Origin of the sequence: Pseudomonas sp. Irchel s3a18 (assembly GCF_900187535.1) — a bacterium.
Taxonomy (GTDB): Bacteria; Pseudomonadota; Gammaproteobacteria; order Pseudomonadales; family Pseudomonadaceae; genus Aquipseudomonas.
In genome coordinates, this window is record NZ_FYDV01000005.1 from 1 (window position 1) to 52,740 (window position 52,740).

Annotated in this window: 66 protein-coding genes, 1 tRNA gene and 4 pseudogenes (1 of these 71 only partly in view); 39 read left to right on the plus strand and 32 right to left on the minus strand. The window is 57.2% G+C overall.

Translation table 11 applies throughout. The annotated features are described in order from the left end of the window. The first annotated feature begins 254 nt into the window (after positions 1-254). Both CKW29_RS08970 and CKW29_RS08975 read left to right on the plus strand, forming a co-directional pair. On the plus strand, positions 255-641 hold the full coding sequence (locus CKW29_RS08970; protein ID WP_095148294.1) for a hypothetical protein: 387 nt from the start codon (positions 255-257) through the stop codon (positions 639-641). A 157-nt stretch (positions 642-798) separates the two neighbouring features. After that, positions 799-1,086 carry a DUF1652 domain-containing protein gene (locus CKW29_RS08975; RefSeq protein WP_095148295.1) on the plus strand — a complete coding sequence of 96 codons (288 nt, stop codon included), beginning with the start codon at positions 799-801 and terminating at the stop codon, positions 1,084-1,086. Between the two features lie 193 nt (positions 1,087-1,279). Here CKW29_RS08975 and CKW29_RS08980 read toward each other — a convergent pair whose 3' ends face one another. Together CKW29_RS08980 and CKW29_RS08985 are read right to left on the minus strand one after the other, a co-directional pair. Next, positions 1,280-1,900, minus strand: a complete 621-nt coding sequence (locus CKW29_RS08980; protein ID WP_095148296.1) for a c-type cytochrome — start codon at positions 1,898-1,900, stop codon at positions 1,280-1,282. A gap of 11 nt (positions 1,901-1,911) precedes the next feature. After that, a complete protein-coding gene (locus CKW29_RS08985) occupies positions 1,912-3,153 on the minus strand; it encodes a molybdopterin-dependent oxidoreductase (protein WP_095148297.1) in 1,242 nt (413 codons plus the stop codon). Positions 3,154-4,372: 1,219 nt separating this feature from the next. On the opposite strand from CKW29_RS08985, the gene CKW29_RS08990 reads away from it, so the two are divergent. Further along, entirely contained in the window at positions 4,373-4,828 is a 456-nt protein-coding gene (locus tag CKW29_RS08990; protein ID WP_095148298.1) for a DUF2214 family protein, read from the plus strand. Positions 4,829-4,909: 81 nt separating this feature from the next. On the opposite strand, the gene csrA is transcribed toward CKW29_RS08990, so the two are convergent. Then, complete coding sequence (gene csrA, locus CKW29_RS08995) at positions 4,910-5,104, minus strand: carbon storage regulator CsrA (protein ID WP_007938114.1); 195 nt, start codon at positions 5,102-5,104, stop codon at positions 4,910-4,912. Positions 5,105-5,353: 249 nt separating this feature from the next. On the opposite strand from csrA, the gene CKW29_RS09000 reads away from it, so the two are divergent. After that, positions 5,354-5,719 (plus strand): penicillin-binding protein activator LpoB, encoded by a 366-nt coding sequence (locus tag CKW29_RS09000; RefSeq protein WP_095148396.1) that lies wholly within the window; start codon positions 5,354-5,356, stop codon positions 5,717-5,719. Positions 5,720-5,822: 103 nt separating this feature from the next. On the opposite strand, the gene CKW29_RS09005 is transcribed toward CKW29_RS09000, so the two are convergent. The 3 genes from CKW29_RS09005 to CKW29_RS09015 form a co-directional block, all read right to left on the minus strand. Then, the gene (locus tag CKW29_RS09005; protein ID WP_095143246.1) at positions 5,823-6,512 is read right to left on the minus strand and encodes an endonuclease; all 690 of its coding nucleotides are present in this window, start codon (positions 6,510-6,512) and stop codon (positions 5,823-5,825) included. A gap of 4 nt (positions 6,513-6,516) precedes the next feature. Further along, complete coding sequence (locus CKW29_RS09010) at positions 6,517-6,819, minus strand: DUF1654 domain-containing protein (RefSeq protein ID WP_095148299.1); 303 nt, start codon at positions 6,817-6,819, stop codon at positions 6,517-6,519. 180 nt (positions 6,820-6,999) lie between these two features. Further along, complete coding sequence (locus tag CKW29_RS09015; protein WP_095143248.1) at positions 7,000-8,088, minus strand: asparaginase; 1,089 nt, start codon at positions 8,086-8,088, stop codon at positions 7,000-7,002. A 347-nt stretch (positions 8,089-8,435) separates the two neighbouring features. On the opposite strand from CKW29_RS09015, the gene CKW29_RS09020 reads away from it, so the two are divergent. The 8 genes from CKW29_RS09020 (at position 8,436) to CKW29_RS09055 (ending at position 16,156) form a co-directional block, all read left to right on the plus strand. After that, positions 8,436-8,891 (plus strand): hypothetical protein, encoded by a 456-nt coding sequence (locus CKW29_RS09020; RefSeq protein WP_095148300.1) that lies wholly within the window; start codon positions 8,436-8,438, stop codon positions 8,889-8,891. A gap of 289 nt (positions 8,892-9,180) precedes the next feature. After that, entirely contained in the window at positions 9,181-10,137 is a 957-nt protein-coding gene (locus tag CKW29_RS09025) for a sugar ABC transporter substrate-binding protein (RefSeq protein ID WP_095079369.1), read from the plus strand. Between the two features lie 57 nt (positions 10,138-10,194). Further along, the gene (locus tag CKW29_RS09030; RefSeq protein WP_095148301.1) at positions 10,195-11,748 is read left to right on the plus strand and encodes a sugar ABC transporter ATP-binding protein; all 1,554 of its coding nucleotides are present in this window, start codon (positions 10,195-10,197) and stop codon (positions 11,746-11,748) included. Continuing rightward, positions 11,745-12,722 carry an ABC transporter permease gene (locus CKW29_RS09035; RefSeq protein ID WP_095143252.1) on the plus strand — a complete coding sequence of 326 codons (978 nt, stop codon included), beginning with the start codon at positions 11,745-11,747 and terminating at the stop codon, positions 12,720-12,722. Before CKW29_RS09030 ends, CKW29_RS09035 begins: the two co-directional genes overlap by 4 nt. Before the next feature lie 3 nt (positions 12,723-12,725). Further along, entirely contained in the window at positions 12,726-13,745 is a 1,020-nt protein-coding gene (locus CKW29_RS09040) for a LacI family DNA-binding transcriptional regulator (protein WP_095148302.1), read from the plus strand. A gap of 23 nt (positions 13,746-13,768) precedes the next feature. Then, the gene (gene rbsK, locus CKW29_RS09045; protein WP_095148303.1) at positions 13,769-14,686 is read left to right on the plus strand and encodes a ribokinase; all 918 of its coding nucleotides are present in this window, start codon (positions 13,769-13,771) and stop codon (positions 14,684-14,686) included. Further along, positions 14,683-15,087: a D-ribose pyranase gene (gene rbsD / locus CKW29_RS09050; RefSeq protein ID WP_095143255.1), complete on the plus strand. Its 405-nt coding sequence runs from the start codon at positions 14,683-14,685 to the stop codon at positions 15,085-15,087. The genes rbsK and rbsD overlap by 4 nt, the downstream gene beginning before the upstream one ends. Before the next feature lie 40 nt (positions 15,088-15,127). After that, the gene (locus CKW29_RS09055; RefSeq protein WP_095143256.1) at positions 15,128-16,156 is read left to right on the plus strand and encodes a nucleoside hydrolase; all 1,029 of its coding nucleotides are present in this window, start codon (positions 15,128-15,130) and stop codon (positions 16,154-16,156) included. 32 nt (positions 16,157-16,188) lie between these two features. Here CKW29_RS09055 and CKW29_RS09060 read toward each other — a convergent pair whose 3' ends face one another. After that, positions 16,189-16,401: a hypothetical protein gene (locus tag CKW29_RS09060; RefSeq protein WP_095143257.1), complete on the minus strand. Its 213-nt coding sequence runs from the start codon at positions 16,399-16,401 to the stop codon at positions 16,189-16,191. A 130-nt stretch (positions 16,402-16,531) separates the two neighbouring features. Here CKW29_RS09060 and CKW29_RS09065 point away from each other — a divergent pair, with 130 nt between their 5' ends. Both CKW29_RS09065 and CKW29_RS09070 read left to right on the plus strand, forming a co-directional pair. Beyond that, positions 16,532-16,837: a hypothetical protein gene (locus tag CKW29_RS09065; protein ID WP_095143594.1), complete on the plus strand. Its 306-nt coding sequence runs from the start codon at positions 16,532-16,534 to the stop codon at positions 16,835-16,837. Between the two features lie 168 nt (positions 16,838-17,005). Next, positions 17,006-17,320, plus strand: coding sequence for an I78 family peptidase inhibitor (locus CKW29_RS09070; RefSeq protein ID WP_095143258.1), 315 nt, complete (start codon positions 17,006-17,008; stop codon positions 17,318-17,320). Positions 17,321-17,392: 72 nt separating this feature from the next. Here CKW29_RS09070 and CKW29_RS09075 read toward each other — a convergent pair whose 3' ends face one another. Both CKW29_RS09075 and CKW29_RS09080 read right to left on the minus strand, forming a co-directional pair. Continuing rightward, complete coding sequence (locus CKW29_RS09075; protein ID WP_003179963.1) at positions 17,393-17,605, minus strand: cold-shock protein; 213 nt, start codon at positions 17,603-17,605, stop codon at positions 17,393-17,395. Between the two features lie 296 nt (positions 17,606-17,901). After that, positions 17,902-18,198: a hypothetical protein gene (locus tag CKW29_RS09080; RefSeq protein WP_095143259.1), complete on the minus strand. Its 297-nt coding sequence runs from the start codon at positions 18,196-18,198 to the stop codon at positions 17,902-17,904. Positions 18,199-18,583: 385 nt separating this feature from the next. Here CKW29_RS09080 and thrS point away from each other — a divergent pair, with 385 nt between their 5' ends. From thrS to CKW29_RS09130, 9 genes are all read left to right on the plus strand, one after another. Then, positions 18,584-20,506: a threonine--tRNA ligase gene (gene thrS / locus CKW29_RS09090; RefSeq protein WP_095143261.1), complete on the plus strand. Its 1,923-nt coding sequence runs from the start codon at positions 18,584-18,586 to the stop codon at positions 20,504-20,506. Next, the gene (infC, locus tag CKW29_RS09095) at positions 20,506-21,057 is read left to right on the plus strand and encodes a translation initiation factor IF-3 (RefSeq protein ID WP_169843736.1); all 552 of its coding nucleotides are present in this window, start codon (positions 20,506-20,508) and stop codon (positions 21,055-21,057) included. Before thrS ends, infC begins: the two co-directional genes overlap by 1 nt. A gap of 60 nt (positions 21,058-21,117) precedes the next feature. After that, positions 21,118-21,312: a 50S ribosomal protein L35 gene (rpmI, locus tag CKW29_RS09100; RefSeq protein ID WP_002553160.1), complete on the plus strand. Its 195-nt coding sequence runs from the start codon at positions 21,118-21,120 to the stop codon at positions 21,310-21,312. Positions 21,313-21,341: 29 nt separating this feature from the next. Continuing rightward, complete coding sequence (rplT, locus tag CKW29_RS09105; RefSeq protein WP_007905879.1) at positions 21,342-21,698, plus strand: 50S ribosomal protein L20; 357 nt, start codon at positions 21,342-21,344, stop codon at positions 21,696-21,698. A 109-nt stretch (positions 21,699-21,807) separates the two neighbouring features. Further along, entirely contained in the window at positions 21,808-22,824 is a 1,017-nt protein-coding gene (gene pheS, locus CKW29_RS09110) for a phenylalanine--tRNA ligase subunit alpha (protein WP_095143262.1), read from the plus strand. 26 nt (positions 22,825-22,850) lie between these two features. Further along, positions 22,851-25,229: a phenylalanine--tRNA ligase subunit beta gene (gene pheT, locus CKW29_RS09115; RefSeq protein ID WP_095143263.1), complete on the plus strand. Its 2,379-nt coding sequence runs from the start codon at positions 22,851-22,853 to the stop codon at positions 25,227-25,229. A 3-nt stretch (positions 25,230-25,232) separates the two neighbouring features. After that, complete coding sequence (ihfA, locus tag CKW29_RS09120) at positions 25,233-25,535, plus strand: integration host factor subunit alpha (RefSeq protein ID WP_002553164.1); 303 nt, start codon at positions 25,233-25,235, stop codon at positions 25,533-25,535. Beyond that, entirely contained in the window at positions 25,516-25,872 is a 357-nt protein-coding gene (locus CKW29_RS09125; RefSeq protein WP_027620568.1) for a MerR family transcriptional regulator, read from the plus strand. Before ihfA ends, CKW29_RS09125 begins: the two co-directional genes overlap by 20 nt. Before the next feature lie 88 nt (positions 25,873-25,960). Further along, positions 25,961-26,037 (plus strand) — tRNA-Pro (locus CKW29_RS09130). Between the two features lie 87 nt (positions 26,038-26,124). Here the strand turns inward: CKW29_RS09130 and CKW29_RS09135 are convergent. Together CKW29_RS09135 and CKW29_RS25995 are read right to left on the minus strand one after the other, a co-directional pair. Beyond that, complete coding sequence (locus tag CKW29_RS09135) at positions 26,125-27,237, minus strand: phage integrase Arm DNA-binding domain-containing protein (RefSeq protein WP_095148304.1); 1,113 nt, start codon at positions 27,235-27,237, stop codon at positions 26,125-26,127. Then, positions 27,237-27,449, minus strand: a complete 213-nt coding sequence (locus tag CKW29_RS25995) for a hypothetical protein (protein WP_095148305.1) — start codon at positions 27,447-27,449, stop codon at positions 27,237-27,239. Before CKW29_RS25995 ends, CKW29_RS09135 begins: the two co-directional genes overlap by 1 nt. Positions 27,450-27,806: 357 nt before the next feature. On the opposite strand from CKW29_RS25995, the gene CKW29_RS09145 reads away from it, so the two are divergent. Further along, on the plus strand, positions 27,807-28,046 hold the full coding sequence (locus CKW29_RS09145) for a hypothetical protein (RefSeq protein ID WP_095143265.1): 240 nt from the start codon (positions 27,807-27,809) through the stop codon (positions 28,044-28,046). Here CKW29_RS09145 and CKW29_RS09150 read toward each other — a convergent pair. Together CKW29_RS09150 and CKW29_RS09155 are read right to left on the minus strand one after the other, a co-directional pair. Further along, a pseudogene (locus tag CKW29_RS09150) lies at positions 28,043-28,521 on the minus strand (DNA cytosine methyltransferase); the annotation flags it as partial. The gene CKW29_RS09145 and the pseudogene CKW29_RS09150 sit on opposite strands and share 4 nt — an antisense overlap. 56 nt (positions 28,522-28,577) lie before the next feature. After that, on the minus strand, positions 28,578-29,072 hold the full coding sequence (locus CKW29_RS09155) for a hypothetical protein (protein ID WP_141234411.1): 495 nt from the start codon (positions 29,070-29,072) through the stop codon (positions 28,578-28,580). Between the two features lie 186 nt (positions 29,073-29,258). Between CKW29_RS09155 and CKW29_RS09160 the strand changes: the two genes are divergently transcribed. After that, on the plus strand, positions 29,259-29,441 hold the full coding sequence (locus CKW29_RS09160) for a hypothetical protein (protein ID WP_095143267.1): 183 nt from the start codon (positions 29,259-29,261) through the stop codon (positions 29,439-29,441). Here the strand turns inward: CKW29_RS09160 and CKW29_RS09165 are convergent. Then, positions 29,438-31,159: a DNA cytosine methyltransferase gene (locus CKW29_RS09165; RefSeq protein ID WP_095143268.1), complete on the minus strand. Its 1,722-nt coding sequence runs from the start codon at positions 31,157-31,159 to the stop codon at positions 29,438-29,440. The two genes, CKW29_RS09160 and CKW29_RS09165, sit on opposite strands and share 4 nt — an antisense overlap. A 49-nt stretch (positions 31,160-31,208) precedes the next feature. On the opposite strand from CKW29_RS09165, the gene CKW29_RS09170 reads away from it, so the two are divergent. Continuing rightward, positions 31,209-31,628: a hypothetical protein gene (locus tag CKW29_RS09170; protein WP_095143269.1), complete on the plus strand. Its 420-nt coding sequence runs from the start codon at positions 31,209-31,211 to the stop codon at positions 31,626-31,628. Here the strand turns inward: CKW29_RS09170 and CKW29_RS09175 are convergent. Continuing rightward, positions 31,625-32,482 carry a phosphoadenosine phosphosulfate reductase family protein gene (locus tag CKW29_RS09175; protein ID WP_095143270.1) on the minus strand — a complete coding sequence of 286 codons (858 nt, stop codon included), beginning with the start codon at positions 32,480-32,482 and terminating at the stop codon, positions 31,625-31,627. The two genes, CKW29_RS09170 and CKW29_RS09175, sit on opposite strands and share 4 nt — an antisense overlap. Before the next feature lie 81 nt (positions 32,483-32,563). Here CKW29_RS09175 and CKW29_RS09180 point away from each other — a divergent pair, with 81 nt between their 5' ends. Beyond that, the gene (locus tag CKW29_RS09180; protein ID WP_095143271.1) at positions 32,564-32,878 is read left to right on the plus strand and encodes a hypothetical protein; all 315 of its coding nucleotides are present in this window, start codon (positions 32,564-32,566) and stop codon (positions 32,876-32,878) included. A 45-nt stretch (positions 32,879-32,923) separates the two neighbouring features. On the opposite strand, the gene CKW29_RS09185 is transcribed toward CKW29_RS09180, so the two are convergent. The 8 genes from CKW29_RS09185 to CKW29_RS09225 form a co-directional block, all read right to left on the minus strand. Next, positions 32,924-33,739, minus strand: a complete 816-nt coding sequence (locus CKW29_RS09185) for a YfdQ family protein (protein WP_095143272.1) — start codon at positions 33,737-33,739, stop codon at positions 32,924-32,926. A 26-nt stretch (positions 33,740-33,765) separates the two neighbouring features. Beyond that, positions 33,766-34,113 (minus strand): hypothetical protein, encoded by a 348-nt coding sequence (locus CKW29_RS09190; protein WP_095143273.1) that lies wholly within the window; start codon positions 34,111-34,113, stop codon positions 33,766-33,768. Between the two features lie 91 nt (positions 34,114-34,204). Continuing rightward, positions 34,205-34,663 (minus strand): hypothetical protein, encoded by a 459-nt coding sequence (locus tag CKW29_RS09195; protein ID WP_095143274.1) that lies wholly within the window; start codon positions 34,661-34,663, stop codon positions 34,205-34,207. A 235-nt stretch (positions 34,664-34,898) separates the two neighbouring features. Further along, a complete protein-coding gene (locus CKW29_RS09205; RefSeq protein ID WP_095143276.1) occupies positions 34,899-35,462 on the minus strand; it encodes a siphovirus Gp157 family protein in 564 nt (187 codons plus the stop codon). Then, positions 35,459-36,187 (minus strand): hypothetical protein, encoded by a 729-nt coding sequence (locus CKW29_RS09210; protein ID WP_095143277.1) that lies wholly within the window; start codon positions 36,185-36,187, stop codon positions 35,459-35,461. The genes CKW29_RS09205 and CKW29_RS09210 overlap by 4 nt, the downstream gene beginning before the upstream one ends. Before the next feature lie 158 nt (positions 36,188-36,345). Then, positions 36,346-36,534 carry a hypothetical protein gene (locus CKW29_RS09215; RefSeq protein WP_095143278.1) on the minus strand — a complete coding sequence of 63 codons (189 nt, stop codon included), beginning with the start codon at positions 36,532-36,534 and terminating at the stop codon, positions 36,346-36,348. Next, entirely contained in the window at positions 36,531-36,746 is a 216-nt protein-coding gene (locus tag CKW29_RS09220; protein ID WP_095143279.1) for a hypothetical protein, read from the minus strand. The genes CKW29_RS09215 and CKW29_RS09220 overlap by 4 nt, the downstream gene beginning before the upstream one ends. Further along, complete coding sequence (locus CKW29_RS09225) at positions 36,743-37,030, minus strand: hypothetical protein (RefSeq protein ID WP_095143280.1); 288 nt, start codon at positions 37,028-37,030, stop codon at positions 36,743-36,745. The genes CKW29_RS09220 and CKW29_RS09225 overlap by 4 nt, the downstream gene beginning before the upstream one ends. A 213-nt stretch (positions 37,031-37,243) precedes the next feature. On the opposite strand from CKW29_RS09225, the gene CKW29_RS09230 reads away from it, so the two are divergent. Then, positions 37,244-37,678: a hydrogenase gene (locus tag CKW29_RS09230; protein ID WP_256577000.1), complete on the plus strand. Its 435-nt coding sequence runs from the start codon at positions 37,244-37,246 to the stop codon at positions 37,676-37,678. Between the two features lie 23 nt (positions 37,679-37,701). Here the strand turns inward: CKW29_RS09230 and CKW29_RS09235 are convergent, their stop codons facing one another. Together CKW29_RS09235 and CKW29_RS09240 are read right to left on the minus strand one after the other, a co-directional pair. Then, positions 37,702-37,887, minus strand: a complete 186-nt coding sequence (locus CKW29_RS09235; RefSeq protein WP_176465252.1) for a hypothetical protein — start codon at positions 37,885-37,887, stop codon at positions 37,702-37,704. 53 nt (positions 37,888-37,940) lie between these two features. Then, a protein-coding gene (locus tag CKW29_RS09240) for an IS3 family transposase (RefSeq protein WP_095143281.1) occupies positions 37,941-39,007 on the minus strand; the annotation gives its coding sequence in 2 pieces (ribosomal slippage) (positions 37,941-38,755 and positions 38,755-39,007; 1,068 coding nt in all). Positions 39,008-39,078: 71 nt separating this feature from the next. Here CKW29_RS09240 and CKW29_RS09245 point away from each other — a divergent pair. Then, positions 39,079-39,294 (plus strand): annotated as a pseudogene (locus tag CKW29_RS09245) (DNA adenine methylase); the annotation flags it as partial. Between the two features lie 56 nt (positions 39,295-39,350). Here the strand turns inward: CKW29_RS09245 and CKW29_RS09250 are convergent. Both CKW29_RS09250 and CKW29_RS09255 read right to left on the minus strand, forming a co-directional pair. Next, positions 39,351-39,602: pseudogene (locus CKW29_RS09250) on the minus strand (IS30 family transposase); the annotation flags it as partial. Beyond that, positions 39,593-40,039, minus strand: a pseudogene (locus CKW29_RS09255) (AraC family transcriptional regulator N-terminal domain-containing protein); the annotation flags it as partial. The pseudogenes CKW29_RS09250 and CKW29_RS09255, both read right to left, overlap by 10 nt. Positions 40,040-40,183: 144 nt before the next feature. Between CKW29_RS09255 and CKW29_RS09260 the strand changes: the two are divergent. Next, on the plus strand, positions 40,184-40,804 hold the full coding sequence (locus tag CKW29_RS09260) for a LysE family translocator (RefSeq protein ID WP_095079639.1): 621 nt from the start codon (positions 40,184-40,186) through the stop codon (positions 40,802-40,804). Positions 40,805-40,813: 9 nt separating this feature from the next. Beyond that, a complete protein-coding gene (locus CKW29_RS09265; RefSeq protein WP_256577001.1) occupies positions 40,814-41,800 on the plus strand; it encodes a quinone oxidoreductase in 987 nt (328 codons plus the stop codon). 18 nt (positions 41,801-41,818) lie between these two features. Here the strand turns inward: CKW29_RS09265 and CKW29_RS09270 are convergent, their stop codons facing one another. After that, positions 41,819-42,700, minus strand: coding sequence for a LysR family transcriptional regulator (locus tag CKW29_RS09270; protein ID WP_095143282.1), 882 nt, complete (start codon positions 42,698-42,700; stop codon positions 41,819-41,821). Between the two features lie 111 nt (positions 42,701-42,811). Here CKW29_RS09270 and CKW29_RS09275 point away from each other — a divergent pair, with 111 nt between their 5' ends. The 3 genes from CKW29_RS09275 to CKW29_RS09285 are packed head-to-tail and all read left to right on the plus strand — an operon-like array spanning position 42,812 to position 45,661. After that, positions 42,812-43,936, plus strand: coding sequence for a fatty acid desaturase (locus CKW29_RS09275; RefSeq protein ID WP_176465253.1), 1,125 nt, complete (start codon positions 42,812-42,814; stop codon positions 43,934-43,936). A 14-nt stretch (positions 43,937-43,950) separates the two neighbouring features. Then, positions 43,951-44,406 (plus strand): cobalamin-dependent protein, encoded by a 456-nt coding sequence (locus tag CKW29_RS09280; RefSeq protein WP_095079438.1) that lies wholly within the window; start codon positions 43,951-43,953, stop codon positions 44,404-44,406. A gap of 49 nt (positions 44,407-44,455) precedes the next feature. After that, entirely contained in the window at positions 44,456-45,661 is a 1,206-nt protein-coding gene (locus CKW29_RS09285; protein ID WP_095143283.1) for a methylaspartate mutase, read from the plus strand. A gap of 417 nt (positions 45,662-46,078) precedes the next feature. On the opposite strand, the gene CKW29_RS09290 is transcribed toward CKW29_RS09285, so the two are convergent. Next, positions 46,079-46,570, minus strand: a complete 492-nt coding sequence (locus CKW29_RS09290) for a hypothetical protein (protein WP_095143598.1) — start codon at positions 46,568-46,570, stop codon at positions 46,079-46,081. Positions 46,571-46,978: 408 nt separating this feature from the next. Here CKW29_RS09290 and CKW29_RS09295 point away from each other — a divergent pair, with 408 nt between their 5' ends. Then, positions 46,979-47,209, plus strand: coding sequence for a hypothetical protein (locus tag CKW29_RS09295; protein ID WP_095143284.1), 231 nt, complete (start codon positions 46,979-46,981; stop codon positions 47,207-47,209). Positions 47,210-47,675: 466 nt separating this feature from the next. Here the strand turns inward: CKW29_RS09295 and CKW29_RS26000 are convergent, their stop codons facing one another. Next, positions 47,676-47,888, minus strand: a complete 213-nt coding sequence (locus CKW29_RS26000) for a hypothetical protein (RefSeq protein WP_095143286.1) — start codon at positions 47,886-47,888, stop codon at positions 47,676-47,678. A gap of 1,051 nt (positions 47,889-48,939) precedes the next feature. Here CKW29_RS26000 and CKW29_RS09315 point away from each other — a divergent pair. Both CKW29_RS09315 and CKW29_RS09320 read left to right on the plus strand, forming a co-directional pair. After that, complete coding sequence (locus CKW29_RS09315; RefSeq protein WP_095148307.1) at positions 48,940-49,383, plus strand: hypothetical protein; 444 nt, start codon at positions 48,940-48,942, stop codon at positions 49,381-49,383. A gap of 387 nt (positions 49,384-49,770) precedes the next feature. Next, positions 49,771-49,974: a hypothetical protein gene (locus tag CKW29_RS09320; protein WP_095143289.1), complete on the plus strand. Its 204-nt coding sequence runs from the start codon at positions 49,771-49,773 to the stop codon at positions 49,972-49,974. A 167-nt stretch (positions 49,975-50,141) separates the two neighbouring features. Here the strand turns inward: CKW29_RS09320 and CKW29_RS09325 are convergent, their stop codons facing one another. Continuing rightward, positions 50,142-50,357: a hypothetical protein gene (locus tag CKW29_RS09325; protein WP_095148308.1), complete on the minus strand. Its 216-nt coding sequence runs from the start codon at positions 50,355-50,357 to the stop codon at positions 50,142-50,144. A 433-nt stretch (positions 50,358-50,790) separates the two neighbouring features. Between CKW29_RS09325 and CKW29_RS09330 the strand changes: the two genes are divergently transcribed. Together CKW29_RS09330 and CKW29_RS09335 are read left to right on the plus strand one after the other, a co-directional pair. Further along, positions 50,791-51,078 (plus strand): excalibur calcium-binding domain-containing protein, encoded by a 288-nt coding sequence (locus CKW29_RS09330; RefSeq protein WP_095143291.1) that lies wholly within the window; start codon positions 50,791-50,793, stop codon positions 51,076-51,078. 395 nt (positions 51,079-51,473) lie between these two features. Continuing rightward, on the plus strand, positions 51,474-52,049 hold the full coding sequence (locus tag CKW29_RS09335; protein WP_095148309.1) for a hypothetical protein: 576 nt from the start codon (positions 51,474-51,476) through the stop codon (positions 52,047-52,049). Positions 52,050-52,205: 156 nt separating this feature from the next. Here CKW29_RS09335 and CKW29_RS09340 read toward each other — a convergent pair whose 3' ends face one another. After that, positions 52,206-52,740, minus strand: partial view of a PLP-dependent aminotransferase family protein gene (locus CKW29_RS09340; protein ID WP_095148310.1) — the 3' portion only. 950 nt of this gene lie beyond the right edge of the window; only the last 535 of its 1,485 coding nucleotides appear in the window; its start codon lies off the right edge, out of view; its stop codon occupies positions 52,206-52,208.

Sequence of the window (52,740 nt, forward strand, 5' to 3'; positions counted from 1 at the left end):
GAGCACGAGGTCGGCAGCCTCGCGTTTGAATTCAGCAGAAAAGGAACGGCGTTGTTTGGTCATCTGACACCTCGATCTGGCGAGCATTCTCACCTAAATGGGTGTCCGGTTTCATTAGACCACTACATTACATAGTTATGTGGAGGAGGTTTTTTGATTCGACCTTTCGTCTCAGACGCCAGCATTTCTGTTAGTCGCCTACGGCTTACGGCTCTATAAGTGATAAAGTTTTTTTCACACAAAGGAGCCGCACCATGAGCGACGATCTGCTACACCTCACCCTCCTGCGGGCTCCGGAGGATCATGAAACCTTCAGTCCGGAGTATCAAGCCGAGTTACAAGAGGTGCATGAGCGTCTGCTGGCCTACGGCCTTGAGGTTAGTGCTCGTACATTCATCCCCCGGGAGGCGGGCGGTGGCTTGGTGGGTGAGTATCTAATCCCGCTGGCTCAACTTGGTGGGCCGCTGATCGGAGCGGTGGTGACGGTCAAGGATTGGATGGCGAAGTGCGCCGGGCGTCAGTTGCGCTTGACCGTTGGAGCGGTCGAGCTTGAGGCTCGCTCACCAGTAGACTTGGAGCGGATTCTGCAGAAGGCTCTGGAGCTTAATGCTGCGTACGAACAGCAGGCGCCCGAAGCATAAATCGTACGCGATGTACGTATATCGATGAAGGGTTGTGTTCGGTCGGCAGGACGCCGGAGGGGAGGGTGGATGGTCGGTTTTTCGCGCCGGGACGGCTCAGAGAGCCTATTCTTTAGTAGGGGTGAATTAACCAATCCGAACTCTATGGACGAAAGGCATGATTTCCAATCTTGAGTTACGTCACGTCATTGAGTGCGGCTTCCTACCTCTTTCTTGTTGTTGCACAGTGAATCCGGACGGATCGCTGATGATCAAGGTCGTTGAGCCTGCGTCAGGCTGTGTGCAGCTACTGGTCACGGGAGTATCGGCCCGCAACCTGACTTCTAGCCACGCGATTGCTCACCTCGTTGACGAGCTTCAGAGCGAAATGAAGGCAAACCAAATAGCTTTTCAGACGAGTCGGTCAAACGCGCACGCCAAAAGTAATGCTGGAAGTACTGAGTGACAACATCTCGGGTACGTTCACACTGGGCAATCTGAACACCGATAACGGCTTGTTCTGGGATGGGATTCAGGCCTGCCAGGCTGGATGCGTCAACATCCGGCCCGGCCACCATCCCCGCAGGTCCAGTCAAGACTCCCGCTCTGTGCACAAAGCTCAGCGAGCCTGGAATCTGTTTATTTACACCGTATCGGTATCACTGACTCAGCACGAAAGTCGCCAGGGTTTGCAGATCGTCTGGGCTCAACTGCGCAAAAGGTGGCATCGTGATGTTTCCCCATTTGCCGGTTCCACCTTTCTGAATGCTGGACATTATCTTGGCCAGAGCCTGCGGGTCGTTGGCGTACTTGGTAGCCACCTCGCGATAGGCCGGGCCTACGACCTTGTGATTGATCGCGTGGCAAGACAGGCAGGAATTGCTCTGAAGCAATGCCATGGCGTCGACTTTGGCTACAGGCGCCGGCGGGCTTGAGGCAGCCTGCACATCGGCATCGCTTGCCCGAGCACTGCCGTAGGTTGCCGCCAGGTAGGCACCGATGATGTTCACATCCTGATCGCTGATTGGAGCGCCATACACCTGCTGCATCTTTCTGGCTTCTCCAGTCCATTGCGTCAGGCTCATGCCCGGAGGCTGGAAGTTGATGTAGTCGGCAGAATGACAAGTGGAACACTTCTGCTGCGCCAGTGGGTATCCGGGCAGGGCACTGGGCTTGAGTACCGCCGTTTCGGGCGGCAACGTGATTTCTAACGGCGTTGCGCAAGCCAGGGTAGCCACGCAAATCTGAGCCGCGCACAGCAAGGCGCTCATGCGTTTCATGTAGGGGCCCCTCATGCGATGGTCACATGGCTGGTTTCTACGACGTGGCGGCGGTAGCCACCGGGGTTCCAGTCGGCTTGAAGCGGTTGCGTCTCGCCCGCACTGTTACTGGCGCGCACCATCAACTGTGTGGCTCCCTTGCTGGTGAAGGTGATCGGCAGCGTCCACTGGCGGAAGGAAAAACGGCCAAGATCCTCTCCGAGCCTGGCTTCGCGCCAACTGTTCCCGCCGTCGATCGAGACTTCCACCTTGTTGATTCCAGCACCGCCATCAAATGCTATGCCCTTTAGCGCCACGCTCTTTTGCAGTGGCAACACATCGCCGTGTTTGATGCTGGTGATGAAGCTGCGTACCGGCAACTTGGAAATCGGCTGCGTTTGCGCAGCTGTCGTGCCGGGGGCGATGCAGAAACAATCGTTGTCTGGAACGCGGTAACCTTTCGTCATGAAGAAGCCGTCGTAGGTTTGGTCGATGACTTCGATCTCACTCAGATGCTTGATCCAATAGGTGCCGAAATAACCTGGCACCACCAGGCGTATTGGGTAGCCGTTGAGGAATGGCAGGTCGGTGCCGTTCATGGACCAGGCGATCAAGGGCTCGCCGTCCATGGCATGGTTGATGTCCAGCGCCTTGATGTACTCCGGCGTGCTCGGCAGCACTGGCCTGTCTAGCCCGCGGAACGTCACTTGCCTGGCGTCGGCTTTCACGCCCGCCTTTTCCAGTACCGCCTTGAGCGGGACGCCCACCCAGCGGGCATTGCCCATTGAGCCATTGCCCAATTGCGCGCCGAATACGCGCGGCATCGAGAACCCGCGGCTGTTTCCCGAGCACTGATTGACGGCCACCACCTCTACCGGTTCGGCCAGGGCTTTGAGGTCTGCGAGGGAAAGTGACAGCGTCGTGTTGACCGAGCCCTTGATTGCCAGGCGGTAACTGTCTGGATCGATACGGGTCGGGAAATTGGCCAAGTGGTAACGCACAAAAAAGGCGTCATTTGGCGTGATGGGCCCTTCGTTGAAGACGGAGAACGGAGTCTCGAGGTGTGGCGGGCGGGTGGTCACCAGGGTCAACGGCCGTTTTTGCGGGTATTGCACCAACGGTCGTGGACCGGATGCAAAGGTGACTTCTTCGGCGGTTTCGTCTCCTGCCTTGGCGAGGCGTGCCAACGGAGAGGCCGCCAAAGCCCAGACAAAGGCATCACGTAGCACGCGTCGGCGGTTCGGCTTGCTGTTATCTACAAAATGGAACCTCATTCTTCGCTCTCCTTCGCTCTTTATGATTGTTTTGCTGAGATGTCACCAAAGCCCCCCCCCGTTGGGTGCAGAGGCATCGGATTTGATGTGTCGATGGAGTTTCGCTCAGCTGTTCGGCTTCGGTGAGCGATCCAGTATGGTCATGCGCAAGTCGATTGCTTTTCATTGAGCGTCAGTGATTTTGCATTTGATGACAGCGGCTGCCGACACTCGCGTACCGCGCACGGACCAACGCAATGCCGTGGATTTCAACGCGGTGACGTCACCCGCTGGCAGTTTCGCTTGAGCGAGCGCAGTGCACGCACAAGTGGGGTAAGTCACGTGCCGGACAGGGTGGTCACCAACGAGGCCGCGAAGGTGCGTCTGGCGGTGTTCAATCGTTCTACGGCTCCTGCGAGCGTCGGCGTTCGCTTAACTGAACAGTATTACGTGACCGGATTGCCGACTTCGTGATTGAGGCGCAGGGCTTCAAGCGTGGGCTCGATGGCGAGTAGCTTGAGGAGATGCGCAAGCCGTCAGTCTTCATCATCTCGCAAATGGCGGTACCAGCCGTACAGTGCAAGGCCGAGGATTATTACTAAGACGACCAGGATGAGGATGACCAAATAGCGCATGTAGCCTCGCTCGTATCGGGTCTGGTGTTTTGCAGTTGGCTGGGCTCACATCAAGCTTAGCCCTTGCGGCCAGGCGAGCAGTGCTGCCTGTCTCTTCGATCAGTGTTTACCTGGCAGGAGCGCAGAAGGTGAATCGATCCGGGGGTGTGATCGAGTTTTCGGGTCAAGGGGGAGGGGCGATTCCAGTTCGGCTTCGTCATTTCTCAAGTGTCGATACCAGCCGGCCATTGATCCGCAAAGGATGATGAGGGCTGCCGCTGCACAGGTGATCATTAGATAGTGCATTCAATCTCTCGCCTCAGGCGTTGTTTTTATTGTTCTGATAAAACTGGAGATTTTGTAATGGGGTGTAGCTCTATCTGTCTTTGATACTAGGCTGCTTTCTGGGTCGGGCAAGGGCCTGGCTTCGGGGGGGGCGCAATGAGTCCGGCTTTTGGCATGACAGGCATCAGTCTAGTCAGCTTGCAGGTTTTTGCCTTATCCAGGCAGGTGCGTTCCAGCGTACTGGGGGGCGTTGTTTGATGGGGAGGGGGCAGGCGAACCCTGGCGATGTGGGCTACTACTGACGGGGCTAATTCTTGTTGTTCTGAATGGGGGGCGTATCGATGCGGGTTCACTGGTTTCTGGCGGCGGTCCATCTTCTGGCCTATGGCCTCGCACTCTGGGCGGTGCTGGCGCGGGGAGCGGCTTTTCGTCGAGTCACTCCGGAGGGTGGTGGTGCTCGAAATGTATTGCTGGCCGATAATGTCTGGGGCCTCTCAGCGCTCATTCTGTTGATCACAGGAGGAGTGCGTGCCTTTGGCGGTTATGAGAAAGGTACGGATTACTATCTGCACCAGCCGTTGTTCCACCTGAAACTGACGCTGTTCATCCTGATTCTGTTGCTGGAGATCGCACCCATGGTGGCGTTGATCAAGTGGCGAATCGCACTGGGCCGCAAAGGGCCGATCGATGCAGGGCGCACGCGGCTGTTTGCCCGTATCAGTCATATCGAGGCGTTGTTGATTGTGCTGATGGTCGTGGCCGCGACGGGCATGGCTCGCGCAGTGACGTTTGGCTGACGGGGGCAGGTTGGAGGAAGGCGCATAATCTTTAGCCAGCCACGGCGGTAAAGCAGGCTGGCTACTGATTGCAGTTGCTGTTCAGGGCGTCTGCGGTTTGTCCGGTGCGGTCAGGCCTGCCTGGATGCGCTGGTAGATTTCTTCTCGATGCACCGCGACGTCTTTCGGGGCATTGATGCCAATTCTGACCTGCTGGCCGCTAACGCCCAGTATGGTGATCGTAATGTCGTCACCGATGTTTATGCTTTCACCGACTTTACGGGTGAGTATCAGCATGATCTTCTCCTTGATAGCTTGGTAGGGCACCTGACTCAAACGATGCGGATGTCGGTGATACCTATAGATTAGTGCGAAGTGTCGCGGTTTGGGTGCTTCTTTCTGACGTGCAGACGCGGCATTAATTCCCGGGGTGCGACTATACAGAGGCGGCAAACATCATTCTCGTTGTTTTATGCCCTGTTTGCTTGGGTTGCGAGGCATTTTTGAGTGATAAAATCTCCGTTTTGGCATTCCGAGGGGAAAACTGTGGGCAAAATGATATGGATGATCGCGGTAGTGGCGTTGGTCGGGTGTGGTCAGCAAGCCGCGCAGGAGCCGAAAAAGCCTCGTGCACCCTTCATTTCTGCTCCGGCAGAGGCCGCTACGCAGCAATGGGATGTGCTGGTTCAAGGTCAGACTGTTCAAGCTGTCAGTGATCTCACCGGCTGGTTGATCGAGCATAGCTTTGTTTCCAGCGTCGTCACGCAGGATGGCAAACAGCGCGTGCTGGTGGGGCCTTTCAATTCAAGGGCAGAAGCTGAGGCGCGGCAGGCTGACGTGACGGCTGCCCTGATCAAGGCGAAGAAGCAGAATATTGAGGCGCTGGTGGTCGAGCACCCGATCGCTCAGTGACACCCTCCTGTAGGGCGGTGATTGTCGTCCGTCTTTGCGTGGGGTGACGGTGTCCGGCCTTGAAACGGCGTTGCGCCTGTTTCAGGGCCGGGCAGGTGAGTTGTCAGCCACACCGCTTCAGGTCGACAGGTCCGACGAACTCGTTGGCGCGCCCCATGACACATGCCACCGTCTGGTTGCGTTGCTGCTCCCAGGCCTGCACCGGGTAGGTCTTGTTCCAGGCTTCGTACAGCTGCCGGTCCTGTTTGGACAGGCGCAAACCATATTGCTTGCTCATGTAGAAGTAGGTGCGGGCGATCATGCCGCGAATGGAGGGGCGGGGCATGACTTTCTTTGCCTTGAAATCGACTTGCGTCAGGCACGAGCCGTACTGGCCGGTCTGCACGGGTAGCCAGCCAAAGCTGAAGTTGCTGCGGTCCCCGTTCACTTCGCCAATGCTGGGAACCAGGTTGTGCAGGTCGGCCTCTGCACGCTGGTAGGCTGGGTCGTAGCGGGTGCAGTTCTTGCGCCCGCCCTCTTGCCAGCACTGGCGCTGGTGGCCGATTTGCCAGGCTGGAACAATGTGCTCCCATTCAATGCGTGCCGCACGGCTGGCGTTTTTGCGCGGTACGTAGCCGCAGGCTTTCAGGTCCACCCGATTGCCCGTGTACTTGCAACCACAGTAGAACTCCGTGGATTGCGGGGCATAGAGCTTCCAGGCGACCTTCTTGGCCTCGTTAAAGGTGCGTGGCGCCTGCGCGTGAGCGCTGGCCGCCACGAAGAGCAACAACAAGGCGAAACAACGAACACTCATTGACTCAATCTTCCTTCGGCACGACCCAGAAAATCTGTACGCCGCCATCGTCGCGATAAGCGAGGGTGACGTTGTCGTTCTCGGCGATCTCCTCGAGCAGACGCTCCCATTCCTCGACCGGTTCATCGGGGAGGCGGAAGATCAGGGCGGCCTTGGCTTTTTGGGCAGTCGGGGAATTGATGATTTTTTGAACGCGCAAACCGAGTCGTTCGTAGGAGCCAAGAGGGTTGGTTGCTGCTGAGGAGGTCGTGGCCACGGGATAGTCCTTATTAAGCTGTACGTGCGTACAGTATTTAACTGTAGGCATTTTCGCAACTGCTTAAAATTCAAGAAGATCCTCTGACAGCGAATTTTCCCGTTTGGTGTAAATCGGATGCAGGTTTTCTGTCGAAATGACGAAGGAGGGGGCAAGCGAGGCAGGATCACTCGCCCGGGCGGGCGAGTGAAGAGGGTGAGCGTCCGACCGGATCAGGTCGGACGCAATCAATCAGTACTCCCAGAACATCCGTTGCAGCTCTTTGCTGTCGGAGGTCTTGGTCAGGGCGACCATGGCCAGGATGCGGGCTTTTTGCGGGTTCAGGTCATGAGCCACGACCCAGTCGTACTTGTCGTCTGGCTGTTCGGCGTTGCGCAGGACAAAACCGCCGGCATTGACGTGGGAGGAGCGAATGATCTGCACGCCATCCTTGCGCAAGGCTTGCAGGGTTGGAACGACGCGCGACGACACAGAACCATTACCGGTGCCGGCATGGATGATGGCTTTGGCGCCAGACTGGGCCAGGGCTTTGTAGGCGGTATCGCTTACGTTGCCGTAGGAGTAGGCGATTTCGACGTCAGGCAGGCTCTTGATGGTTTTGATGTCGAATTCCGAATCCATGGTGTGACGCTTGGCCGGCTGGCGGAACCAGTAGGATTTGCCTTCGACCACCATGCCCAGCGGGCCCCAGGCGCTCTTGAACGCTTCGGTCTTGATATTGACCGTTTTGCTGACATCACGACCCGACTGAATCTCGTCGTTCATGGTGACCAGTACGCCTTTGCCCCGAGCGTCTTTGCTGCCGGCAACAGCCACGGCGTTGTACAGGTTGAGCATGCCGTCGGCCGACATGGCGGTGCCCGGACGCATCGAGCCGACAACGATGATTGGCTTGTCGGTTTTTTCCACCAGGTTCAGGAAGTAGGCCGTCTCTTCCAGGGTGTCGGTGCCGTGGGTGATGACGATGCCGTCGACGTCTTTGCTGTCGGCCAGTTCCGCCACGCGACGACCCAGTTGCAGCAGGTTTTCGTTGGTGATGCTCTCGGAGGCGATTTGCATCACTTGTTCGCCGCGAACGTTGGCCAGTTGGCTCAGTTCAGGGACGCCGGCGATCAATTGTTCGATCCCGACCTTGGCGGCCTGGTAGGTAGCGCTGTTGGCAGCGCTGGCGCCAGCGCCGGCAATGGTGCCGCCGGTGGCGAGGATCACTACGTTGGCCAGCTTTTGTTTGTTTTCCACTTCTTTTGCTTGCAGTGCGGTCGGCAGGAGCAGCAGGAGGGCCAAAGCGCCCGGAACAAAGGTCTTGAAGGCAGATTTCATTATTTTCTCTCTTGGTGATGACGGTGCGTCTGCAGGTTCATCCAGATACGCCCCCAGGCCGATCTGAATGCCGGGGGCCGTCTGTAAGAGCAGGATCTGTACCATTCGTCGCTGAATATGAAATATCTTTTAACTTATTGATTTATATAGAATTAATTTAGTTTGAATGAGGTCGTGGAGAAGGTCGGCGTCCGGGATCCCGACTATGTGGCGCATTCGCGTTCGGATGACCGAAAATTCATACAGTGTGCGTCGACTTATCTTGCATTTGTGGCAGGGCATCAGGGGTAAAGAAAACCCCATGCCGGCCGATAAGCCTTGAAGGATTATTTTTTCAAGGAGCTTCTATGACGGGTTCGATCGGTTTTCCATCAGGTGGCGCTATCACCTTTAACGGCAAACCCCTGGCGGTGGTCGAGACGCTGAGCAAGACAACCGCGGACGCCTCGGACGAAGCGCTCGGTACGAAGGAGGAGGGGGCTGGCAAGACGGTGCCTGGCGCGCAATTGCAGGCGGGCCAGCGTGCGGGCGCAAGCGAAAGTGAGGGCAGCGGCAATGTGGTGGTCGAGACGTTGCTCAAGCGCATGAAAGAGTTGCAGGAACTGTTGCAGCAGCAACAGGAACAACTGGCGGCTGCACAGGCCGCGTCCTACCCCACACCGGAACAAAAAGCGACCGTCGTGATGGGGCTCCAGGCTCAGATCGCCACTACCAGCGCAGCGTTGCAGCAAGTCTCGGCGGCGTTGGTCAAGGAATTGAGCTCGGGTTCGAGCGTCGGTTCGCAGGTCAACACCACCGCCTGACTCCGTGAACGGTACGCGTCAGTGGGGCCGACTTCGTTGAGGCGTATCGTGCGGCGTGTGTGCCACCCTGTAACCTGCGGGCGGGCTCACAGCGGGTCCTGTCAACCGTTGACAAATACCCGCAGGGTTCTCATAGTTCGGCTTACGCAAACGTTTGCGCGATCTGCCAGCGCTCAGGTTCAATGGGCTCGGCACCCCTCGTTCTCGCCCATTGAGGCGCGGGTGAACGGGTTTCAAGCGTACGCACTGCAAGCGTTGCTCACAATAATCATAAGATCGGAGTGAACCCATGAAGCTGCCATTCGCTGGACGTCTTCTCGCTGTCGCTATGCTGGCTGCCGCCTCCACCGCATTGCCCCTTTCTTCGGCTTTCGCCCAAACCCCTGAAAAACCCAAGGTCGCACTGGTCATGAAATCCCTGGCCAACGAATTCTTCCTGACCATGGAAGATGGCGCCAAGGCTTACCAGAAAGAACACCCCGCCGATTTCGACCTGGTCTCCAACGGGATCAAGGACGAAACCGACACCGCCAACCAGATTCGCATTGTCGAGCAGATGATTGTTTCCAGGGTCAATGCGCTGGTGATCGCGCCCGCTGATTCGAAAGCGATGGTGCCGGTCATCAAGAAGGCCGTCGATGCCGGTATCACGGTCATCAACATCGATAACCAGCTCGATCCGGATGTGCTCAAAAGCAAAAACATCAGCGTGCCCTTCGTCGGCCCTGACAACCGCAAGGGCGCGCGCCTGGTGGGTGAGTACCTGGCCAGGCAGCTGAAGGCCGGCGACGAAGTCGGCATCATCGAAGGTGTTTCCACCACCACCAATGCCCAGGCCCGTACCGCAGGCTTCAAGGATGCGATGGAGGCCGCGCAGATCAAGGTGGTGTCGCTGCAATCCGGCGACTGGGAAATCAACAAAGGCAATCAGGTTGCCTCCTCGATGCTCAGTGAATACCCGCAACTCAAGGCGCTGCTGGCGGGTAACGACAGCATGGCCGTCGGCGCTGTTTCGGCGGTGCGTGCAGCGGGCAAGGCAGGCAAGGTGCAAGTGGTCGGCTACGACAACATCAATGCCATCAAGCCGATGCTCAAGGATGGCCGTGTGCTCGCCACTGCCGACCAGTTCGCGGCCAGGCAGGCGGTGTTTGGCATCGAGACCGCACTGAAAATACTCAAGGGCGAACAAGTCGACAGCGGCACTCACGGTGTTATCGAAACGCCGGTTGAGCTGGTCACCCAGTAATCATTCTGACAGTACAAAGGCGCTCGCCCGTCCGGGCGAGCCCATGGAGCGTTACTTATGTCAGCAAGTGCCCCGAGCGCAGTCCTTTCGGTCAGCGGTATCGGCAAGACGTATGCGCAACCGGTGTTGAGCGGCATTGATCTGTCGCTGATGCGCGGCGAAGTGCTGGCGCTGACCGGTGAGAATGGTGCCGGTAAAAGCACGCTGTCGAAAATCATCGGTGGGCTGGTCGAGCCGACCACTGGCCAGATGCAATTCCAGGGAAGCGATTACCGTCCCGCCAGTCGGGCCCAGGCGGAGCAGCTGGGTATTCGCATGGTCATGCAGGAGCTCAATCTGCTGCCAACCTTGTCGGTCGCGGAAAACCTGTTTCTCGACAACCTGCCCGGCAAGGCGGGATGGATCAATCGCAAGCAATTGCGCAAAGCCGCGATTGAGGCCATGGCCCATGTCGGTCTCGACGGGATCGATCCGGACACGCTGGTGGGCGAGTTGGGGATTGGCCATCAACAAATGGTCGAGATTGCCCGCAACCTGATCGGCGATTGCCATGTGCTGATTCTCGACGAGCCGACGGCAATGCTGACCGCCCGTGAAGTCGAGATGCTGTTTGAACAAATCACCCGCCTGCAGGCTCGTGGCGTGGCGATCATCTACATTTCCCATCGCCTGGAAGAGCTGGCGAGGGTGGCCCAGCGCATTGCGGTGTTGCGTGACGGTAACCTGGTCTGCGTCGAGCCCATGGCTGATTACAACAGTGAGCAACTGGTCAACCTGATGGTGGGGCGCGAGCTGGGAGAACACATTGACCTGGGCCCGCGGACGATAGGTGCACCCGCCTTGACCGTCAAAGGCCTGAGCCGCTCAGGCAAGGTCCGCGATGTGTCGTTCGAGGTGCGCAGCGGTGAGATCTTCGGGATTTCCGGCTTGATCGGGGCTGGGCGTACGGAGCTGCTACGGCTGATTTTCGGCGCGGATGCGGCGGACAGTGGCACGGTGGCGCTGGGTTCGCCGGCGCGGGTCGTGAGCATTCGCTCGCCTGCCGACGCGGTTGGCCACGGAATCGCGCTGATTACCGAGGATCGCAAAGGCGAGGGGCTGCTGTTGACTCAGTCGATCAGCGCCAACATTGCCCTGGGTAACATGCCGGGCATTTCCAGGGGCGGCATCGTCAATGCAGGTGACGAGGCGGCGCTGGCCCGGCGTCAGATCGACGCCATGCGCATTCGCAGCTCCAGCCCCGGGCAGTTGGTCAGCGAGTTGTCGGGCGGCAATCAGCAGAAGGTCGTGATCGGTCGCTGGCTTGAGCGCGAGTGTTCGGTGTTGTTGTTCGACGAGCCGACTCGCGGTATCGATGTGGGTGCCAAGTTCGATATTTACGCATTGCTCGCAGCGCTGACGCGTCAAGGCAAGGCGCTGGTGGTGGTCTCCAGTGACCTGCGCGAGCTGATGCTGATTTGCGACCGTATTGGTGTGCTGTCGGACGGGCGCCTGATCGACACCTTCGAGCGCGACAGCTGGACCCAGGATGACTTGCTTGCCGCTGCGTTTGCCGGCTACCAACAACGTGATGCGTTGCTCAATGAAGCAGCGCCAAGGAATTTCCCATGACAACTGCACTGTCCGCCGGCAACCGCAGCGGCAACTTTTACGGCCTCGGTACTTACCTGGGGCTGGCCGGTGCCCTGCTGGCGATGATTGCGCTGTTCTCGGTCCTGAGCAGCCATTTCCTTTCCTACGACACCTTCAGCACCCTGGCCAACCAGATCCCGGACCTGATGGTGCTGGCGGTCGGCATGACCTTCATCCTGATCATCGGCGGCATCGACCTGTCGGTGGGTTCTGTACTGGCCCTGGCGGCATCGACGGTCAGCGTGGCGATTCTCGGCTGGGGCTGGAGCGTCCTCCCGGCAGCGCTGCTGGGCATGGCGGCGGCGGCATTGGCCGGGACCCTTACCGGCTCGATCACCGTGGCCTGGCGCATTCCCTCGTTCATCGTGTCGCTCGGGGTGCTGGAAATGGCCCGTGGTGTTGCCTACCAGATGACCGGCTCGCGCACGGCCTACATCGGCGATGCCTTCGCCTGGTTGTCCAACCCGATCGCCTTTGGCATTTCGCCCTCGTTCATTATTGCGCTGCTGATCATCTTCATCGCCCAGGCAGTGTTGACTCGCACCGTGTTTGGTCGCTACCTGATCGGGATCGGCACCAACGAAGAAGCCGTGCGATTGGCGGGGATCAATCCCAAGCCCTACAAGATTCTGGTATTCAGCCTGATGGGTTTGCTGGCCGGTGTCGCTGCGCTGTTCCAGATCTCGCGCCTGGAAGCGGCGGACCCGAATGCCGGCTCCGGCCTGGAGCTGCAAGTCATCGCGGCGGTGGTGATCGGTGGTACCAGCCTGATGGGCGGTCGCGGTTCAGTGATCAGCACCTTTTTCGGTGTCCTGATCATCTCCGTACTGGCGGCGGGGCTGGCGCAAATCGGGGCAACGGAACCCACCAAGCGCATCATCACCGGTGCGGTCATCGTGGTCGCGGTGGTGCTGGACACCTACCGCAGCCGCCGCGCAAGTCGACGGAGCTGAGCCATGGCAACGATTAAGGATGTGGCGGCGCTCGCGGGTATTTCCTACACCACGGTGTCCCATGTGGTGAACAAGACGCGACCGGTCAGTGAAGAGGTGCGGTTGAAAGTCGAGGCCGCCATCGAGCAGCTCGACTACGTGCCCAGCGCGGTCGCCCGTTCGCTGAAAGCGAAAAATACCGCGACCATCGGCCTGTTGGTGCCTAACAGCCTCAACCCCTATTTCGCGGAGCTGGCCCGGGGTATCGAGGATTACTGCGAGCGCAACGGCTATTGCGTGATCCTCTGCAATTCCGACGACAACCCAGACAAGCAGCGCAGTTACTTGCGTGTGCTGCTGGAAAAACGCATCGACGGGTTGATCGTGGCCTCGGCCGGAGGGGATAGCAGCCTGGCCCAGGGGTTGGCGGGGGTGCGCACGCCGATGGTGATCGTCGACCGTGGCCTGGAAGGGGTCAATGCGGACCTGGTGCGCATCGACCATGAATACGGCGCTTACCTGGCGACCCGGCATTTGCTGGAGCTGGGTCATCGCGATATCGCCAGCATTGGCGGCCCGGCGCATACCAGTGTGGCCCGGATGCGCCAGGCCGGTTTCTGCCGGGCCTTGCAGGAGGCGGGCATCGAGGTCTCGAGCGAGCGGATGCTTGAAGGCGATTTCACCAGCACCGGTGGTTACAACGCGGCCGCGCGGCTACTGGCGAACAATCCACCCAGCGCGATCTTTGCCGGCAACGACATGATGGGCATCGGCGTGCTGCGCGCGGCGGCCGAGCGCAATATCCGGGTGCCCAGCGAGCTCTCGGTCATCGGTTTTGACGATATCCAGATGAGTCGTTATGTCTACCCGGCGCTGACCACCGTGGGCCAGTCAATCCTGCAGCTGGGTGAAATGGCGGCAGAAGTGCTTTTGCGACGGATCGCGACTCCCGAACGGGCGACCGATCAGCGGATCGTGACGCCCAGCATTGTCATGCGCGAATCGACTGCACCGTTGTCCGGTGTATTCGACCAATACCGTTGAAGCGAATTGATGAGTACTGATGTATGCCAGCAAGCGTAGTAGTCGTAGGCAGTCTGAATATGGACCTGGTGACCCGTGCCCCGAGGTTGCCGCGTGGCGGTGAGACACTGATTGGCGAGTCGTTCGCCACTGTGTCGGGAGGCAAGGGGGCCAACCAGGCGGTTGCATCGGCCAGGCTCGGTGCGCAGGTCTCGATGATCGGTTGCGTCGGTGAAGACGCCTATGCTGGCCAGTTGCGCGCGGCGCTACAGGCTGAACAGATCGATTGCCGGGCGCTGAGCTCGGTCGAAGGTTCCAGTGGCGTGGCGCTGATTGTGGTCGATGACAGTGGCCAGAACGCCATTGTGATCGTCGCTGGTGCCAACGGTTTGCTGACCCCCGATGTGATTGCCGGCTACGACAGCGTGCTGGCGGCTGCGGACGTGATCGTCTGTCAGCTGGAAATACCGATGCATACGGTCGGATATGTCCTCAAGCGCGGGCGTGAGCTGGGCAAGACGGTCATCCTCAACCCGGCCCCGGCCAGCGGCCCGTTGCCGGCTGACTGGTTTTCCTGCATCGACTACCTGATTCCCAACGAAAGCGAAGCCTCGGCACTGAGCGGCTTGCCGGTGGACTCCCTGGAGAGCGCCGAAAGGGCTGCTGGCCAACTGATCGCCGCGGGTGCCGGCAAGGTCATCATCACCTTGGGTGCCCAGGGTTCACTGTTCGCCAGCGGACAAGGCTTTGAGCACTTTGCGGCGCCCAGGGTCAAGGCCATCGATACCACGGCGGCCGGCGACACCTTTGTCGGTGGTTTTGCCGCGGCGCTGGCGTGCGGCAAAAGTGAAGCAGATGCCATTCGCTTCGGTCAGACCGCCGCCGCCCTGTCGGTGACGCGGGCGGGTGCACAGCCTTCGATCCCTGCTTTGTCCGACGTACAGGCCTTTAAAGCATCATGAAGAAGACACCTCTGCTCAACGTAGCGCTGTCGCGGCTGATCGCGTCGCTGGGGCATGGCGACATGCTCGTGATCGGCGATGCGGGCTTGCCGGTGCCCCCCGGTGTCGAATTCATCGACCTGGCCCTGACTCAGGGCATTCCGGATTTCGTCAGCACCTTGCGTGTCGTGTTGAGTGAAATGCAGGTGGAAAGCCACGTGTTGGCCGACGAAATCCTGCTCAAACAGCCGCCTGCGCTACAAGCTCTCGACGAGTTGACCGCGACGGCGATGCTGGGCACTCGACAGTTACTCAGCCATGACGCGTTCAAGCACCTGACTCGACAGGCGCGCGCGATAGTGCGCACGGGTGAATGCCAGCCGTACTGCAACATCGTGCTGGTTGCCGGGGTGACGTTCTAGCCCGCCCAAAAAGGATCTATCCACGCACAAGGAGTGCACTATGCATCGCTATGCTCAACGACTGCCTCACCTGATCCGGAGCCTGCTGCTTTTGTCCCTGCTCACTGCTACAGGCGCCCACGCGGCGCAGAAAATCGACTTGATCATCGATACCGACCCGGGTGCCGACGACGTGGTGGCGTTGCTGTTTGCACTGGCTTCGCCGGAGACCTTGAACGTTCGCGCGCTGACCACCGTGGCCGGTAACGTGCGCCTGGACAAGACCTCGCGCAATGCGCGGCTGGCCCGTGAGTGGGCAGGGCGCGAAGACGTGCCGGTCTATGCCGGTGCGCCGAAGCCGCTGATGCGCACACCGATCTATGCCGAGGATATTCATGGCAAGGAAGGCTTGTCCGGTGTCGCGGTGCATGAGCCCAAGGCCGGACTTGCCGAAGGCAATGCCGTCAGCTACCTGGTCGACACCTTGCGAGCGGCCAGGCCTCACAGCATCACCATCGCCATGCTGGGGCCGCAGACCAACCTGGCATTGGCGCTGATCCAGGCGCCGGAGATCACTCAGGGCATCAAGGAGGTGGTGATCATGGGCGGTGCGCACTTCAACGGCGGCAATATCACGCCGGTGGCCGAGTTCAATCTGTTTGCCGACCCGCAGGCGGCTGAAGTGGTGCTCAAGAGCGGTGTGAAGCTGACCTATCTGCCGCTGGACGTGACCCACAAGATCCTCACCAGCGATGCCCGGCTCAAGCAGATCGCGGCACTGAACAATCATGCCAGCAAGCTGGTGGGCGGCATCCTCAACGAGTACGTCAAGGGCGACATGGAGCACTGCGGCATGTCCGGTGGCCCGGTGCATGACGCGACGGTCATTGCCTACCTGCTCAAGCCTGAGCTGTTTAGCGGTCGGGCAGTCAACGTGGTGGTCGACAGCCGTGAAGGGCCAACCTTCGGCCAGACCATCGTTGACTGGTATGACGGCCTGAAAGCACCGAAGAATGCGTTCTGGGTCGAAAGCGGTGATGCGCAAGGTTTCTTTGATCTGCTGACCGAGCGCCTGGCTCGCCTCAAGTAAGTCTGGCCCCGCAGGTGTGAGCCTGCGGGGTTCTACGTCTGTCCGGTGTGCATGACGCCCTTGTGGTCGGCGGGGTGCTTGTCGAATATCTGTTCGATGAAGCGTTGCGCGGCTTGGGTCCCCAGTTCCTTGACCAGCAGGTCGATACCAATGATCGCCAGTTCTTCCGGGCTGCCCGGGCTATAGGAGCAGTGGCCTTCAGGCCAGCTGGCCTTGATGTCGGCGTCGATGTGCACGGTGCTCATGGGTATCTCGCGAAGTCGGGATAGTCAGTGGATTGAGTTAAGCATTTTGCGCGACGTTTGGCACTGCGACTTAGGCATGAATGTGCAGCTATGCGACACTTGGACATCTACCGATGTCGAGGAAAAGGCTGTGCAGATTGATTTGAGTACCCCGGACGGCTTGACGCTGGAGGCCGTGCGCCAGCTATTGGCGTCTGCCAGCGATGAGCAGCACACCCAGTTGAGGGTTACGCGCTCGGGTATTGCCTACATTTCGTCGGGCGCCGTGGGCGGGACGGATATCGACGGGCTACTGTTTCGGCTGGAGACTTGGGCCAAGGGCTCGGGCTACGTCGGCGCGGTCGCGGCCAGTGACGCGGTGTGGGTGATGCAGATCTTCAACGCCTTGAAGCAGAACTGGCCCAATCCTCCCTTTGACTACATCGATATCTACTGAGCCCTGTTCATATTCAGTCACATTGTGGGCTGAACAGGTGCTTCTGGCTCAGGCAAACTTGCACGTTTGGCGCGTAAGAGGGCAGGGTAGTGGTCGTGACCATGAAACCAAGCCCCTGAACGGTTGTCGCAGGCATTCAGTTTAAATTTTTTGAAAAAAGGAGGCGTCATGCCTTGGAAGCTCGTGTCATTGGGTACATTGCTGGCTGCTGTCATGTTGACCGGTTGCAGCACCACCTCCGAGAAGGCAAAAGACCCCGTGGTGGCCCAGGCGGGCAGCGGTCGCTGTGATGCAAAGGCTGCCGAATTTGCCTTGGGCAAGAAGGCTTCGCCGCAATTGCTGGAAGAGGCCCGTACGCGCTCTGGCTCGCAGAATGCCCGGATCCTCAAGCCTCACGATATGATGACCCTGGAGTACCGCTCCGATCGTTTGAACCTGAACACCGATGCCAACCTGGTGATTACCCGGGTCAATTGCGGCTGATCGCTTCAGGTTTTTGTAGCGCCCATAAAAAACCCCGTCACATGGACGGGGTTTTTTTAGCGCGCCGAGAAATTACTCTGGGCGAACCTGTGCAGCTTGCATACCCTTTTGGCCTTTCTCAGCCACGAAGGAAACGGTCTGGCCTTCTTTCAGGCTTTTGAAACCGTCGCTTTCGATAGCTTTGAAGTGTACGAACAGGTCGTCACCGCCACCTTGAGGAGTGATGAAGCCGAAGCCTTTTTCATCGTTGAACCATTTGACGGTGCCGGTTTGGCGATTAGACATGGTGTATCTCCAAGAAACATATATTTTCAGTAGTACTGTGCTGCTCAGGCCAACTGGGCACACCGGGGTATCATAGTCGAAATGTTCGACTTGGAACCCCCCCAGCAGCACTGTTTGCCAACCCATCGCATGTTATTTCGCCCTGAAAACCGCTGAAACCCCCTGTTTACGGGGGGTTGAGGCAAAAATAAAAGCGATAAAAAAAGCTGTAAAAGCTGTGTAATTTGTTGGTTTTGGCCGGTTTCCGGCCTTTTTTTGACCGTCCTGAGCGTCAAGACACCCTGCCGAAGCCGGTGTTATTTAGCCTTGCAGACGGCAATGGCGGCCTGCGCCTTGGCAACGAGCTGGGGTGATGGCGGGGTCTGCTTGCTCATCAATTGGCCGATTTCTTCGGTCGTGAGTTTTTCGTTGAGCTGGTCTGCACCGCAGGCGCAATGCTTCTTGGCGTTTGCCTCGCCGATGGTCTGGGCCGCGGCAGGGGTGCAATCCTTCATGAATGCGTCGCGCGTTCCGGCAGGCCAGGCTGCCTGTGCACTGAGCGGAAGCAACATGATCAGTGGGGCGACAAGGGCGAAAAGGCGGGTAAGGCGCATGGCAGGAACTCCTCGAGGTCGATAAGTGGTGCGATTCTCAGCCTATTTGAGGCTCGGCGTACATGCCAAGTTCATTTTTCCGCGGCACGCCCTCTGAATCGGTGCTTTGCGCGACGACCGCGCAGCCATGACCGTTCATCTGTGCTAGCATCCCGAGCTTGGGTGTTTTCAGGCGCCGGATGATCCGTTCTCCGTTCGCGGTCGATACCCGAATAACCCTGATTTGATCTCCAGTCACTCTGGTTCGGTTTCCGGTTGGCCGCAAGGCTCCTGCCGCTGTAAGGCAGGCGTTCATCATTGAATGGCCTGGGCTGAATCGCGTACTGGCTGCTCATCCCAACCCACGTGACCTTTGGTAGGGGTCACCACTAGGAGAGGAGGCGCCATGCCCACTATTACTCTTCCCGACGGCAGTCAACGTTCGTTCGATCATCCGGTTTCCGTAGCCGAGGTCGCCGCATCCATTGGTGCAGGCCTGGCCAAGGCCACCCTGGCCGGCAAGGTCAACGGCCAGCTGGTCGATGCCTGCGATGTCATCGACGGCGACGCCACCCTGCAAATCATCACGCCCAAAGACGAAGAGGGGCTGGAGATCATTCGCCACTCTTGCGCGCACCTGATTGGCCATGCGGTCAAGCAGCTGTACCCGACGGCGAAAATGGTGATCGGTCCGGTCATCGATGAAGGCTTCTATTACGACATCGCCTACGAGCGTCCTTTCACTCCGGACGACCTGACGGCCATCGAACAGCGCATGCACCTGCTGATCGAGAAAGATTACGACGTCATCAAGAAAGTCACTCCGCGTGCCGAAGTGATCGACGTATTCACCCAGCGTGGCGAAGACTACAAGCTGCGCCTGGTCGAGGACATGCCGAACGAACAGGCCATGGGTCTGTACTTTCACGAAGAATATGTCGACATGTGCCGCGGTCCGCACGTGCCGAACACCCGCTTCCTGAAGTCCTTCAAGCTGACCAAGCTATCCGGCGCCTACTGGCGCGGTGATGCCAAGAACGAGCAATTGCAGCGCGTTTACGGCACCGCCTGGGCGGACAAGAAGCAACTGGCCGCTTACATCCAGCGTATCGAAGAAGCCGAAAAGCGCGACCATCGCAAGATCGGCAAGCGTCTTGGGCTGTTCCACACCCAGGAAGAAGCGCCGGGCATGGTGTTCTGGCACCCGAACGGCTGGACCCTGTACCAGGTGCTCGAGCAGTACATGCGCAAGGTTCAGCGTGAAAACGGCTACCTGGAGATCAAGACTCCGCAAGTGGTTGACCGTAGCCTGTGGGAGAAATCCGGGCACTGGGCCAACTACGCCGAGAACATGTTCACCACCGAGTCGGAAAGCCGCGACTACGCCATCAAGCCAATGAACTGCCCTTGCCACGTGCAGGTGTTCAACCAGGGCCTGAAAAGCTACCGCGAGCTGCCAATGCGTCTGGCCGAGTTCGGTGCGTGCCACCGTAACGAGCCGTCGGGCGCGTTGCACGGCATCATGCGCGTGCGTGCCTTCACCCAGGACGATGCCCATATCTTCTGCACCGAAGAGCAGATGCAGGCCGAATCCGCTGCCTTCATCAAGCTGACCATGGATGTCTATGCCGACTTCGGCTTCAAAGACATCGAGATGAAGCTGTCCACTCGTCCGGAAAAACGCGTCGGTTCCGATGAGTTGTGGGATCGCGCAGAAACCGCATTGGCCGCAGCCCTAGACAGTGCGGGCCTGCCGTACGACCTGCAGCCGGGCGAGGGTGCTTTCTACGGTCCGAAAATCGAGTTCTCGCTAAAAGATTGCCTTGGCCGTGTCTGGCAATGTGGTACCTTGCAGCTCGATTTTAACCTGCCGATCCGTCTGGGAGCCGAATACGTCTCCGAAGACAACAGTCGCAAGCACCCGGTCATGTTGCACCGGGCGATCCTGGGTTCCTTCGAGCGTTTCGTCGGGATTCTGATCGAGCATTACGAGGGCGCGTTCCCTGCGTGGCTGGCTCCGACCCAGGCAGTGATCATGAATATCACTGATAAACAGGCAGATTTTGCAGCTGAAGTTGAAAAAACTCTCAACCAAAGCGGTTTTCGTGCCAAGTCTGACTTGAGAAATGAAAAGATCGGCTTTAAAATCCGCGAGCATACTTTGCTCAAGGTTCCCTATCTCTTGGTTATTGGAGATCGGGAAGTCGAGATGCAGACTGTCGCTGTGCGTACTCGTGAAGGTGCTGACCTGGGCTCGATGCCCGTCGCCCAGTTCGCTGAGTTCCTCGCGCAAGCGGTTTCCCGGCGTGGTCGCCCAGATTCGGAGTAATTATTATTAAGCGTGAAATGAGACAAGATAAACGAGCTGCACCGAAAGCCCCGATCAACGAGAATATCTCGGCACGCGAGGTTCGGTTAATTGGCGCTGACGGCGAGCAGATTGGCATCGTCTCGATTGATGAAGCGCTTCGTATTGCTGAAGAAGCCAAGCTTGATCTGGTAGAAATCTCCGCCGACGCAGTCCCACCGGTTTGCCGTGTGATGGACTACGGCAAGTCGATCTTCGAAAAGAAGAAGCAGATTGCAGCGGCGAAGAAAAACCAGAAGCAGATTCAGGTAAAAGAAATCAAGTTTCGTCCAGGGACGGAGGAAGGGGATTACCAGGTAAAACTGCGCAACCTGGTACGTTTCCTGAGTGATGGGGACAGGGCCAAGGTATCCTTGCGATTCCGCGGCCGTGAGATGGCCCACCAGGAGCTGGGGATGGAACTCCTCAAGCGGGTTGAAGGTGACCTGCTCGAGTACGGTTCGGTCGAACAGCATCCTAAGATGGAAGGACGCCAGCTGATCATGGTCATCGCCCCGAAAAAGAAGAAGTAATCAACAGGGCACGGCAGGCCTTCTGATTATGTTTATCAACTGAATGCGGAGTATCCGAACATGCCAAAGATGAAAACTAAAAGTGGTGCTGCTAAGCGGTTTCTGAAAACTGCTAACGGTATCAAGCACAAGCACGCTTTCAAGAGCCACATCCTGACCAAAATGTCGACCAAGCGTAAGCGTCAACTGCGCGGTAGCAGCTTGCTGCATCCGTCTGACGTGGCAAAAGTCGAGCGCATGCTGCGCCTTCGTTAATTTTTGGTTAAGAATAGAGGAAGTAACTCATGGCTCGTGTAAAGCGTGGCGTCATTGCCCGTAAACGTCACAAAAAAATTCTGAAACTTGCTAAAGGCTACTACGGCGCTCGCTCGCGCGTATTCCGTGTTGCCAAGCAAGCGGTAATCAAGGCAGGCCAATACGCCTACCGTGACCGTCGTCAGAAAAAACGTCAGTTCCGCGCTCTGTGGATCGCTCGTATCAACGCTGGTGCTCGTATCAACGGTCTGTCCTACAGCCGTTTCATCGCCGGCCTGAAAAAAGCGTCCATCGAGATCGACCGTAAGGTTCTGGCTGATCTGGCAGTGAACGAAAAAGCGGCGTTTGCTGCGATTGTCGAGAAAGCTAAAGCCACCTTGGCTTAAGTACCCCCGACAGTCACCCGGCCTCACCTCTGTGGGGCCAGGTGTTAAACGTCATAAATAGGGGAAGAGCCTTCAAGCTCTTCCCCTATTTTGTATCTGGAGTCTGTACATGGAAAACCTGGATGCGCTGGTCTCTCAAGCACTAGAGGCTGTGCAAAGCGCTGAAGATATCAATGCCCTGGAGCAAATCCGGGTTCACTACCTTGGCAAAAAGGGCGAATTGACTCAGGTGATGAAGACCCTGGGGAATCTGCCGGCAGAAGAGCGTCCGCAAGTCGGCGCCCTGATCAACGTTGCCAAGGAGCGTGTCACAGAGGTTCTCAATGCGCGCAAGGCATTGTTTGAAGCGGCAGACCTGGCCGCCAAACTTTCCGCCGAGTCCATTGACGTGACCCTGCCTGGCCGCGGCCAGACCTCGGGTGGCCTGCATCCGGTTACCCGGACTCTGGAGCGTATCGAGCAGTTCTTCACCCACATCGGCTACGGCATTGCCGAAGGCCCTGAGGTCGAAGACGACTACCACAACTTCGAAGCACTCAACATCCCAGGCCATCACCCGGCCCGGTCGATGCATGACACCTTCTATTTCAACGCCAACATGTTGCTGCGCACCCATACCTCGCCGGTACAGGTCCGTACCATGGAGTCGAAGCAGCCGCCGATCCGCATCGTCTGCCCAGGCCGTGTGTACCGTAGCGACTCCGATATCACCCACTCGCCGATGTTCCATCAGGTCGAAGGCCTGCTGGTCGATCGCGATATCAATTTCGCTGACCTCAAAGGCACCATCGAAGAGTTCCTGCGGGTGTTCTTCGAAAAAGAACTGGCCGTGCGTTTCCGCCCTTCGTACTTCCCGTTCACCGAGCCGTCCGCTGAAGTCGACATGGAATGCGTGATGTGCAGCGGTAAAGGCTGCCGTGTCTGCAAGCAGACCGGCTGGCTGGAAGTCATGGGCTGCGGCATGGTGCATCCGAACGTGCTGCGCATGTCCGGCATCGATCCGGAAGAGTTCTCCGGCTTTGCCTTCGGCATGGGCGTCGAGCGTCTGGCCATGCTGCGTTACGGCGTGAACGACTTGCGTCTGTTCTTCGACAACGACTTGCGGTTCCTCGCGCAATTTCGCTAGTCGTAACGAATTCTTAGGAGAGCAGGATGAAATTCAGTGAACAATGGCTGCGCGGCTGGGTAAGCCCGCAGGTAAGCCGCGACGAGCTGGTTGCTCGTCTGTCGATGGCCGGTCTTGAGGTCGATAGCGTGACGCCGGCCGCCGGTGTTTTCAGTGGTGTGGTAGTGGGTGAGGTGCTGAGCACCGAGCAGCACCCGGATGCCGACAAGCTGCGCGTTTGCCAGGTCAGCAACGGTTCGGAAACCTTTCAGGTCGTGTGCGGTGCGCCAAACGTGCGTCCGGGCCTGAAGATCCCGTTCGCCATGATCGATGCCGAACTGCCAGGTGACTTCAAAATCAAGAAAGCCAAGCTGCGGGGCGTCGAGTCCAACGGCATGCTGTGCTCGCAATCCGAGTTGCAGGTTGGTGAAGGCAACGATGGCCTGATGGAGCTGCCGGCCGATGCGCCGGTGGGCGAGGATTTCCGTGTCTACCTGGACCTGGAAGACGCCAGCATCGAGGTCGACTTGACCCCGAACCGCGGCGACTGCCTGTCCCTGGCCGGCCTGGCCCGTGAAGTCGGCGCGCTGTATGCCGCCGAAGTCACTCGTCCGGTAGTCGCTAGTGTTCCAGCCATGCACGATGAAGTGCGTCCGGTTGAAGTGCTGGCCCCGGCTGCCTGCCCGCGTTACCTGGGTCGGGTGATCCGTAACGTCGACCTGTCCAGGCCTACGCCGCTGTGGATGGTCGAGCGTCTGCGTCGTGCCGACGTGCGCAGCATCGATGCTGCCGTCGACATCACCAACTACGTGATGCTGGAGCTGGGTCAACCGCTGCACGCCTTCGATCTTGCCGAGATCAACGGTGGCATCCGCGTGCGCATGGCCGAAGAGGGCGAGAAGCTGGTACTGCTCGACGGTCAGGAAGTCAGCCTGCGTGCCGATACCCTGGTCATCGCTGACCATACCCGTGCCCTGGCGATCGCCGGCGTCATGGGTGGCGAGCACAGCGGCGTGTCCGCCACCACTCGCGATGTGTTCCTGGAAAGCGCGTTCTTCGACCAGATCGCAGTGGCGGGCAAGGCACGTTCCTATGGCCTGCACACTGACGCCTCGCACCGCTACGAGCGGGGTGTGGACTGGCAACTGGCCCGTGAAGCCATGGAGCGCGCCACTGGCCTGCTGCTGGAAATCACTGGTGGCGAAGCCGGTCCGATCATCGAGACCGTCAGCGAGCAACACCTGCCGTCCGTGGCGCCGGTTACCCTGCGTGCCCAGCGCATCACCCAGATGCTGGGCATGGAAATGGATTCGGCCGAAGTCGAGCGTCTGCTCAGCGCGTTGGGCCTGAAGATTTCTGCTGACGGGGCAGGGCAGTGGCGCGTCGAAGTGCCAAGCCATCGCTTCGATATCAGCCTGGAAGTCGACTTGATCGAAGAGCTGGCCCGCCTGTACGGTTATAACCGTCTGCCGGTTCGCTACCCGCAAGCCCGCCTGGCGCCGCAAGCCAAGGCTGAAGCGCGCAGCGATCTGCCTGAGCTGCGTCGCCTGCTGGTGGCGCGTGGTTACCAGGAAGCGATCACGTACAGCTTCATCGACCCGAAACAGTTCGAACTGTTCAATCCGGGTGTTGAACCGCTGCTGCTGGCCAACCCGATCTCCAATGACATGGCGGCGATGCGTTCGTCCCTGTGGCCAGGTCTGGTCAAGGCACTGCAGCACAACCTGAACCGTCAACAGGATCGCGTGCGCCTGTTCGAAAGCGGCCTGCGCTTCGTTGGTCAGCTGGAAGGCTTGAAGCAAGAACCGATGCTTGCCGGCGTGGTATGTGGCAGTCGTCTGCCGGAAGGTTGGGCACAGGGGCGCGATGTCGTCGATTTCTTCGACGTCAAGGCTGACGTGGAAGCGGTGTTGGGCTTTGCCGGTGCGCTGGATTCGTTCACGTTTGCTCCGGGCAAGCACCCGGCGTTGCACCCGGGTCAAACCGCGCGCATCGAGCGCGATGGTCGCGAAGTCGGTTTTGTCGGCGCGCTTCACCCTGAGTTGTCGAAAACCCTCGGTCTCGACCGTCCGGTCTTCGTCTTCGAGCTGGTTTTGAGCGAAGTGGCCTTGGGCAAAATGCCTAAATTCCATGAGTTATCGCGCTTTCCTGAAGTGCGTCGTGACCTGGCATTGCTGGCCGATGCCGGTGTTGCAGCCAGTGCTGTCATGGACGTAATCCGTGAAAATGCAGGCGAATGGCTGACAGACCTCAGGCTCTTTGACGTTTATCAGGGTAAAGGCATTGATCCTGATAGAAAAAGCCTTGCAGTTGGCTTGACCTGGCAGCATCCATCGCGCACTCTTAATGACGATGAGGTGAATACCGCGACGCAAAACATCCTCACCTCGCTCGAACAAAGGTTGAACGCCACGTTAAGGAAGTGACGTATGGGGGCTTTGACGAAAGCTGAGATGGCGGAACGTCTGTATGAAGAGCTGGGCCTGAACAAGCGGGAAGCCAAGGAATTGGTCGAACTGTTTTTCGAAGAAATCAGGCACGCTCTTGAAGACAACGAACAGGTCAAGTTGTCCGGTTTCGGCAACTTCGACCTTCGGGACAAACGCCAGCGGCCTGGCCGCAATCCGAAAACGGGAGAAGAAATCCCGATCACGGCTCGCCGTGTGGTCACCTTTCGTCCAGGGCAGAAGTTGAAGGCCCGAGTTGAGGCTTATGCTGGAACCAAGTCATAACGACGAACTTCCCGTCATCCCGGGCAAACGCTACTTCACCATTGGTGAAGTCAGCGAGCTATGTGCGGTAAAACCGCACGTGCTGCGCTACTGGGAGCAGGAGTTTCCTCAACTCAACCCCGTCAAGCGCCGCGGAAACCGTCGGTATTATCAGCGCCAGGATGTGCTGATGATCCGGCAGATCCGCGCGTTGCTGTACGATCAGGGGTTCACCATCGGCGGCGCACGCCTGCGTTTGTCCGGCGATGAAGCCAAAGACGACACCACCCAATACAAACAAATGATCCGCCAGATGATCTCCGAGCTCGAAGATGTGCTGGTGGTACTCAAGAAGTAAATTCTTGCTTTTAAATACTTCCAGTTTTCAAAAGCTTGCGTTATATTCTTGAGCGTCCCTCGAGAAGAGGAACAGATTCACGCCTAGTCGGGGCGTAGCGCAGTCCGGTAGCGCACTAGCATGGGGTGCTAGGGGTCGAGTGTTCGAATCACTCCGTCCCGACCATATTTCGTAAGGGGATCAAGCACTTAGCGGCTTGGTCCCCTTTCTCGTTTCAGGGTTGCGCAAAATCCGCGCAAAACTGGCGCAAAACTAACCGGTGATTTCGCTGATATTCAGGTCCGGAACTGCCTCGGACCAGACGATTTCCTCGTGGTCTCGCTGGTAGTTTTTGGTCATGCCTTCGCTCGCATGCCCCGCGATTTTCTGCCCATCCTTTCCGGCTTTCTTGTACAGGTGCAGTGATAGCGCTCGCACTTCGTGGAAGCCTAGCATCTCCTCTTCCTTCCATCCCTTGTAGCATTCCGCCGTCTCTCTGGCGTCCTTGAACGCTCGCGTCAAATACCGCTCTTCAATCTTCGTCCAGTGATCCTTGGTCTGCGCCTGTTTCTGTTTCAGGCGGTCAGGCTTGCGATGCACCAGGTACGGCGAAGCAGTGTCGTCACGACATCGGCTGATGACCGCCTGCAGCTCCGCGGTGACCCGAAAGCGAATCCACGCCGCGTCACTGGCCTTGGCCGTCTTTTTCTGTACCACGTACAGGTATCCCTCCCGGACACCGTCGAAGCGCATGTCGAGGATATCCGTCCGACGCTGAGCAGTGATCAGGGCCAGGTCAATCGCGTTTTGTAGCCAGGCTGGCGCTTTCTCCCTGATGGCCTTCAGGCCTTCGACGGTGTGGCGCTTGCGCAGTTTCTTCTCAATGCGGTTGATCGTGGTTGCCGCGGGATTGTCAGGGCACAGGCCCTTGGCGGCGGCATGGTTGAAGATGTCGATCAACAGAGCTCGGCACTGGTTCGCCGTGCGTGGGGTCAGTGCGTCGAGCATTTCCGCGATCATGCGGATTGTGATCTGGTCGATCGCCTTTCCCTCGAACTGCTTGCGGAAGCGCCTGAAATGCACCGCGTACAGGCCGAGCGTGCCCTTGGCCAACTCGCGAGGTGGCAGCACGTCGGCTTCGTACTTGTCTAGGAAGGTGGCGAATGACTCCGATGAAGCTGACAGCACGGCGCCGACTAGGTCAGCACCGCGCATAAACTCCAGGTTCAGTTGCTTCGCTGCGTCGATCGCTTTGATGCGGTCGGTACCGAACTGGAACCACTTCCCGTCGGTCGGCCGCCGGTAGCGATAGGTCGAGCGCCGCGCATCGAAGTACAGGTTCTGCGGTAGGTTCTTGTTCGCAGTATTGCGCGGCCTTGGGACCATCACGCTGCTCCTTTCAATACCATAGCCACCAGATCATTTCCGCCTGACCGGTTGAAGGCAGTCCAATCAACGTACCAGAGTTTCCCAATCTGCTCGCCGGGCACTACTCCGTTACGGATGTGGTTGCGGATGGCTTGGGGGCATTGCGGGGTTCCGTTTTCGCCCCAGCGTCGACGCTGAAACTCGCTGATCTTTATCAGTTCTCGCTTCATTGAATACCTCTGCCCGGGTTGGGCGTTGATGCTCCATACCGCGCGTGGCGGCAGAAGGTGGGGGTTGTAGAAATCTGATGAAGGGGGGTGAGGCAAGCTCTGCGGGTGAGCTACTGTTGATGCGTTCGCCTCACCAGCTGCTGTCCAATCAGCACCCTTCCTGAGGTGGTTGGTGGGGCGAGCTCCAGTGCGTTTTTTTCACGCTGATCCGGACCACCTGGTTGAAGTGCCCAGCGCGCTGTTGCTTCAGGGGAGGCGTGTTTTCTGTGGGCATGAGGCGTCCTATGCCGGGGCATGCCCGGGCGGTGAAGGGGTGGGAATCGTCTATAGTTGGGGGTTCAGCCAATGGAGGTAGATATGGAATGCCTAATTTGCGATGAGCCTGCTTCGCACGTCGATGTTGGTGATGATTACCAGGAAAGAGCATGCGCGAAGTGCGGACACTATCGAATTACCCATACAGCGCTTGTTTGGATGGAAGCCCATGGCTGGCGATTCGACGTGAAGCTGACTCGGGCCTGGCTCGCACATCAACAGGGCTCAGGATTGATCCCGACTATTGATTCGCAGCAGGCGAGCGTTCTGATCCAGGATTAAGCTGCCGCCATCACTGCCTCGATGATCTTCTGCCCGGCCAGCGGCGGCACGGCGTTGCCTGCCACGTGCATAGTCAGCCGATGGTTGTCCGGCCGCTTTGTGTTGGCGGGAAACGACATGGCTGCAAGCGCCTCATTTGCCGAGAGCATTCGCATCTCATCGTCACGTACCAAAGCCCACCGATCCAGTGTTGTGATGGTACCAATTGGACGCTCCAGGTAGCGGCCAGTTAGGCCAGAGCCGGAACCGTAATAGGGCATGATGAAACGCTCGCCGAAGCGCTCGCAGCCATTCTTCACGCGGAGCAACGTCGATTCCGCTCGGCCTGGCTTCACAACCTGGCTCCTGCCCGATTCGAAATCGATAAAGGACGAGGCTGGCACATGCCGGCGCTGATGCAGCTGCAGGTTGAGCGGTGCCTGCTTTGGGTGCAGACCAGAAACAGTCGCACGCTATGTTGGGGCACGGCGATGTCTTCAGGCATGGCCTCGTCCTTGCCGCTACAGCGGCTGACTTTGAAGGGGGAGGGAGTTACTGCTGAGTGGCGATGAAGGCGCGCATATCATTGAGCACCTGGTCATGCTCAAGGTCGTTCGGCTCAACGTCTTCGTGGTACCTGATCTCAGTGTCAAAGTTGGCAAGCAATCGGCGGATCAGGGAGGTAGCGGTGTCCACCCGCTGATCCGCTGCGTTCAGGTGCCGCTGCAGGCCGTCACGCTCTTTGATGAGCCGCACACCCAGGGCACCGTACTCATCTGCTCGTTGCTTCCAGGTGACCGGCCAAAGAGGCCCGCAACCGTTTGGGCACGGTTCTGGGTTGTTGTCGGCAGGTCCAGTCGTGCCGTCCAAGTATAGGGTGAAGCGGCTTAATTGGAACTTGCACTCCGCACACCTCGCTTGCCCAGGAACGAAGCTTTCGGTTCGCAACGCTGCCTCTCGGGCTAGGGCATCGCCCAGATTGCCTTGGAGTACATCCATGGCCTTATCAGTGTTTGTCAGTAACTGCATCAGTTCATCGCCGTTCATGACGTGCTCCGACTGGATTATTCTGTTTTCTGTGGGCATGGGGCGTCCTATGCCGGGTCATGCCCGGGCGGTGGAGGAGAGGTGAATGGGCTCGACGAATGGTCGATTACAGCTGATAGGGGAAGTACTTGAAGGGTTGAAAATAGAGGCTCAGGATGAGCGCTCACTTCATTCGGAGTTACTGCAATGACCGTCAAATTCGTTTGCCAGAAATGCGGTAAGGACACTGAAGTCGACATGCATTATGACAAGGATGTTGGAACTCAAGCATTCATCTGTGCCGAGTGCGGTGCTCGGCATGTGCAGATCAGGGAAACGAAAGCACCAGGTGCGCCGGTCGAGTTGCAGTTCAGACTGGCTGACGACTAACCCGGGTCCAACTGCCGCAGAATCCGCATTCCTATCCAGCGAACGACGGTGACCGCTTTGCTGTTCCCGATCGCCTTGTAGCGCGGTCCGTCCGGGCACTCGCCGGCAGGTTTGCCGCGCCAAGGGATCAGCGTGTAGTCGTCGGACATGCCTTGGAGGCGTTCGCACTCGCGGGGGATGAGGCGCCGAACCGAGCTTGCTCCGGACACAACGTTGAGCCCCAGGGCTGAGTCAGTATTGTCGACCTGCTTTCCGTAGTTGCTGGTCAGGGTCTGGGCAATTTCGCGACAGGCAACAATTGGCTGTCCACGTCCTGTGCCATCCTCGCTTCCGTCGAAGCCGTCGGCCTTCAACGTGTGAGTGATTTCGCCCGTGATGCACACGGCGACCTGGCCCCCGGCATTTGCATGGCTTCCGGAGTGGTTCATGGCCCGTAGTGTCGGCGCCAATGACCCGGCATCCGCGCCGTGATCCTTGCAGGAAAAGGCCAGCACTGCGTTTTCCGCACCGTTGTTTCGACCTAGGGCAAAGGCAAGCCTGTCGCTGACACCTGGGTCTTGCGTGCCATGCACCACCAGAAGGCCTGACTCTGCGTCTTGCTGAGTAGCGCTGCCGGCAGCCTTGCCATTGGCGTTCAGCGTGCCGGCCACGATGAATGCTTCCGAGTCTGCGCGATGACTGCTCTGCGCCTGGGCCCGGAGTGAGGGAGCCACAGCAAGGAAGTGACCAGCCGCTGCGCCGTCCGGTCGACCTCCTGCACCGCCGCTGTAGGCGTGGCTGGTGAGAGCACCGATAACTTCAGACTGCACAAAGAACGTTTCGCTTTCCATGTCTAGCCGGCTGTCTTTCGCGGTGAGGGTGGCTGATCTCTCGATCGAGCCGCCCAGGCTATGCCCGCCGAATGCAGGTATCCCGCCGAACATTATCAGCGCCGGGCCTTCGTCACCCTCGCAGTTCATGCAGCCGAACGGTCCGAGTTCTTCGCCGAAGACATTCCCACATCCGCACTGGAGCGCAGGGCCGAAAGGAGCTGTTCCGGTAATGTCTTGCCCCTCGCCTCGGCGCGGCGCAGTATCCCGGCGCACGCCTTCTCGCTCAAAAAGTACCTCGACGGGATCGAACCCGTTTCGAGCACTTGCGACAACGAACACACGGCGGCGTCGTTGGGCCAGGCCGAAATATTGGGCGTCCAGGACCCGCCACGCGATTGTTCTTTTGGGTCCATACACACAACCAGCGTCCGGCCACCTTTTCCCTGAAGGCTGCAGTTCGCAGTCTTCCCCAGCAAGCGCGCCAAGAAAGCATCCGAAGGCGTTCCCTTTGTCACTGAGGACACCGGGGACGTTTTCCCAGACGATGACGCAGGGCGGCTCACGGCGGCTGGCTCGAACATAGTCAGTTGCATCTGCAAGCTCCACGTATTTGATGGTGAGGGCGCCGCGCGGGTCGGCGAGGCCTTCGCGCATACCGGCGACGCTGAAGGCCTGGCATGGAGTTCCGCCAACCAGAACGTCCGGCGCGGCGATCTTCCCGGCCAGCACCTGGGCGCCGAGTTTGGTCATGTCGCCGAGGTTCGGCGTGTTCGGGTAGTGGTGGGCAAGCACCGCGCTTGGGAAGGCTTCAATCTCAGCGAACCAGGTGGCGCGCATGCCGAGAGGCTTCCATGCGAGCGTTGCCGCCTCGATGCCTGAGCAGACCGAGCCGTAAGTGATGGGCACAGTGGCACCTCGCCGGTATAGTCCGGAAAAATTTAAAGGAGTGGTACGGATGCAGCTTTTAGATTGGTTGGAGCACAAACGTGAGTTGAAGAAAATTCGCCGAGCGGAAAGGGAAGTTGAAAAGAAATTCCCTCGGGAGCCTGGTGATGACTGGCAACACTATGTTGAAGAGTCCGATAATATTTTTGAGTGGCGTCAGATGGTTTTGACCAAATATCTCTCGCGAAAAGCAGATGAATTGCATGTCCCGCTTCCGGATCGAAGTGATAAGTCGCTCTGGGAAGCCGTGGATTTCGACGATGATCCCTCGCAGCCAAAGTATCTAACTCAAAAAGGACTTGTAGAGGCGAGAAGGCTGATCCGAGAGGAGCAGAAGGCAAAGAGGGAGGCTATTGCTTTTTGGGTGCCCATCTTCTTTGGTTCTGCGGGCATGATTACTGGGATTATTGCGGCGCTAAAACACAGCTAATCCCCGCAAAAGCATGAAATGGCCTCGTCGTGGACGGCGAACATGTCGAATTGGGTATCTGAGTAGTCGAGCATCTGCTGGTAGCTGGGCCGGTCACTGCGGAACCGGGCGCCGTCACCGGTGAACTTGCCACCGGACACCACCGAGCTTTCCATGCGGGCCCACCATTCAGCTTTGGGCCTGTCGCTCGCGATGATTGAATAGACCTGCTTGGCGCCCTTCAGGAAGCAGAGGTCGCAGTTGCCTTCCAGTGTGCGGCCGTTGATCGTAGGCAACATCAGGTCGAACGGTTGGGCCGCCCAGAAGTCGGTTACGTCCTGTACGCCGACACCGGCATCGGCCAGGGGCATCACCATCGTGGCCCACTTGCTCTCGCTGGTGCTTTTGCGGTGCCGAATCTTTACGACTCGGCGCGGCTCATCGGCCCGGATACCCGTCATCATGTCCACGGGGTTTTCTTCGTTCGATAAGCTCTGGCTGCGCAGGTACTTGTGGATGATGCGGATCTTCAGGTCGATGGTGCAGAACCTGGTCACTGGGTTGGGCAAGTACTTCCGCTTGCGGATAAGGGCCTCGAAGGGCTCGCCATTCCGACTGCAGGTGTCGAAGTCCACCACGGCAAAGCCTTCATCGTCGTCTCGGTACTCCAGCCAGATTATCGGCACTGCCCAGCGCTCGGCGCATTCCTGGACAAACTCCAGCGTGGCCGGATGCTCCTTGCCAGTGTTGGCGAAGGTGACGACCAGGTCGCTCAGGTCATCGTTGTTGTCCAGCACCTGGCGCAGCATGTAGGCGCTCGTGCGACCGCCGGAAAAGCTGACGACCGTCATCCCGGACAATTTGTAGGGAGACATAGGGGATCCTCGCCGGCTGGCGTGATTCGTTGAAGTGGGCTATTGCTTGATGGTCCGGCATGAGGCCGGCAGGAGATAGACGTGACTGGAATCACTGAGCTAAAGGCATACCACCAGGCTTATAAAAAGGCGCTGGAGATTCATTTCCAATGGAGTGACAAGGACGAGTCGGAGTTGCTGAAGCAATGCAATGAACTTCGCGAACTGGTCAATCCAGTTCTTGAGGTTGCTGGGGATGGATGGCCCCGGCATCAAAACCTTAAGCGGCACCTCAGTGTCATGAAAGCCAACCTTGAAACCGGTAAGAAGGACACCAGTACCTGCGACATCAATGATTTGATTTACGCAGACTTACCCGCCTTGGCGGATCATCTTTTCCGGCTGGCTTCGCATTAGGTAAGGGTGGGTCAGGCGGCAATTAGAATGATCGCCGCCTGATTATTACTTTGGATCGAAAGCTCCCAGTGAAAGAGCTGCGTTGCTACCGATCTTGTCTTGTAGAACCGTCTTGAACTCCTGCGCGATATCTTCACGCTGAACCTCTTCTCCTACCCAGCGCAGCTTCAGCACTGGCTGGGCACCGCTGGTAATGACCGAAACCCGCAGGTTGATCCACTGTTCGGTCAGACCTTCGAAGGGGATCACGTTGAACAACAGGGAGCTCGGTAGCGTTTCTTTGCTGCGGGCCTCGATCTGGTCCAGCGTACTGCGGCTGGCGCTGGTTTCGCTGACGGTGTGATCGGACTCGGTCGCCGCCTTGATGGTGATGGTGCGAACCGCGGCGATGGCCTTGGCGATGCTCATGCTGCCGCCTGCCTCATCCATGGCGCTCAGGTACTGGTGCCAGTCTTCGATCCAGTCGCTAAGGTCTTTCTGTGTCATGGCGCGGCTGCCGATCGCCTGGACCGCCTTGTAGCCCGCGGATGGTTTTAGTTTCAGTATCGCGCGGTCGTCGGCGTGGCCTGGCACTGCATCGTTGCCCAAGTTGAACAACAGCGTGCAGGTCATTTCATCTTGATCGATAAAACCCTTGGCATCAGGAACCGCTCGATCAGCAACATACGCGCTGAAGTCGGCCAGCGAGTGGGTGGAGTAGATGCCCCGGAAACGACTGCGGCCGGCTTGCCATTTTTCCAGTGTGATCACTTGGCAGCCTGCGGGCAGCACAACGGTCGGTGTGTGGGTGCTCAGATTCTTGCCGGTCGCCTCGAGCGCGGTATCGGTGATGTGCTGGATTGCTTCTTTGCTGAGAGACATGCGTCAGTACCTATGTTGGATGGGGTTCAAGTGCGCGGGACAATTGGGGCTTGTTCGCGGGTGAAGATCTGCTCGTGCCTCTCGGCGAAAAGCGTGATCTTGCCGCCGGAACCGACATACATTGGTGTGTCCAGGCTGGTGTTCTCGCTGCGAGTGCCGCGCTTGGTGGGCACCTTGTAGTCGAGTTTGTGCTTGATCTTCACCTGGCTGGATTCGCCGACCTGGCTGAAGTCCAGGGTGATGACCAGCTTCCCGACCTTGCCGTGGTCGACGACCCCGGCGGCTACTTCGGAAAGGGCGTAGCCAATCTGGCTGGCGAATGCGCCGCCGTTCAGCTCGTCGAGGAACTCGGTGGTATTGGTAGGGGTGGACATGGCTGTTTCTCCGGGGTGGTCAATAGGCCGCTGGGGGGAAGGTTGAATTGAGGCTGACGAAGGCGCTGGCGCCGCTGGCTGCTAACACGTCTCATGCTGCTATCTGCTGGTTCCAGACGCCCACGGCGGCGAACACCTTGGCGGCCTGCTCCTCATCTAGCGATACGGCGCTGGGGATGGCGATCCAGCCGTACGCGATCAGGTGCTGCGGGTTGCAGCTGTCGCGCACCTCTGTGTAGTAATGCTCGATGGCGTCGGCAAGCTGGCTGGCCAGGTACATCCCCTCTGGAGCAATCTCCACCGATTTCAGGTACTCGCCGCCGGCCTGGTCGATGCACATGCCGCTGATGTAGATCGTCCAACGGTGAGGCACGTCAAATATCGCGTCGACGATCTGCCGGCTTCGGATAATCCTGCGGTTCTTCCAGTTGATCATCCATTGCTGGCCGCTGGGGTCGATGTTGACCACTGCGAGGTGGTTCGATCTCAGCAATGCCCGGCAGGATCGTTCAACCCGGACTCGCATGTTGTGAGGTTTGCGATTGCTCATAGGACCTCCGCGAGTTTCCGAAGGATCTTGCGCTCGGCCGGGGTTGGGGAGGTGCGGCGCCGCTTGAGGACCGTTTCAGGGTCTATCCAGTCTTTGCGAGCTGGCGCTGGCTTGAACTCGAATGACACAAGTACTTTCACTGATTTGCCGCGGGCTATGAATGCTTCACGCGCGGCGTCGATACGGGCCTGTTCCTGCTGAAGGGTTAAGGGTCTGGATGCGTTCATGCTGCCACCTATTTGATGCGGATTGAGCTTTCACCGCGCTCCAGGTGAGCCCAATGCGGTTCGGGGATCAGGTCTGCTTCGACATCTTCGCCAGCATCCATACGTTTGCGGATGGCGGCGTTATGTTCGCGGATCTCTTTGAGCCGTGCGGCGATGGCCTTCTTCTCGGGGGTGATCGCTGTACTGACCGTCATGAAGTCGTCGGGGATCTCGTCCTCCTTGTCGACGATCACCTTTTCCGGGGCCAGTGCCAGGGTGATGGTGAACAGTGGGCGTTTGATCGACTTGATGTCGGCAGCTTCCATGTTCCGACGCAGGTAGTCGCTGATCTGGCTGACGCTGTTTTTCTTGACCCGCTTGAGTTCGTTCAGACGACCAACCTCTTTGTCGATGGCGTCAATGTCGCCTTCGATGTTGCGGCGCAGCATGACGATGTTGTCGGCCTTCACCTCGAACTCGCCCTGGATCTCGTCCATGGCGTACTGGAGCGCTTCCTTCAGACCTTCGTCATCGGTATCGGTCATGGCTGACAGTTCGGCAAGCTTGCCGGTCAGTGCGTAGAGCTGGGTCATGCCGCCGACTCCTGGTCGTATTTAGGGGATAGCTTTTTGAACTCTTTGGCGATGCGTTTGACCGCCGTGTCGTCCTTGCGCATGGTGAGCCGGCGCACGGCATGGTCATGGAGCTTCTTGAGTTCCTGAAGGGACTGCGCGCCTTGCATGGTCTCGATCACTGAGTTGAAGTAGTCGTGTTGTTCCTGTTTCTGCCGCCGCTCTTCAGCGGGTTTGTCTTCCGCACGCTCCAATCGCTGTTCATCCTTCAAATGGTTGACGTACTCGTCGTCGTCAAACATTCCAAGGAACACGTCAGCGCTGAAGCCAAGCATCGACAGGGATTTTTTGATGGCGTCGGTCAGGGACTTCTTCGGCGCCTCTCCGTCGGTTGTGGTGCCGTACATCGATTTGTAGAGGTAGCGCGTGCAGCCGTACTGCTCCAACTCACCACGCTTGCCATCCAGGTCAAACCAGAACTTGATCTTCATGGTGTGGTTCAGTTCGTGGCCAAGGCTAAAGCGCTTGTCGCCTTCGCCACTGAACATCTCGAAGCCTTTGTCGAAGCGCTCTTCCAGAACACTCCAGCCGAACCCGAGACCAACTGGTCCGAAGATCTCAGTGGCTTTCATGATCATCGCGGTGCCACTGAGGCTGGTGATCTTCTGGCCGCCAACCTCGGCAGGCTTGGTGTAGCGGGTGTCGGTCTTGTCGACCCGATCCCAGATCCGCATATTCGTGGACATAAGGGCTCCTCGCCGCGATGCGCGCAGCGTTTAAAATGGGTTTGGTTATTGAGTGATGCGGTCAGCGAGAGCGCTGAGCAGCATCAGAAAAGTGAAGACGGTGAGGGCGGGGAATGAGCCGCGCCAGATCAACAGCCGGCGAGCGCGTTGTCGGGATGTCACGGTCGAACCCTCACCGCAATCCGACGGTCCTTCATGGTCGGTGCCAGGCGCTTGGGTAGAAGGGCCACCGGAAACTCACGGCTGGCCAGTTCTTCCGGGACAGAGACAAAGCCGATAATCGCCAGCTTCTGCTCGATGTCTTCGATCTGTTCGTCGATCAGTGATTTAACCGGTGCGGTGCTCATGAGGTTCTTCCTTGCCGGCACTCAAATGTGCGGTGTAAGCGTTCGGTGTAGTGAGCATCTTCCTTGGCGCTGATGACGTTCAGCGTGCGGAAGATCAGGAGTGCAGTGTTGGCTGACGCCCTGACGGCGATGGCGCTGCATTCGGGGTCGATCATTCGGGCGATGTAGCCGTCGAGCATGCCGATGGCCAGTTCGTGGTTTCCGTCGCTCATGCTGCCCACCGTTCCCGGCGTCGATTGGCGTCGATTTCAACCCACAGCGCTGTCTCGATCTGCTGTCCGTACTGTTTCGCCAGAAGTGGAAGGGCCCACGGATCAACATCCATTCGGATGCCGTCTTCGTCGTAGCAAATGCCCGAAACCACGTTGAACTCCAGCTCGCGACAACCCTGCGCATCCCAGTCTCTGTTCCAGCTACCCGGGCACGGCAGTGTGTTCTCGCAATGGGTCACCTCCACTTGGAGGACAAACCCTTCAACAATCACTTCGTAAGTCATGGTCGCCTCCAGAGCGGCGGGTATTGATCCAACAAAACTCGGCTGCACTCATTCATTCCGCTGGTTGCCGTTGGGCGCGGAGGGGAGTGCATGCGGGTGGTGTCGGAGGGAAAGGGGAGGCGGCACACAGAGTTGGAGAGCCGCGTTTTGTCGAGAGTGATCTAAAGTTGTTGAGTGTTGAACATCTGATTTCAACCAATCAAGGGAGGCGCCATGGCAATGGTCGAAGCTCGGCGTAGACTGTTCTGGCATGGCACGTTCTTAGTGTTCCTAGGTCTCTGCACAGGCCTGTTCGAGCAACAGTTCAGCAATCCTCGTTTAGGGCTTGCTGCTCATCTCGAGGGGGTAATGAACGGAATCCTGCTCTTAGCGTTTGGCGCAGCCTGGATGGAGATACACCTCGTCCCACGCACAAAGGCAGTTGCGTACTGGATGGCTCTTTACGGCACTTATTCAAACTGGGCATTTACGGTACTGGCTGCGGTTCTCGGGACGATGTCTGTGTCGCCTATCGCGAGTGGTGGACGCATGGGGGAACCGTGGCAGGAGGCCTTGGTGACGACAGGGTTTGTAACTGTGGGAGTCGCCATCATTGTCGCTGTTGTTCTCATGCTGTGGGGGTTGCGTAAAACAGCAGCCACTCGTTGAATGGGCAGAGGTGAGGCTGGTGGTCAGTCGTGTTCGCCATGAGCGAGCATCTTTTCGATGTCGCCGGCGGATGGCTTATTCCAGTTCTTGATCTGGCCGGTTTCCAGATCAATGTTGAGGATCAGGTAATCGCCGTAGTGGTCACCCGGAAAGAAGTTCGGCACGTAGCCTTTGTAGCTGCCCACTTCTTCGCCCTGCGCATCCTTCAAGCCGGCCGCGAAGCGGTAATCCCCCCATTTTTAGTACTCACCAAAAGTAGAGGTCAGGCCACCAGGGCCAACTTCTGTTTGGGGTTCGGACGCTCGTGATTGTATGTCCAGATCCAGTTTGTGCCGTACTCCTGAACTTCGGCGATTGATTCAAACAGGTAATGACCCAGCCAGTCATAGCGCACGGTGCGGTTGTAGCGCTCAACATAGCCATTCTGCTGCGGATTACCCGGTTGAATGTATTCCAGGCGGACACCCTGTTTTTCGGCCCACAGCGTCAACTTCGTGCTGATGTACTCAGGGCCGTTATCGCTGCGGATGGCTTGTGGTTTACCCCGCCACTCAATCACCTGATCCAGTGCGCGCACCACTCGCTCGGCCGGTAGCGACAGATCAATTTCCATGCTCAAGGCTTCGCGGTTGAAGTCATCAATCAAATTGAAAATCCGAAAGCTGCGTCCGTCGGCTAGTTGATCGTGCATGAAGTCCATCGACCAGCACTGATTGATCGCTTTGGGAACAGCCAGTGGCTCGGGCTTTTCCCGCACGATGCGTTTGCGCAGTTTAATCCGCAGGTTCAGCTCCAGTTCGCGGTAAATCCGGTACACCCGCTTGTGGTTCCAGCGATAGCCCTTCACATTGCGCAGATACAGGAAGCACAAGCCAAAGCCCCAGTTACGCTGGTTATGCGTAAGCCGAATCAGGTGATCGGCAATCTCGGTATTTTCCGTCGACAGACGCGGTTGGTAGCGATAGCAGCAGTGGCTGACCCCGAAGGCCATACACGCCAGCTTGATGCTGATTTTTCCTGAGCGTACAGCGTGCTGCGCCATCTCTCGTCGCCGAGATGGCTTCACCACTTTTTTGCCATCGCTTCCTGGATGATTTCGGCTTTGAGGCGCTCCTCGGCATACATCTTCTTTAAGCGACGGTTCTCCTCCTCAAGCTCACGCAGTCGAGCCATCAGCGACGCGTCCATGCCGCCGAACTTGGCGCGCCACTTGTAGAAGGTGGCCGAACTGATGCCGTGCTCTCGGCACAGCTCTGGCACTGGGCTTCCAGCCTCGGCTTGCTTGAGGATGGCAATGATTTGGCTGTCCGAAAAACGGGATGTCTTCACGCAAAATTTCCTTGATCCGATTAGGAGAAAACTCTACTTCTGACGAGTACTTTTTTCAGGGGGGATTACCCTATGAACGCATGGCCGACTTCATGCGTCGCTGTAAGGGTAGGGTAATGGTCAGCATCAACGACCACCCGGACATTCGCCGGGTGTTCGAAGGTTTTCACTTTGAGACGCTGGATATCCGCTACACCACGAGCAACCAGCGACAGGGCAAGGCCGAGGTCAGTGGCGAGTTGGTGATCATGAACTGGGAGCCAGCAGCGCTAGGAGGGCTGTTTTGAAATGACCGCTTTCATCTAAAGCCGCCGGTGACGACAGTCAGAAATCGACTGTGGATTCAACCGGTCGATGCAACAGATTGGCTAAATCGTTCCGCAGGTGTTTCGTAGTTTAGTGTTTTCCGAGGGCGGCTATTTAGCTACCTGGTCACTTCATTGAGCGTGGCTTGCGAGTGCTCCGCCAGGTCAGTCCCTTTCGGGAAGTACTGCCTTAACAACCCGTTGGTGTTCTCATTCGATCCCCGTTGCCAAGGACGATGAGGATCGCAGAAGTAGACCTTGATGTCGGTAGCCACCGTAAAGCGCTCATGGTGTTGCGCAGCATAAACAATCGCGTCTGGTGCAGGCGTGTCGGTTTCAAGTACTGCATGGGCGTGGAGTCTGTCACGCTGCGAAAGTGCAGGTGAAAGTTGGGGATACTCATGTTGGCTTCGTGGCCGAGCGCTTCGACGTCCAGATGTTCGTGGTAGCAGCTGTGGATCTTGCGTATCGCCCGGGTGATCTTGCCGAAGTGCCCCCGGCGACTGAGCGCGGCACGCATTGAGCCGCCCTGCTCGCCGGTCAGGATCCGGTAGTAGATTTCCCGTATCAGCGACGGTCCAAGTTTCTGCGCATCGCCCGGGCGACTCATGGCTTCCAGGAAGCGCAGCATCGAGCTGCGCAGCAAATCGTCCATGAACGAGGCGTAATGTGGCGTCGCATTTTTGCGGCTAGTCGTTTTGCATCTGCAGCCGTCCAGGAGTGCCAAAACCAATCCTCCCAGACACAAAAAAGCGCTGTCACGCTTCCCACATTTATGGAATATCGCTTTGCGCTCTTCGCTATAACCTTATAAGCGACCGCGAATTAGACTTGAGGGAGTGCAGTCCATGCCGTGATTGAGGATAAAAGCGTGCAAGAAATATTCAGCATCAACTGGCTGCTTTGGCTGTCAACCATGGCACCGCTGACCCTGAGTGCAGGTCCTGGCAACTTGATGGTTGCGACCTCCGGCGCACAAAGCGGTGTACGTCGTTCGTTCCGGTTTATCGTCGGCCTAGACATCACTTATTTCTTGCTCGCGGTGCTGGTCGGGTTAGGGCTTTATCACACGCTGATGAACAGCCCGAGGCTGGTTTGGGTACTGCAAGTGCTAGGCAGCTTCTACATCTTGTGGCTTGGGGTGCGGCTGCTGCGTCGCCCGCTGAAAGCGCCCGGCGACAAAGCCATACACTTGCAGTTTCGAGACGGCATCGTTGTGCAGTTGGGCAATGTGCAAGGAATAGTGATGTTGCTGGTGATGTTTTCCACCTTCACGCCCTCTGGCGAGACAAGCAGCAGCGTTGTGCTGATCTTGAGCGCTGCGCTGATTTCGCTGAATTTCTTCTCGCACGTCATCTGGGTATCGATGGGGTCGACCGTGCAGAAACTGATCCAGGCGCGGCCCAAACTGCTGGTGTTCCAGAACGCGATGTTTGGACTGATGCTGATCGCGGTAGCGGTCTGGATTTTCCTGCGTACCGGTTCTCTGTAAGGAGTCTCCATGACCCATGCCCATGCTGTTGTCTTCGCCGTTCCTGGGAAGCCGGACGTCCTCGAGCTACGGGAGTACGAATTGCGTGCCGCCGGCCCCGGAGAAATCACCGTCGCTATCGAGGCGGCCGGCGTCAACTTTATTGATTTGCATCGGCGCTCTGGCGCGCTTGAGGATGGTTCTCCCTTTCCAAGGAGCTTGGGCGTGGAGGGCGCGGGGCGCGTCGTCGAATGTGGACCGCAAGTGCGAGGTTTCATCCCCGGCGACCGGGTGGCATTCATCGACAGCTCGACGGGCAGCTACGCCAGTCACGCTGTACTTCCAGCCATGCGCGCGATTCGATTGCCCGATGACGTACCGAGCGAAATCGCCGCTGCGTTGATGTTCAAGGGACTGACCGCCGAATACCTGACTTATCGCTGCGTACCGCTCGAGCCTGACGACTGGGTCGTCTGGCATGCTGCTGCCGGCGGCGTGGGGAGCATTGCCACGGGCTGGCTCGCCGCCAGGGGCGTGCGCGTCATCGGTCTTGCTTCAACCGAAGCTAAAAGACGCCAAGCGTTGGATGCTGGCTGCTTCGCTGCCCTTGACTCCGACGCTCCGGGAACATTGTCGTTCATTCGTGAATTGACCGACGGCAAGGGCGCTCATACCGTGTTCGACTCTGTCGGGCGCGCTACCGTGGAGCTGTCATTGGCGAGCTTGCGCCAGCGCGGTCATCTGGTGCTATTTGGCAATGCGTCGGGCGACGTAACGGGGTTCAATCTATCGCGGCTTGGACAAATGGGCTCGCTGCATGTGACGCGGCCGTCCTTGAAGCACTACATCGGTCAGAACGCCGAACTCACCACCAGCTCGGCACAGGTTCTGATGGCCTTGTCCAAAGGTTTGATTCGTAGGCCCCAGATAACGCGCTTACCGCTCGCCATGGCTGCCGAGGCGCACCGCATCGTGCAGGAAAGGCAAACCCAGGGCTCACTGATCCTGGTGCCATGACCCTCCATGCAAAGGTTGCTATTGCATCTCCGCCGTTTTGCTGTGGAATAGCTCCGTCAGATAATCCACCACTTGATCGACGCGGCCTACGCCTTGCGTAGCCTGATTGCGCAGAAGCCAGATATCGGAGTTGTGCAGGGGGCTATCGGCCAGGACCTGACGCAAGCCTGACTGGTGTGCAACATAGGTCGGTAGCGCGGCGATACCAAGATCAGCTTCTACCGCCTTGAGCTGGGCATTGAGATTGGACACGCGCATCCAGAGCTTCTGGTCGCCGCTCACCTCATTCAGCCATTGCGCGAGCGGCATATAAGACATTTCCTCAGTCCAACCAATCAAGTGATGGTGCTTCAAGTCGTCAGGCTTCGCTGGCAGTCTGTTGGCGGCGGCATATCCTTCGGAACAAAAAAGGCCCTGCATCAGTGTCCCGACCCGGCGCATGGTGAAGTTGCCGTTTTCGGGTCTGCGCAATCGGATAATGATGTCGCTATGGCTTTGCGTGAGTTTTGAAGACACCGCCGTGTTGATGAAGTCGAAGCTGATCTCGGGGTATTGATCACGGAAATCCGCCAGTCCAGGAATGATCAGGTGCGTGCCCATCAGCTCCGGGCAATCGATGCGCACCTGCCCAGCCATCCGATTGCTTGGCTGCGACATCTGCCGCTCAATGAGTTTGAAGCGCTCCTCCGTCTCTAACGCCAGTGGAAGCAGCGCCCTGCCAGCTTCCGTCAGGAAATAGCCGTTGGTCTTTTTCAAGAACAACACGGTACTGAGCGAATCCTCAAGTGCGGCGATCTTGCGCGACACCGTCGATGCCGAAACCTTGAGCGAGTTTCCCGCCTCGGTCACGTTGTTCGACTTGGCGACGAAGATAAAAACTTTCAGATCATCCCAGTTCACGTTGATGAAGTACTCAAAAATGGAAAATCGATCTCCACCTATTTCTATTCGAAATAACGAGAGGTCACGTTAAAGTTTTTTGCATGGAGCAAACCCGCAGAGGACACATGGATGATACGTAACTCGATGCGCGCCCTTCCAGGGTTCATACAACCATTTTTGAGCTGGCTGACAGCCAAGCCTCTGCCTGAGGATCTCAACCAGGTCCGAATTCTGAAACCCATCCACCATATCCTTGTGTCAACGGGATTAATAGCATTCGGGGTGTTGTTGGCCGGCATTGGTTACTTGCATGGCAGTGTGACTTTCTGGCTGCTGGGCTTTGTAGTGGCGACCGGTGGTATCAAGCAGATGCAGGTTATGATCTGCCATAACTGTGCTCATGACATGGTTTTTGAACAGCGTGAGATGAACTTGACAGTAGGCCGGATTATTTCTGGCGTATTGATGCTCAAACCGTTCGATACCTACAAGCAAGAGCACGCTCTGCACCACAGTTCCAAAACCCTGCTCACAGAGGATGACGACACTCTGTCTTACCTGCAAGGGGTGGTGGGATTAAAACCGTCCGACAGCGTTGCCACGATGTGGACCAAATTGGTCTCCACGGCGCTATCACCGTTAGCGATCCTGCGCTCTTTCTGGAGCCGATTGAAGGCGACTGCAACCGCGTCGAACGGCCGTGTTGCAGCGCTGACGCTGATCTTCTGGGCCACGGTCAGTTTGCTGGCAGCAGCCATGGGGCATTTCGATCTTTTCATCATGGCGTGGGTCGTGCCGGTATTCGCCGGCTATCACATCAGCACGACGTTCCGCCTGGCTGCCGAGCACACCTGGCCCAACGTGGACGTACTGGAACGGCGCGGTATCGACTTCATTTGCGAAAGCACGACCGGTGTATTTATTGGTGAGGAGTTGCGCATACCGGAGGCTGCGGGTGCTGTTCGACGCATTGCCTATATCTGCTTATGGCTGATCAAAATGCTGGGCTACCACTTGTTCATCCGCGTGTTTGTGATGGTCGGCGATACACCGTGCCACGACTTTCACCATCGGCGCCCAAGATCCAAGGAATGGCCGAACTACATCACCGCGCGCGAGCGGGACAGGATCGAAGGCTCGAAACCTTTTCCCACTAATTACGCCGATTACTGGGGCTATATCAACGCGGTAACAACGAACTTCCGCAATTTCCAGAAGGCACTTCCGTATTACGCAAGCAGAACAGAAACTTAAAAGGGATTTTAACGATGACATTCAACAAAACCGCTCTTCTCAGCACTGTACCATCAGACTCCCATAGCTGGAACCTAGTGTTCATGGAGTTCCTGCTCAATGACCTTGGCTATAAGGTCGAAAACCTGGGGCCCAACACGCCAATGGATGATGTTATTGCGCGGCTTAACCGCAATGGCTGCGCAATAGTTGTGATCAGTACTGTCAATGGCCACGGCTACATCGAGGGCGCCGAACTCGCCCAGCGCATTCGCAACGAGACGAATCACATCAAAGGGCTCTATATCGGCGGAAAAATCTGCACTGAAAACGACGCCCTGACCATCGCCCGGCACAGCGATACGCTTCGGGCAGCGGGTTTTGACGAGGTGTTCGATGACAGCGTGGCAAACAGTTTTGATGCCTTTCAGGAGCTCGTTTCCGCACAGTTGTATCCAACCCATTACCTGGAAAAGCGGGTCGCGCGATGAGCGCGTACTCTGATCCAGATAAAGCAGGGACAGGAAAAGGTATGCCGAAATGATCGACTTCAACACCCACGTGCTTGAACGGTTTGACGTACACGGTCCGGTACTCCAGCCGCGAATGGGCTTCAGTGACCCCGTCCTGATGCAGGCAGGGCTGGAGGCCACAGCGGCCAGTCGCGCGAACACGGTATGCACCATCACCCTTGATGCGTTCACCCGGGTGAATGATCTCGACGCGGCGCAACGGGCGATTGATAGTGCGTCCATGCTAAATGGCTATCCGATTGTGAATCATCCGGCGGCGAAAACCCGTGCGATGCTGGAACAGATTCATGCCCGCTACCTCCTGCCGGTGCAGATTCGCCATGGCTCGCCCGATCCACTGCACATTTTCAAGCGCATGGTCGAAATCGGCTCGGCCACCACCGAGGGTGGGCCAATTTCCTATTGCTTGCCGTACAGCCGTACGCCGCTGCGTGAGGCTTTCGGCCACTGGGAAAAAGCCTGCCAGGTGCTTTCCAGAGGGCTGGACCACAGTCATATCGAGAGCTTCGCCGGCTGCATGATGGGGCAGATGTGCGACCCGGTCATTCTGGTTGCACTCAATATTTTAGAAGGACTGTTTTTGCGCTCTCACGGGATCAAGACGTTGTCGTTCTCCTACGCCCAAGGCACCTCGCCCGTGCAGGACCGTGCCGCGGTGACGGCTTTGCAACAACTTGCCAGCGAATACTTCGCACCGGGCAGCTATCACTTCGTCGGGTACGTGTTTATGGGTTTTTTCCCACGAACCCTGGGCGGGTTTTGTCGAATCACTGGCGATGCGCTGGGCATGATTCGCTCTACGGGCGTGCAGCGTGTGATCATCAAGACTCCGGTGGAGTCACGTCGTATTCCTCGGGTTGAGGAGAACATCGCTGCATTGGAATACGCCAGTTATTGCCTGCACACGGATGGTGTCTTGCCGGATGTCCCGTTTGACGCGCATGAGCATGCCCGCATTCTAGACGCCTCGAGGCGGCTGATTGAAGGAACGTTGACTCGTGATGCCGACTTGTCCGAAGCAATTCTCAGTGCATTCGACAGTGGTTTTCTATCGATTCCTTACTGCCTTCACCCAGATAATAAACGGGGAGCCGGCACGGTGTTGACCGCGAAAAATTATTACCAAGGATTCGAGGGTGAGCGAGTGGAGAATGCTTTCTCCTTCTTGGCAGCATTGCGACAAAACATCCGCACCTATGATGGCGCCGCCTAACTTGAAAAACGCACAGGGATACGATGTGTGCGCTTAAGTTGTTGACCGCAAGCTTTTGGCTTGGATTTTCGATAAGCTCAAGAGAACGTGGTTCTCCCCATTATGAGGAGAGGGTCGCGCAGAAAAAACGTACTTTCAGTACGGGTGCATTATAAATCATGGCTGCTACGTACCACGTAGTTGCGCCTCGCAAGCCAGGCGTCCCCAGGATCCGTATTGAGAGATGGTGGTAGGCTAGGGGGGCGGCGACTTGTCAACAAGCGTAGCCCGTCGGATCCGGACTGGCGATTGCTGTCTCTCGTGACTGGCCGATTGCAGTCATTCACACTGCGCCAGCTTTAGCCGGCGAGCGACAGGAGTCGGCCAAAAAGAAGATATAGCTAACGTCGTGTCACAGGAAGCCATATATGAAACTCTTCATAACTTAGGATCTGTCTTGAGCGTAAAGTCTAAAAAATCCTCTTTTGATGTCTTGGGCACTTTGAACTTAATAAAGCCATATCCGAGTGCTGTATGGCATGCATTACACGCGATCTCAGTTTCTGAAAATTTTTCATTGAAAGTCTTCGTGTTCTTATTTGAAATGGCCTGGCCAAGCGGTAGAAGATAAGTACTCTCAAAAGCCTTCAACATGCCAGCCCTTTGTGGCCTGGTAATCTCCGCCACTTCTTGCGACTCACGCAATTCCTTTAGCTGGTACTGAGCCAGCCCCCAATTACCGCCATTCGCCGCCCAGTATATATTGGCAAACCGATAACCGTACTCATGCATTACCACCCCTAAGCCTGGCTGAATGGAGGAAAGCACATCAACACGGCTCTCGACACTGCCCTCAGTTATACTTTTTGCAACTTCATCACTCGCGTGAACTACAAGGAACGGTGCCAAAAACAGGCCAGTGAGAACCATTCGTTTGCGAAGCGTAATGCCACCTCGTTTAACTAGGTATTGACAGTTTTTCGGGAACTTAGCGCTTTAATCATTGAAAACGCTAAAGCCGAAAGGCACCGTGCGAAATGCATTCAGGAGTGAGCGTTGCACTTATATGTTGAGTTCAAGCCCAGTGTAGTCGACCAGCGTAGTCTATTGACGCTTCACGGAGCTGGGCCGACGAAAGGTCTCCCCCCATCGATACTTGTTAAGCAACTCATTCAGCAAGGTGAGTCGGCCTGGCTTACATGGATACATGCGACTGTCCGTTTTGGGTCGAACTCAGCCTGTAAAATTAGTAATGCAGTTCTGCATCAGGAGGATACCGGGTAGTCGCGTAAGGACGCCTATACTCCGCTGGCAAAGTAATCGGAATCGGTGGTTTTGATGAACAAGGATAGAAATAGCGGGGAAGACCAGAGCCTGGGCGACAAGATGAAGGCAGGCGAACCGCTGATGGAGCGGGCGGTGCAGGCGTTACGCCGGTACCACGAAGCGCAAGAGACGCAGCCTGCGCGAGAAGTGGAGAAGCTGCGCCTCGAAGCGGAAGCGCTATTCGCTGCTGTTCACGAGTATCAGCGCCAAGCCCTCGGCGAGCCTCCACCTCGGTTGCATTGAGCGAATTCGGGGAGCGACAAAGGCAGCAATCGACCCAGGTGAATCGGTCCTGGTTTGTAGGCGCATCTGACGGGCCGCTTTTGGCTGTGGATTCAACCGGTCGATGCAACACAACTAAATTCTGTGTAAGCAGAAGGAGTGTTGCAGATGAAGCAGAGACCTCGGATCTATTACACCGAAAGCCAGAAAAAACTGATGTGGGATCACTGGCAGAAAGGCGACTCGCTCCAGCACATCGCCCAACTATTTACTGGCCTACACAGTCCCCGGATACAAATCCCTCTACCTGACTATGATCGGTGGCTGGCTGTTCGGTATGACCTTTGTGAGGTTCCGACCTATCAAGTGATCCGGGATCGAGCCATGGCGGCTTGGTGGTAATTTGGTTGATAGGTCGAGCGCCGCGCATTGAAGTACAGATTCTGCGGCAGGTTCTTGTTCGCAGTATTGCGCGGCCTTGGGACCATCACGCTGCTCCTTTCAATACCATTGCCACCAGATCGTTACCGCATGACCGGTTAAAGGCAGTCCAATCTACGTACCAGAGTTTCCCGATCTGCTCGCCAGGCACTATTCCATTACGGATATGGTTGCGGATGGCCTGGGGGCATTGGGGGGTTCCGTTTTCGCCCCAGCGTCGACGCTGAAACTCGCTGATCTTTATCAGATCTCGCCTCATTGAATACCTCTGCCCGGGTTGGGCGTTGATGCTCCATACCGCGTGCGGCGGCAGAAGGTGGGGTTGTAGAAATCTGATGAAGGGGGTGAGGCAAGCTCTGTGGGTGAGCTACTGTTGATGCGCTCGCCTCACCAGTTGCTGACCATTCAGCCCCCTTCCTGAGGTGGCTGGTGGGGCGAGCTCTTTTGCCGTTTCATGAACGTGACCCAGTGCGTTTTTTCACGTTGATCCGTACCACTTGGTTGACGTGCCCAACGTGCTGTTGCTTCAGGGGAGGCTTGTTTTCTGTGGGCATAGGGATGTCCTTGGCCAGTGATCGGCTACAGTTGATAGGTCACTGATATGGAGATCGAATATGAAGTGCTTAATCTGTCAGGCTGCCGCCAGGACTGTTCACGCGCTTGGAGACTGGTCAGAGGTCAAATGCTCAGCTGATTGTGGACACTTCAGGGTTTCGGCAAACCTTGTTGCGAAGATGAAGTTCAAGAACGAATTCTTTGACGTCGAACGCACAAGGCGATGGCTTGATATGTCTCGGAATGATGAGCCAGTGCCGTTGATATCGACCTACGATTACAACGTTTCCTTACTGCATCGCGATGCAGAAGAGAGATCTACCCGCCTGCCGAATCGTTCTAGGCAATCGGTAGCTTCAGATTAGATAGAGGTTCTTGCTTCGATCTGGCGAAGTGCATGCTGTACCGCTGGTGATGCAAGGGGAGACGCGAACGCGATATTGACTCTACGAGGCGTACTTGCAGGAGTTTTAATCGTGAACTACGGTTAAAGCAGAACGGATGGCCATTATCTAAGGGACTAGCAATGAGAAATCGCATGCGTGTTTCTGTGACTTACCTTGGTCCCTTTTCTCTACTGAAAATCCGTTTGTCGGTCGAATTTTTATTCGGTGGACTCGCCAGCTGGCAGGCTCATCGCGTTTGACTTGGCTCAGAACTCTACTGCAGTCACTGCTTTGAATTTCAGGGTGTCCACGTCTTATTCCTATTTGAAATATAGACGCCGTTATTATTGTTTAGGGAAGGGAAAGCCAATGGATTTGAATGATTTGCTTGCTGTAGTAAATACAGAACATGCCGCTGCTTTGAGTTTGAGCAAGGGCGGGTGGGAAGGATGGCTTCAAGCGGAGCTGTGGTACTACCTCAATATTACGAAGACTCCGACTGAGTCAACAGAGCGGGAAGTTAAATTTCCGCAGACGCAAACATATTGCGACTTGGTGACAAGCACAAATCAATGGGTCGAAATTAAAGCCTTCGGTATATTTCGTGAAGGAGATGAGAATCGATTCATGGATGGGATCGCGCTAGATGTCATGAAAATGGATAAAAGGCCAAATGGGGCAACGGGTCTAGTCTGGGTGGTCGTTCCCCGCGCAATCGGTGATGAGCTGGTAAGGGCGTTTCAGGATCGAGGTTGGAATGGGTTCGAAAGAACTAACGCAGAATATGTGAGTATATTTCAAATGAGCTTTTAACCAGAATAGCTAGCTTGTGTAAGCGTTAGCTGAGTGCATATGAAATCAGTCAAATGTAAAGCCCAGCTGAGTGCTGGGCTTTGTTGTAGTGGTCAACTAATCCGGACACGACGTTAAGTTTTTCTTGGCCTGAGCTGACGCCGCCCTCCGTGACCGGATGCGACAGTGGGGGTGGTGGTTCACTCGGGTTGGTCTACGCTTTTAGCTAAACCTCAATGTTGGACTTGGCGCTGGATAATCAGTTTGAAAATGCGTCGCAATTCCACTGAATGAGAATGCCTGGCGGTATGATCGACTTTGAGGGGCTACAAGCAAGCACAATTTCACCGACCCAAATACCGGTTTCGGCAAACTAATTGGCTCAGGCCGCTGTTAGAAAGGACTCCTATGAAATCCACTATCATTACCCTGGGCCTGCTCGCTGCCTTGGCCGGCTGCACAACCGCAGGCCCATATGTCACCAACATCTCGAGTGATGGACGTAACGGCTTGAACATTGAAAAGTGCGCCGTGAAGATGAATGCTTTCATGGGTACTGTCAGCACCACCGAATGCACGAGCCAGAATGTGCAGCTCAGCCGAAGTAACTGATCGCGTCAATGTCGCTGATGGCCTGGAGTGCATGTCCTCCAGGTCTCGTTTCTGCACGGCCAGGTGTTCATTCCGAAAGGTCCGTGCCATGTTTTCACGTATCTACACTTTGTGAGGCGGTTTCGTCAGCCTCATGATGTTTCCTGCAAATCCCCCGTCGTGCCAGATCAGCCTGCCTTTGCTCCATCGCTCACAAGAGAGAAAATAAACAACCCTAGAATGATCAGGAGCAGAGTTGCAGCAATGTTGGACAGGATCTTGATCGCTCTCCGATGCCGATGCATCCAATGGCCTTCGGGTTTGTAAGGCGCAAGCCGGTCAAGCGCGTTTACCAAGTCGGAAAACTTGGTAATCATCTCGATCACGAATTCGAGGACATTCATTTTGGCGACATCCTACGGCATTCTACGGTTGTCATGCCCACTGCCACGTCAGCTTGGTTTTAGGGCTTTGCGTATTCAAAACCGACAGAACCTTTGCGTGGCTCATCCCTCGATCGGGGCAGCACACTGAGTGTATTCAGCGTAGACCAGTCCCCGGATGCGTAATGGCGAATGTTGTCAGGAGCAAGTCGATAATCCTTCGCTGCCGAAGATGCAGGAACTACGTTAAGTAGAACGTTTATTTCATTCGGATGGGGTTTTATTAGTCAGTGCAGGTGAAGCATGGCTATAACAGTATTTGTAATAGCGGGACTTTTTTTAATTTCCTTGGGTGTGGTCACTATCTTGACCTGCAATGACCTATCCGGAAGGGGTTGCGTTGGAAGGCGGGCAGCGTAAGTATGCAGTCAGTCCCTCATCACGGATGAATCAAATGAAACTGATTTTCTTAGTGCTGGTTATGGGGTTGTTGGCCTGGAAGTTTTCCCCTGAAGTACAGTCATGGACGCAGGCCAGGCTATCCAGTCAACAGGCCGCCTCCCAAGCGGTGACTGCGCCAAAGCTCATTTCGATTTCGGTTCCCGTCAAATGTGATGGCCGCAAGCGCTGTTCACAGATGACCTCTTGTGCGGAGGCCACGAGCTTTTTGCAGAACTGCCCAGGAATGGAAATGGACGGAGACCACGATGGGGTGCCCTGTGAATCGCAGTGGTGTCGATGAGCGTCCATTAACAGGCTGGTAGTGGTTTGATTTTTTTACAGACGAGACACACTCGTCAAACGGGCTAGTGGCAAATTGCAATCCTCGCTGGCTGCCGCCCAATCAGCTCGTCCCTGACGCAGTTGGCGAGGGGAGCTCTCCTTCCAACTGGTCACCTAGAACGGCAGACCAGCGCAATCCAAACATGGTCATGCGATAGAAGACCCGGATTTGATCTGACGGTCACCGGGATGTCGTGTGTGGCTGCCTGGTCAAGCTTTCGCTTTTGCAGCATGACCCCTCGACAATACGATCCGTTTTGAAATTTGCGGGTACAAATGTAAATATGTATCATTAAGTTTCATAATCAAGGGTCGCAAGGAGAGCATTGCCCACATAACAATAAGGTCAAGGCAATGCTGAAAATGCTACTCGTATACGGTCACCTGCTCGCCACGTGCATTGCCCTGGGTCGGGTATTGCAGGCCGATCACAAGCTTTGGAGCTGGCGCAAGGAAGCGCTGGATCTCATGCAGCGTCAGTACATCGAAGACACCCAGAAGATTGTTACCCTGGCACTGTGGGCGCTTTGGGGAAGTGGTCTGCTGCTGGTGCTCCAAGGGTATGTCACCGAGGGCGATGCGTATCTGCTCAATCAGAAACTCTGGGCCAAAGTGACCGTTGTCGTGCTGCTTACCCTGAACGGCACACTGCTGCATCGAATCGGTTTCCCGCTCCTGCAAAAGGGTGCCTTTGTCTTGTTGCACGCCTCCGGGCGCACTCGGCTTGCGGTCTTGGGCGCGCTGTCGATGAGCGGCTGGCTATTCGCCTCTTTCCTGGGCGTGGCTCGAGCCTGGAATCACGCACTGCCTTACTTGCATGTGATGGGCGCTTTCGCAGCGCTTGCGTTGCTTGCGTGTGCGGTGTCACTGATAGTCGCCAGCGCGGCGGGCACCATGGGCGATAGGTGGTCGCGTACAGGTAGTGAGTGAAGGGGGGGAGAGAGTCCGCGGCGATTCGGTCGCGGACAATCGACGCTTTTTCCTGACACGTTTAACATCCGGTCTTCAGCCCCCGATGCTTCACTGAGACTTCCACTGCCGTGTCGCCAAACAGCCTAAATCAACGGCTCTGTCTCCTGGCGGATATCACGTGCGCATTTGCGCTTCAATCAGCGCGCACAGTGTCTGGACGGCTCCGCGCATGGACGTTGCCGGTGTGTTGCCAAAGCCCATCAACAGGCCATGGCGGACTTTGGTGTGGGGCGCCACGAACAATCCCGACAATGGGCCGGCACCAATCTCTCGTGCCCGGGCGGCGGCGGTCAGTGCCTGATCGTCACAACCCTGCGGCAGGTTGGCGAGAAGATGCAATCCGGTGGCGGCGGTCGAGACCGAAAGCAGTCCGTCGGCTTCGCTCGCGATAGCTGACAGTAGGGCCGCACGGCGCTCTGTGTAGAGCGACTTGGCGCGGCGGATATGGGGGCCTAAATGGCCATTGCCGATAAAGTCGGCAGCGGTGGCTTGCACTGACTTCGGTACGCGGTGGCCACTGCCATTGCGTACGCGTTGCAACACATCCACCAGATGATCGGGCGCGACCAGGAAACCCAGGCGTAGGCCGGGCATGAGCAACTTGCTAAGCGTACCGACGTAGATGACTCGACCATTGTCGCCATCCAGT

Bases quoted from the DNA above. Each gene is read 5' to 3' on its own strand.
- CKW29_RS09145 (WP_095143265.1), top strand. From the start codon at position 27,807: ATGGAATGCCTAATTTGCGATGAGCCTGCTTCGCACGTCGATGTTGGT.
- CKW29_RS25995 (WP_095148305.1), bottom strand. From the start codon at position 27,449: ATGAAGCGAGAACTGATAAAGATCAGCGAGTTTCAGCGTCGACGCTGG.
- rpmI (WP_002553160.1), top strand. From the start codon at position 21,118: ATGCCAAAGATGAAAACTAAAAGTGGTGCTGCTAAGCGGTTTCTGAAA.
- CKW29_RS09005 (WP_095143246.1), bottom strand. From the start codon at position 6,512: ATGAGTGTTCGTTGTTTCGCCTTGTTGTTGCTCTTCGTGGCGGCCAGC.
- CKW29_RS09075 (WP_003179963.1), bottom strand. From the start codon at position 17,605: ATGTCTAATCGCCAAACCGGCACCGTCAAATGGTTCAACGATGAAAAA.
- CKW29_RS09330 (WP_095143291.1), top strand. From the start codon at position 50,791: ATGAAACTGATTTTCTTAGTGCTGGTTATGGGGTTGTTGGCCTGGAAG.
- rbsD (WP_095143255.1), top strand. From the start codon at position 14,683: ATGAAGAAGACACCTCTGCTCAACGTAGCGCTGTCGCGGCTGATCGCG.
- CKW29_RS09315 (WP_095148307.1), top strand. From the start codon at position 48,940: ATGGATTTGAATGATTTGCTTGCTGTAGTAAATACAGAACATGCCGCT.
- CKW29_RS09170 (WP_095143269.1), top strand. From the start codon at position 31,209: ATGCAGCTTTTAGATTGGTTGGAGCACAAACGTGAGTTGAAGAAAATT.
- CKW29_RS09230 (WP_256577000.1), top strand. From the start codon at position 37,244: ATGGCAATGGTCGAAGCTCGGCGTAGACTGTTCTGGCATGGCACGTTC.
- CKW29_RS09295 (WP_095143284.1), top strand. From the start codon at position 46,979: ATGAACAAGGATAGAAATAGCGGGGAAGACCAGAGCCTGGGCGACAAG.
- CKW29_RS09185 (WP_095143272.1), bottom strand. From the start codon at position 33,739: ATGTCTCTCAGCAAAGAAGCAATCCAGCACATCACCGATACCGCGCTC.
- CKW29_RS09205 (WP_095143276.1), bottom strand. From the start codon at position 35,462: ATGACCCAGCTCTACGCACTGACCGGCAAGCTTGCCGAACTGTCAGCC.
- CKW29_RS08990 (WP_095148298.1), top strand. From the start codon at position 4,373: ATGCGGGTTCACTGGTTTCTGGCGGCGGTCCATCTTCTGGCCTATGGC.
- CKW29_RS09015 (WP_095143248.1), bottom strand. From the start codon at position 8,088: ATGAAATCTGCCTTCAAGACCTTTGTTCCGGGCGCTTTGGCCCTCCTG.
- CKW29_RS09155 (WP_141234411.1), bottom strand. From the start codon at position 29,072: ATGAACGGCGATGAACTGATGCAGTTACTGACAAACACTGATAAGGCC.
- thrS (WP_095143261.1), top strand. From the start codon at position 18,584: ATGCCCACTATTACTCTTCCCGACGGCAGTCAACGTTCGTTCGATCAT.
- CKW29_RS09160 (WP_095143267.1), top strand. From the start codon at position 29,259: ATGACCGTCAAATTCGTTTGCCAGAAATGCGGTAAGGACACTGAAGTC.
- CKW29_RS09190 (WP_095143273.1), bottom strand. From the start codon at position 34,113: ATGTCCACCCCTACCAATACCACCGAGTTCCTCGACGAGCTGAACGGC.
- CKW29_RS09210 (WP_095143277.1), bottom strand. From the start codon at position 36,187: ATGTCCACGAATATGCGGATCTGGGATCGGGTCGACAAGACCGACACC.
- ihfA (WP_002553164.1), top strand. From the start codon at position 25,233: ATGGGGGCTTTGACGAAAGCTGAGATGGCGGAACGTCTGTATGAAGAG.
- rbsK (WP_095148303.1), top strand. From the start codon at position 13,769: ATGCCAGCAAGCGTAGTAGTCGTAGGCAGTCTGAATATGGACCTGGTG.
- CKW29_RS09220 (WP_095143279.1), bottom strand. From the start codon at position 36,746: ATGAGCGACGGAAACCACGAACTGGCCATCGGCATGCTCGACGGCTAC.
- CKW29_RS09030 (WP_095148301.1), top strand. From the start codon at position 10,195: ATGTCAGCAAGTGCCCCGAGCGCAGTCCTTTCGGTCAGCGGTATCGGC.
- CKW29_RS09025 (WP_095079369.1), top strand. From the start codon at position 9,181: ATGAAGCTGCCATTCGCTGGACGTCTTCTCGCTGTCGCTATGCTGGCT.
- csrA (WP_007938114.1), bottom strand. From the start codon at position 5,104: ATGCTGATACTCACCCGTAAAGTCGGTGAAAGCATAAACATCGGTGAC.
- CKW29_RS09320 (WP_095143289.1), top strand. From the start codon at position 49,771: ATGAAATCCACTATCATTACCCTGGGCCTGCTCGCTGCCTTGGCCGGC.
- CKW29_RS08975 (WP_095148295.1), top strand. From the start codon at position 799: ATGATTTCCAATCTTGAGTTACGTCACGTCATTGAGTGCGGCTTCCTA.
- CKW29_RS09070 (WP_095143258.1), top strand. From the start codon at position 17,006: ATGCCTTGGAAGCTCGTGTCATTGGGTACATTGCTGGCTGCTGTCATG.
- CKW29_RS09010 (WP_095148299.1), bottom strand. From the start codon at position 6,819: ATGCCTACAGTTAAATACTGTACGCACGTACAGCTTAATAAGGACTAT.
- CKW29_RS09020 (WP_095148300.1), top strand. From the start codon at position 8,436: ATGACGGGTTCGATCGGTTTTCCATCAGGTGGCGCTATCACCTTTAAC.
- rplT (WP_007905879.1), top strand. From the start codon at position 21,342: ATGGCTCGTGTAAAGCGTGGCGTCATTGCCCGTAAACGTCACAAAAAA.
- CKW29_RS09175 (WP_095143270.1), bottom strand. From the start codon at position 32,482: ATGTCTCCCTACAAATTGTCCGGGATGACGGTCGTCAGCTTTTCCGGC.
- CKW29_RS09335 (WP_095148309.1), top strand. From the start codon at position 51,474: ATGCTGAAAATGCTACTCGTATACGGTCACCTGCTCGCCACGTGCATT.
- CKW29_RS09215 (WP_095143278.1), bottom strand. From the start codon at position 36,534: ATGAGCACCGCACCGGTTAAATCACTGATCGACGAACAGATCGAAGAC.
- CKW29_RS09225 (WP_095143280.1), bottom strand. From the start codon at position 37,030: ATGACTTACGAAGTGATTGTTGAAGGGTTTGTCCTCCAAGTGGAGGTG.
- CKW29_RS09290 (WP_095143598.1), bottom strand. From the start codon at position 46,570: ATGGTTCTCACTGGCCTGTTTTTGGCACCGTTCCTTGTAGTTCACGCG.
- CKW29_RS09055 (WP_095143256.1), top strand. From the start codon at position 15,128: ATGCATCGCTATGCTCAACGACTGCCTCACCTGATCCGGAGCCTGCTG.
- CKW29_RS09135 (WP_095148304.1), bottom strand. From the start codon at position 27,237: ATGGTCCCAAGGCCGCGCAATACTGCGAACAAGAACCTACCGCAGAAC.
- CKW29_RS08980 (WP_095148296.1), bottom strand. From the start codon at position 1,900: ATGAAACGCATGAGCGCCTTGCTGTGCGCGGCTCAGATTTGCGTGGCT.
- CKW29_RS09035 (WP_095143252.1), top strand. From the start codon at position 11,745: ATGACAACTGCACTGTCCGCCGGCAACCGCAGCGGCAACTTTTACGGC.
- pheS (WP_095143262.1), top strand. From the start codon at position 21,808: ATGGAAAACCTGGATGCGCTGGTCTCTCAAGCACTAGAGGCTGTGCAA.
- CKW29_RS09060 (WP_095143257.1), bottom strand. From the start codon at position 16,401: ATGAGCACCGTGCACATCGACGCCGACATCAAGGCCAGCTGGCCTGAA.
- CKW29_RS09265 (WP_256577001.1), top strand. From the start codon at position 40,814: ATGACCCATGCCCATGCTGTTGTCTTCGCCGTTCCTGGGAAGCCGGAC.
- pheT (WP_095143263.1), top strand. From the start codon at position 22,851: ATGAAATTCAGTGAACAATGGCTGCGCGGCTGGGTAAGCCCGCAGGTA.
- CKW29_RS09325 (WP_095148308.1), bottom strand. From the start codon at position 50,357: ATGAATGTCCTCGAATTCGTGATCGAGATGATTACCAAGTTTTCCGAC.
- CKW29_RS08985 (WP_095148297.1), bottom strand. From the start codon at position 3,153: ATGAGGTTCCATTTTGTAGATAACAGCAAGCCGAACCGCCGACGCGTG.
- CKW29_RS26000 (WP_095143286.1), bottom strand. From the start codon at position 47,888: ATGAGGCGAGATCTGATAAAGATCAGCGAGTTTCAGCGTCGACGCTGG.
- CKW29_RS09040 (WP_095148302.1), top strand. From the start codon at position 12,726: ATGGCAACGATTAAGGATGTGGCGGCGCTCGCGGGTATTTCCTACACC.
- CKW29_RS09285 (WP_095143283.1), top strand. From the start codon at position 44,456: ATGATCGACTTCAACACCCACGTGCTTGAACGGTTTGACGTACACGGT.
- CKW29_RS09280 (WP_095079438.1), top strand. From the start codon at position 43,951: ATGACATTCAACAAAACCGCTCTTCTCAGCACTGTACCATCAGACTCC.
- CKW29_RS09195 (WP_095143274.1), bottom strand. From the start codon at position 34,663: ATGAGCAATCGCAAACCTCACAACATGCGAGTCCGGGTTGAACGATCC.
- CKW29_RS09080 (WP_095143259.1), bottom strand. From the start codon at position 18,198: ATGCGCCTTACCCGCCTTTTCGCCCTTGTCGCCCCACTGATCATGTTG.
- CKW29_RS09275 (WP_176465253.1), top strand. From the start codon at position 42,812: ATGATACGTAACTCGATGCGCGCCCTTCCAGGGTTCATACAACCATTT.
- CKW29_RS09125 (WP_027620568.1), top strand. From the start codon at position 25,516: ATGCTGGAACCAAGTCATAACGACGAACTTCCCGTCATCCCGGGCAAA.
- CKW29_RS08970 (WP_095148294.1), top strand. From the start codon at position 255: ATGAGCGACGATCTGCTACACCTCACCCTCCTGCGGGCTCCGGAGGAT.